The organism is Salinisphaera aquimarina (assembly GCF_042643355.1).
Taxonomy (GTDB): Bacteria; Pseudomonadota; Gammaproteobacteria; order Nevskiales; family Salinisphaeraceae; genus Salinisphaera; species Salinisphaera aquimarina.
Genome location: NZ_JBHRSS010000001.1, coordinates 169,545 through 227,215 on the forward strand (window position 1 = coordinate 169,545; position 57,671 = coordinate 227,215).

Sequence of the window (57,671 nt, forward strand, 5' to 3'; positions counted from 1 at the left end):
CGAGGCCACCCACCGCGCGGTGGTGGAAATGGGCGCGTCGCACGCCGGCGAGATCGCCATGCTCAGTGAGCTCGCGCGGCCCACCGTGGGCGTGGTCACCAACGCGGGCTGGGCGCATCTGGAAGGCTTCGGCAGCCGCGAAGGCGTGGCCCGTGCCAAGGGCGAACTCTTTGCCGCGCTCGCCGACAGAGGTGTGGCGGTGATCAACGGCGACGACGATTATGCGCCGCTGTGGCGGACCATGGCCGGCAACAGCCGCCGTGTCGTTTTTGCCCGCGAGCAGGGGGCGGACGTCGATGTCTATGCGAGCGACGAACGTCTGGGCGCCGATGCCAGCCGATTTACCCTGCACACGCCCACCGGTTCCGTGGACGTATTACTGCCGCTGGCCGGCGCCCACAACGTCAGCAATGCGCTGGCCGCCGCGGCGGCCGCCAGCGCCATCGATCTCGACGCAGATCTGATCGCCCACGCGCTTGCCGGAATGGTCGCTGTCGGCGGGCGCATGGCGGTGACGGTCGGACGCCACGGCTCGCGCGTGGTCGACGATAGCTACAACGCCAACCCCGGTTCGCTGGCCGCCGCGCTGAACTGGCTCGGCCAACAGCCGGGCCCGCGCTGGGCGGCGCTCGGTGATATGGGTGAACTCGGCGCTTTTGCCGAAGATGCACATCGCGACGCCGGTATCTCCGCGCGCAAGGCCGGTATCGAACGACTCTGGGCCACCGGTCCGATGAGCGAGTTGACCGTGGACGCTTTTGGCGCCGGCGGGCAATGGTTTGCCGATCACGATGCGCTGAATAATGCGCTGCTCGAGGCGCTGCAGGCAGCCGACGAGAGCGTGACGGTGCTGGTCAAGGGCTCGCGCTCGGCGCGCATGGATCGCGTCGCCGATGCCCTGCGTGTCGAGGCGACTGCCCGGGCGGGGGCGTCATGCTGATGTATCTCGCCGAATGGCTGGAACCGCTGCACAGCGGATTCCGGGTCTTCCAGTTCATCACCCTGCGGGCGATTCTGGGCGTGCTCACGGCGATGATCTTCTCGTTCGTGTTCGGCCCGATCATGATCCGCAAGCTGACCTTTCATCAGATCGGCCAGCATGTGCGTGACGACGGCCCGCAGAGCCATCTGGTCAAGGCCGGTACGCCGACCATGGGTGGGGCGCTGATTCTCGCCGCCGTGATCGTGTCGACCCTGCTCTGGGCGGATCTGGCCAATCGCTGGGTCTGGCTGGCGGTGCTGGTGACCGGCGCGTTCGGCACCATCGGTTTCGTCGACGACTACCGCAAGCTCAAGTTCGGCAACAGCAAGGGCCTGTCCGCGAAGGCCAAGTACAGCGCGCAGACGCTCGTCGGCCTGCTCGCCGGGTTGTGGCTCTATGTCGGCGCGCACAGCTCGGCCGAGACCAGCGTGCTCATTCCCATGCTCAAGGATGTCGCCGTGCCGCTGGGGGCCGGCTATATCGTCTGGAGCTACCTGGTGATCGTGGGTACCAGCAACGCGGTGAACCTCACCGACGGGCTGGATGGGCTGGCGATCATGCCCTGCGTGCTGGTGGCCTCGGCGCTGGCGATATTTGCCTATGTGACCGGCAACGTCGAGTTCGCCAAGTATCTCGGGTTCTCCTATATCAAGGGCGTCGGCGAACTGTCGATCTTCTGTACCGCGATCGGCGGGGCGGGGCTGGGCTTCCTCTGGTTCAACGCCTATCCGGCCCAGGTGTTCATGGGCGACGTCGGCGCGCTCGCGCTCGGGGCCGCGCTGGGCGTGGTCGCGGTGGTGGTTCGGCAGGAGCTGATCCTGCTCGTCATGGGCGGTATTTTCGTGGCCGAGACCGTGTCCGTGATCCTGCAGGTGGCCACCTTCAAGATGACCGGCAAGCGCATGTTCCGCATGGCGCCGCTGCATCACCATTTCGAACTCAAGGGCTGGGCCGAGCCCAAGATCATCGTGCGATTCTGGATCGTCACGCTGGTGCTCGTGCTCATTGGCCTGTCCACGTTGAAGATCCGATGAGCCGTTTTCAGGAACAACTCGCCCAGGCCACCGTGCTGGTGATCGGCTGCGGTTTGTCCGGGGTATCCGCGGCGCGCTTCGCCAGCGACTGCGGCGCCCGGGTACGTGTGATCGATACCCGTAGCGAGCCGCCCGGGGCAGAGGCGCTGGCCGCGGCCTGTCCGAGCGCAAGTCTCATCGTCGGCGAATTCCAGCCCGCGGTGCTGGAAGGCATCGACCATGTGGTGGTTTCGCCCGGCGTGGATCTGCGTGAGCCGTTGATTGACCAGGCGCGTGCACGTGGTCTGGAGATCGTTGGCGATATCGAATGGTTTGCGCGCACGGTCAATGCGCCGGTGATCGCAATCACCGGTTCGAACGGCAAATCGACAGTCACCGCATGGATAGGCGAGGTGTTGCAGGCGGCCGGACTCAAGGTCGCGGTTGGCGGCAATTTCGGCACGCCGGCGCTGGATCTGTTGGCCGACGACATCGACTGCTACGTGCTGGAGCTTTCCAGCTTTCAACTGGAGCTCACCGAAACGCTGGCGCCGCGCGCGGCGACGGTGCTCAACGTCAGCCCCGATCATATCGATCGGCACGGCGATATGGATCGCTACAGCGAGCTGAAAGCACGGATATTCCGGTACACGGAAGTCGCCGTGATCAACGACGACGACGCGCGGGTACGCGAGATGGCCACCGGCGCCGCCCGCCGCCTGCGCTTCGGCTACAGTGCCGACGCCGACTACCGGTTGCTGGATGTCGAGGGCGCGCTCGTGCTTGCCCATGACGACATCCCGTGGCTGGCCTGCGACAGGCTGCGTCTGACCGGCCGCCACAATTACACCAACGCGCTCGCGGTCTGGGCGCTTGCCGACGCGCTCGGCATCGACGACGGCCCGATCCGTGCCGGACTGAAATCCTTCGCCGGTCTGCCGCATCGTTGCCAGACGGTCGCTGAAATTAATGGCGTGCGCTGGGTCAACGACTCCAAGGGCACCAACCTGGGCGCGCTCATGGCCTCGCTGGAGGGCATGGATACGCCGGTGCTGCTGCTCGCTGGCGGCCAGGCCAAGGGTGCGGACTTCGCGCCGCTCGCCCCGCTGGCTGCTGCCAGGGCACGCGCGGTGATCGTGTTCGGCCAGGACGCCGAGCGCATCGCTACGGCGGTCGAAGAGCAGGTTTGCGTTTATCGGGTGGCGACACTGCGCGACGCGGTGGCGATGGCGGTTTCGCTCGCGCAGCGCGGCGATACGGTGTTGCTGTCACCGGGCTGCGCCAGTCTCGATCAGTTCGCCAATTATGCCGAGCGCGGCGATGCCTTCGTCGCCGCCGTCCAGGAGTTGGCGGCATGAGCCGGCTTGTCGACGCACTCACCCTGCCGCGCGTACGTCCGGACGTGGCGCTGCTGGCCGCGCTCGTGCTGATCATCAGCATCGGCCTGATCATGGTCGGTTCGGCCTCAGTCGCGGTAGCCGACCGGCTGACCGGCGAGCCGATGTATTTCTTCTACCGGCAGGCGATCTACGCGCTACTGGGGCTGGTGGCCGCGTTCGTGGTGCTGCATATTCCGCTGCGCGCCTGGGAAGCCAATACCTTCACGCTGCTCGGCGGCGGCCTGTTCATGCTGGTGCTGGTACTGGTGCCGGGACTCGGCCATTCGGTCAACGGCGCCCAGCGCTGGATCGATCTCGGCCCGGTGGCGATGCAGGCCTCCGAGCCGGCGCGCCTGTTCCTGATTCTCTATGTGGCCGGCTATGCGGCGCGGCGCCAACTCGAATTGTCGACCTCCTGGGGCGGTCTGTTCCGGCCCATGTTCTTCATGGTCGTGGCCAGCTTTCTGTTGTTGCTGGAGCCGGATTTCGGCGCCGCGGCGATTCTGGTCACCATCGCCGGCATGATCCTGTTCCTGGCCGGCGCGCGCCTGTTCTACCTGCTCGTGGTCGGCGGGGCCGCGGCTGGCGCGGTGGTGTTGCTGGTGCTGTCCTCGCCGTATCGTCTGGCGCGTCTGGTCAGCTTTGCCGATCCCTGGGCGCATCCCTATGCGAGCGGTTTCCAGCTGACCCAGTCGCTGATTGCGATCGGGCGCGGCCAGGTGGCCGGTGTAGGTCTGGGCAACTCGGTACAGAAGCTGCTGTATCTGCCGGAAACCCACACCGATTTCCTGTTCGCGATCTACGCCGAGGAATTCGGCCTGCTGGGCTCGCTGGTCCTGATCACGCTGTTCGGAATGGTGGTCTGGCGTGGTTTCGTGATCGGGCGCCGTGCGATCGATGCCGACCAGTTGTTTGCCGGTTTCGCTGCCTATGGGCTGTCGGCCTGGTTGGCGCTGCAGGCGTTCACCAATATCGCGGTCAACATGGGCATGCTGCCGACCAAGGGGCTGACCCTGCCGCTGATGAGCTACGGCGGCTCCTCGCTGGTGATCATGTGCGTGCTCTGCGCGCTGCTGCTTCGCGTTGATCTGGAAACACGACAGCCGGAACGCAGGAGGCGCACATGAGCCGCGTCGCTGCACAATCCACTGCCGATATGGGCGCGTCGAGCGCGCCGCATGTGCTGATCATGGCCGGCGGCACCGGCGGCCATGTATTTCCCGCGCTCGCGGTCGCCCACGCGCTGATCGAACGTGGCGCACGGGTGTCGTGGCTGGGAACGAAGGCCGGCATCGAGGCGCGGCTGGTGCCGGCCAACGATCTGGCGTTGCATACGATCGACGTGGCCGGCCTGCGCGGCAAGGGCACGTTGTCCTGGCTAATCGCACCGCTGAAGCTGGTGCGGGCCTGTCTGCAGGCGCTCGGCCTGGTGCGCCAGCTGGCGCCGCAGCTGGTGGTCGGCATGGGCGGTTTTGCCGCCGGCCCCGGCGGCCTGGCGGCACGCCTGACCGGCCGGCCGCTGCTCATCCACGAACAGAATGCCTCGGCGGGCCTGACCAACCGGCTGTTGTCGCGTTTGGCCACGACCGTATTGCAGGCGTTTCCGAACACCTTTGCCGCACAACGCGCCGCGAAGACGGTAGGCAATCCGGTACGGCGCGAAATTCTGGAACTCGCGGCCCCGGCGGACCGCTGGCAGACCCGCGAAGGGCGCGTACGCCTGCTGGTGCTCGGCGGCAGCGGCGGGGCGCTGGCGATCAATGAACGCGTGCCGGCCGCGCTGGCCACGCTGGCCGAGGATGAGCGCCCGCAGGTTCGCCATCAGGCCGGCCGTACGCTGCGCGAGGCCACGACGGCCTATGCCAAATATGACGTCAGTGCCGACGTCAGCGAATTCATCGACGATATGGCCGCGGCCTATGCCTGGGCCGATGTGGTCGTGTGCCGCAGCGGCGCGCTGACCGTGGCCGAACTGGCCGCTGCCGGCGTGGGCGCGCTGCTGGTGCCGTACCCGTTCGCGGCCGACGATCATCAGCGCGCCAACGGCGAATACCTGGTCGCCGCCGGCGCCGCGTCGCTGATTAATCAGGACGAACTCACGGTCGAGCGTCTGGCCGCCGAACTGCGCACGCTGTGCGCCGATCGCGCGGCGCTGCTGGGGCGTGCCGAGGCCGCCCGTGCGGTGGCCTGGCCACGCGCGACCGACGATATCGTCGATGCCTGTTTCTCTACGCTGGAGGCCGCATGATGGACCCGCAGTCCAAAGCCTCGGGCCAGAACCGCCATCAGCCGCTTACGCATCGGCCGATGCGCCGCGTGAACACGGTGCACATGGTCGGTATCGGCGGCGTCGGCATGGCCGGTATCGCACGCGTGCTGCTCAACCTGGGCTATGCCGTGACCGGCAGTGATATCAAGGACGGCGTGGCCACGCGCGCGCTGGCGGCGCAGGGCGCCGAGATCTTCGTCGGTCATGCGGCCGGCAACGTCGACAAGGCCGATGTGGTCGTGGTGTCGACTGCCGTGGCCGACGACAATCCGGAGCTGGTGGCAGCCCACGAGCGCCTGGTGCCGGTCGTCCGGCGCGCGGAAATGCTCGCCGAGCTGATGCGTTTTCGCTATGGCATCGCAGTCGCCGGCACCCACGGCAAGACCACGACCACGAGTCTCGTGGCATCGCTGCTGGCCGACGGCGGGCTGGACCCGACCTTCATCGTTGGCGGCAAGGTGCTGGGCGCGGACAGCAATGCACGCCTGGGTGAGGGCCCGTATCTGGTTGCCGAGGCCGACGAATCGGATGCCTCGTTCCTGTTTCTGACCCCGATGATGGCGATCGTCACCAATATCGACGCCGATCATCTGGAAACCTACGGCGGTGAGTTCTCCAAGCTCACCGAGACCTTTGTTGAATTCCTGCATCACCTGCCGTTCTACGGATTGGCGGTGCTGTGCGTCGACGATCCCGTGGTGCGCTCGATCCTGGCCGACGTCGGCCGGCCGATCGTGACCTACGGTATCGATCACGACGCCGATTTCATGGCCGAGAATCTGTCCTTCGACGGCACCGGCACGCGCTTCACCCTGCGCTGCGCCGGCCAGGATGGCTTTGATGTACATCTGAACCTGCCGGGGCGGCACAACGTGCTCAACGCGCTGGCCGCGGCGGCGGTGGCGCACGAACTGGGCGTGGACATGCCGGCGATCGGCAAGGGGCTGTCCCAGTTCGCCGGCATCGGCCGTCGCTGTGAAGTGCACGGCGAAATCCGGCTGGGCGACAAGCAGGTGCTTCTGGTCGACGACTACGGTCATCACCCGCGTGAACTGTCCTGCATCATCAGCGCCGCCCGCGGCGCCTGGCCCGAGCGGCGGTTGGTCGTTGTGTTTCAACCGCACCGGTTCAGCCGGACCCGCGATCTTTTCGACGACTTCTGCCAGGTGCTGGCGGATCTGGATGTGCTCGTGTTGTGTGAAGTCTATGCGGCGGGCGAGACCCCGATCGCCAACGCCGACGGCCGTGCGCTGTCGCGCAGCGTGCGGGCGCGCGGCAAGGTCGACCCGGTATTCGTGGACGATGTCCACAAGCTGGCCGACGTACTGCCCGGCGTGGTGCAGGACGGCGACGTGCTGCTCACCCTGGGTGCCGGCGATATCGGCGGTATCGCGCAACAACTGGCCGCGCTGGGCGTCGTCAAGGCGGGTTCGGCATGAGCCGCCTGCGTATTACCGATCCGGCCCGGTTCGGGCGCGTGGCTGTGCTTATGGGCGGCTGGTCCGCCGAGCGCGCCGTGTCGCTGGATTCCGGCGCCGCCGTGGCCGCGGGACTGGAACGCCGTGGTGTCGACGTCACCGCGATCGATATCGATCGGGAACGGGTGCTCGGATTGGCCGCGGAAGGTTTCGACCGCATCTGGCTGGCGCTGCACGGACCCGGCGGCGAAGACGGTGTGGTGCAGGGTGCGCTGGAACTGCAGGGGCTGCCGTACACCGGCAGCGGCGTGCTCGCGTGTGCCCTGTCCATGGACAAGGTACGGACCAAGGCGATCTGGGCCGCGCAGGGTATTCCCACGCCGGCCCATCGCGTGCTTACCGAGACGACCGATTCGGCGGCCGTGGTCGAAGCGCTGGGCCTGCCGTTGATCGTCAAGCCGGTACATGAAGGCTCGACCATCGGCATCAGCCGGGTTACGCGCGTCGAGGAGCTGGAAGCCGCCCGCGCCGAGGCCGCGCGCTTCGACCGTGACGTGATGGCCGAGCAACTCATCGACGGGCCCGAATACACCGCCGCGATTCTCGGCGATCAGGCGCTGCCGCTGATTCATATCGAGCCGTCCAGTGGTTTCTACGACTACGAGGCGAAGTACGTCGCCAACGACACCCTCTATCACTGTCCCTGCGATCTGCCCGCCGATCAGGAAACCGAACTGCGCCGGCTGGCGCGGCGCGCCTTCGAGATCACCGGCGCGAGCGGCTGGGGCCGGGTCGATCTGATGCTCGACAGTGCCGGTCATCCCTGGTTTCTGGAATTGAACGCCACCCCCGGCATGACCTCGCACTCGCTCGTGCCGATGGCCGCGCGCGCGGCGGGCATGGATTTCGATGAACTGGTCTGGCGGATTCTGGCCGCCACCGTGGCGCATGAGGAGGTTTCGCATGAAACGCGCTGATGCCAAGGGCCTGCGCGACCTGCTGCTCGGTGGCCTGTTGCTGCTGGGCGTTGCCGCCTGCACCTGGCAGGGCATCAAGCCCGACGGCGACAACACGGGCCATCTGTATATCAGCGGCGAGTCCGCGCACGTCAGTGACGCACGTATCGCCAAGGTCGCCGCGCCCTATATGAAGGCTGCGTTTTTCGACGTGGATATCGAAGCGCTCCAGGCCGCGCTCGCGCGTGAGCCCTGGCTGAGCGATGTCGATGTGGCCCGCCATTGGCCGGACGGCATCGCCGTGCACGTGACGGAACACACCCCGGTCGCGCTCTGGGGCAAGCAGGCGGTGCTCGGCGCCAACGGCCGGGTATTCGTGCCCGACGCCGCCAGCCGCCCGCACGATCTCGTCGAACTCGACGGGCCGGCGACCGCCGGTCTGAAGGTCTATGAACAATATCGCCATCTGTCGGAACTGTTGAACGGCCAGGACGTGCATCTCGCGCGGCTGGCGCTGGACGCGCGCGGCTCGTGGACGGCGACCCTGACCGATGGCCTGGAACTGCGCCTGGGTCGTGGAGAACTGGATGAGCGCGTGCAGCGTTTCATCGATTACGCGCTCGGAGACGATCAGGCCCGTACCGCGCTGGCAACGGCCGGCTATGTGGATTTGCGATACAGCGACGGTTTCGCGGTGGGCGGCAGTCGCGCCGCCGACCCCAAGGATCAGGAGAAGGGTAATGAGCAAGCGGCCTGAGAAGAATCTCGTCGTCGGTCTGGACATCGGCACATCGAAGGTTGCGTGCATCGTGGCCGAGGTGAACAACGGTGAGCTCGAGATCATTGGTCTCGGCAGCGCGCCCTCGCGCGGCATGAAGAAGGGCATGGTGGTGAATATCGAATCCACCACCGACTCCATCCGGCGCGCGGTGGAGGAGGCCGAACTGATGGCGGGCTGCCGTATTCAGTCGGTCCACTGCGGTATTTCGGGCGCCCATGTGCGCTCGCTCAACTCGCACGGCATCGTGGCGGTGCGCAACAAGGAAGTCACCGAATCGGATATCGAACGGGTGATCGACGCTGCCTGCGCGGTCGCGATTCCCGCGGATCAGAAGATCCTGCATGTCCTGCCGCAGGAATTCACGGTCGACGACAACGAAGGCATCCAGGAGCCGGTCGGCATGTCCGGTGTGCGCCTGGAAGCCAAGGTGCATATCGTTACCGGCGCGGTCACCTCGGCCCAGAATATCCAGAAATGCGTGGCCCGCTGCGGACTGGAAGTCTCCAAGCTGTCGCTGGAGCAACTGGCTTCCAGCTATGCGGTGCTCACCGACGACGAGAAGGATCTGGGCGTGGCCCTGGTCGATATCGGCGGCGGCACGTCGGATATCGCGGTGTTCATCAACGGCTCGATCCGGCATACGGCGGTGATCCCGATCGCCGGTGACCAGGTCACCAACGACATCGCCGTGGCCCTGCGTACGCCGACCCAGCACGCCGAAGGCATCAAGATCCGCTACGGCTGTGCGCTGCCGGAGCTGATCGAGGACGACGACGCCATCGAAGTGCCGAGCGTGGGCGAACGGCCGCCGCGCCGGCTGTCGCGCTACACCCTGGCCGAGGTCATCAAGCCCCGCTACGAAGAGCTGTTCATGCTCATCCACAAGGAACTGGTCCGATCCGGCTTCGAGGATCTGCTGGCCGGCGGCGTGGTGATCACCGGCGGCTCTTCGAAGATGGAAGGGCTGACCGATCTCGCCGAGGAAGTCTTTCACATGTCCGTGCGGCTGGGCGTGCCCCAGCGTGTGCACGGGCTTTCGGATGTGGTGAAGAACCCGATCCATGCCACCGGCGTGGGCCTGCTCGAGTTCGGCAACCGCGCCCTGCCCAAGCAGGGCATGGATCTGTCCCATAACGACAACAGTTTTGCCCAGGTCTGGGAGCGGATGAAGGCCTGGTTCCAGGGCAATTTCTAGAACAACAAACAATCAGGGGAAGGGCCGGCAACCGCCGGCCAGTGACTCAACACAGTTTTCCGCAAGGAAAAGCACGGCAACCAAGATAGAGGTGCATCATGCCTGAAGTATTCGAATTCGCAGATCAGAAGACCGACAAAGCGGTCATCAAGGTCATCGGCGTCGGCGGTGGCGGCGGCAATACCATCAATCAGATGGTCAATGGCGGCATCCAGGGCGTCGATTTCATTTGTGCCAACACCGACGCGCAGCATCTGGAACGCTGCGACGCCGACGTACTCGTCCAGCTGGGCATGAACGTCACCCGTGGCCTCGGCGCGGGTGCCGATCCGGCCATCGGCCGGCAGGCCGCCGAAGAGGATCGCGATCGGATTCGCGAGTCCATCGAAGGCGCCGACATGCTGTTCATTACCTGCGGCATGGGCGGCGGCACCGGTACTGGTGCGGCACCGGTCGTGGCCGAAATCGCCCGCGAGATGGGTATTCTCACCCTCGCCGTGGTGACCAAGCCGTTCCCGTTCGAGCGCGGCAAGCGCATGGAAATCGCCAAGCAGGGCATCGAGGATCTGGGTCGTTTCGTCGACTCGCTGATCGTGATCCCGAACGAGAAGCTGCTGACCGCCCTCGGCAAGGGCACCACGCTGAAGAACGCCTTCCAGGCCGCCAACAACGTGCTGCACAATGCGGTTCAGGGTATTTCCGACCTGATCACGCGCCCGGGCGTCATCAACGTCGACTTTGCCGACGTGCGTCGGGTGATGTCGGTCCAGGGCATGGCCATGATGGGCCGCGCCACGGCGTCCGGCGACGATCGTGCCCGTGAGGCCGCCGAAGCCGCACTGGCGAGCCCGCTGCTGGACGATCTGAGCCTGCATGGCGCCCAGGGCCTGCTGGTCAACGTCACCGGCGACGAGAATCTGGGTATCAACGAGTTCCAGATCGTCAACGAAGTAATCGCCGACATGGGCGGCGAGCACGCCGAAGTGATCGTCGGCATGGCCGAAGATCCGGAGATGGGCGACGAGATCTGTGTGACCGTGGTCGCAACCGGGCTCGGTCATCAGGCCGAGGAACGCGTCGCCGCGGTGCGTCCGCTCAAGCGCGATGCCGGTGGTCAGATGCGCTACGAGGACCTGGATCGTCCGACCGTCATCCGCAATCGTCCGCAGCAGTCTTCACGCGACAACGCAGCGGTCGATATGGATTACTTCGACGTACCGGCCTTCCTGCGCAATCAGGCCGACTGATTGCAGGTTGGGGGTTGAATGATGCGCTTCGCCTGTCCACGGGGACAGGCGCCGGTCGGCGGCTGCCGTGCGCCGCCGACCGGGTATCGCGTGTTATTCTAGGCGGCTTTTGAGCGGGCAACAGCATTCGCGGCGCTGCAACATTAAGGTAAAGTTAAGGCACCGTAGATAAAGTATCGCCCTATCGTATGACACCGTCGTTACACGGTGTGCGCGGCGTTTAAAAATCGCCACAAGGGATAACAATTCGATGCTCAGACAACGTACTCTAAAGAATCCGATTCGCGCCACGGGCGTGGGGCTGCATACCGGTCAGAAGGTCTATATGACGCTGCGTCCGGCTGCCGCGAATCAGGGTATCGTGTTTCGCCGCACGGATCAGTCGCCGATGGTCGAATTCCGTGGCGATGCATTCAAGGTCGGCGATACGACGCTCGCCACAACGCTGATCAACGAGGACGGCGTACGCGTACAGACCGTCGAGCACCTGCTGTCGGCCATGGCCGGGCTGGGCATCGACAACGCGATCGTGGAACTGTCGTCGGACGAGCTGCCGATCATGGATGGCAGCGCCGGTCCGTTCGTGTTCCTGATCCAGTCGGCCGGCATCCAGGAACTGGATGCGCCGAAGAAATTCATCCGTATCAAGCGCGCGGTGGAAGTCACCGAAGACGACAAATGGGCCCGCTTCGACCCGTTTGACGGTTTCAAGGTCAGCTTCTGCATCGACTTCGATCATCCGGCCTTCGATTCCGACACGCAGTCGGCGACCGTGGACTTCTCCACGACGTCTTTCGTCAAGGAAGTCAGCCGTGCGCGCACCTTTGGTTTCATGCGCGATATCGAATTCCTGCGCTCCAACAATCTGGCCCGCGGCGGCAGCATGGACAACGCGGTCGTGCTCGACGACTACCGTGTGCTCAATGCCGACGGCCTGCGCTACGACAACGAGTTCGTGCGCCACAAGATTCTCGACGCCATCGGCGATCTGTATCTGCTCGGTCATGGCCTGATCGGCAGCTACTCCGGCTACAAGTCCGGCCATGCGCTCAACAACAAGCTGCTGCGCGCACTGCTCGACGACGAAAAAGCCTGGGAGGAAGTCACCTATGAGGATATTTCCGAATCGCCGGTGACCTATATCAACGCCCGGCCGGTGGTCGCGGCCGCCTGAGCCGGACTCGGCCAGGCGATTTGAAAAGCGTCGACCGTTCTCGCGGCCGGCGTTTTTTTATGGTCGCCGTTCGCAGGCCTCAGCGCAGCAGCCGCTGGCGGTAGACACGCCAGAGTGCGACCCAGCCGAACACGAGCGGGTGGCGCCGCAGGCGATCGGTCACCTCGATTGCAACCCCGGTATGGCGTTCGATCTTGAAGGCGGCATAGTCGACCGCGTCGCTGAACGTGAAACAGGCCTTGACGAGCCGCGCGACCGACACCAGCTTGCCGGCGCCGCGCCGTAGCGGCCAACTGATCTTCGCCAGCTGTCGGCGCTGTGCCGAGGGCCGATACCGTACCGCCTGCGGATCGTCGAGATTGACCTCGAACGACAGCAACGGCGCCGCGCACCGCAGCCGGTGGCTGTATTCCGCCGCATCGGCGGCGACCAGCGCAACGCTGCGCCCGGCGCGCTCGACCCGCAGCTCGCTGGCGTAGCTCAGTGTGAGCGCGGCGGCGAAGGTGTCGGCCGCCGAGGCGGGCGGTGCAACGGCGGGCAGGGCCTTTTCCAGCAGGGTGACAACGGCCTCGCCACAGGCGGCGCGTACACGGTCGTGGTCGTGCGCGCTGCGTGCGTTGACAATCGCGACGGGCTGCGCGAACCGCCCCCAGATCGACGACAGGAACGCACGCCTGCCGACGCCGGCCTCCAGTTGCTCGACGCTGAGCACCGCGTATTTGCAGCGCAGTATGCCGTGCCCGGTCGCGCGTTCGGCGTAATACACATTGGGCGGTACGAGCCGGTTGGCGAGGGCGCCGATACGGCTCTGGCCGGGGCGCCCGTAGTCGTCGACCACGACATAGAAATCGATCAGGCCATCGTAGGGATCGCCGCTGCGCAGGCAGGAGCCGTAGTAGATGACGGCGGCGAGGGCGTCGCCGAAGCGCGCACTGATCACGGCCAGCAGCGGTTCGAGCTGCGGCGTTTGTGGCGTGCTGCATGGTCCGGCGATGGTGTGCAGTTGATGCAGCCGGCGGTCGCGCTGTGCGGCTGGCATGTTCAAAGATTCAGGAACGAGGCCTTGCCCGCCGAACTGAGTACGACCGGCCCGTCGGCCACGCGGGCGCTGAAGAATTCGCCGTCGACGATATAACCGCCGTCGAACAGCAGCTCCAGGCGCTGGGTATTGTGGCTGCGATAGCCTTTCTCGGGCGTCATCCAGCGCCGCCGTCGCCCACGGCAGACGGCCGGCATGCGGCGCAGGAATTTCTCCGCCGATTCGGCCACCGTGGTCCAGGCGACCGGACCCGGTTCCTCGCCCCAGAACGGATGCAGCCTGAGCACGAGGGTGTCGAGCGTGCTGGCGAACAGCAGAATGCTGGCTTCGTCGAGATCGTTGCCCAAGTCATCGCGCAGGCGCACCGTCACCGGTGAGAAATAGCGTCGATCGCCGGTCGCAACGGCCTTGACGAAGCGCGTGAATGCCACCCCGGGGCCGACGTCGCCGCGCAGACCGTACTGGTGCAGATTGCGTTGCGTATGTTCGACCGCGTTGTAGATCGCGCCGGCGCCGAAGAACATGCCGCAGAACGCGGGGGCATCGCCGCCGGGGTCTATCTTGAGCACGTCGCGGGCGACCACGCGTTGTTCGATATCGACCGGGTTGTCGGCCCAGGCCCGCAGTTTCTGCCATCCCTCGCGCTTGACCCGCACCGTGCCGACGTCGTTGCCGGTCATGTTGGTGCTGCCGGTGGGCACGAGCGCCAGCAGCGGCGGGCGCTCGAACAGATCGCCGAGCATCACTTGGCTCAGCACCGACTGAACAGTGCCGTCACCGCCCGCGATGGCGAGCAGCTCGACGCCCTCGCGGGCGAGTTCGGTCAGTCCGGCGCGGATTTCTTCGGCGGTCTTGGCACGAATCGCGGGTACGCTGTCGCCGAGGTCGGGCTGGGCCCAGCGTTTGCGATGTCGACCGCTGTGGGCGTTGTAGAGGATGCCCAGCTTGAGCGACCGCTGAGCCACGGCCGCAGGTTGCCGCGCGCCGGTCACGAGCGGCACACGACAGCAGATGCCGTCGGCGGGCGCCGGTCATCGGCGCGGGGAGAGCGGGCGTCGAGCATGGGCCGCAGCTTGCGGGTCGGGGGGTCAAGGCGCCGATGGTAACGCATGTGCCCCGGATGGACCCACGCGCATGCCTCATCCCACGCGTCTGAGCCAGAGCACCGCGACCACGCATAGCAGCAACCCCGGGGTGAGCATGCACAACGGCGCCGACAGCCCCAGCACGAACGCGAGATTGCCGACCGCCTGCATCGATGCATAAGCGAGCAGGCCGATGCCGGCGGCGACCGCGACCCGGAGCCCGAAATTGGCACCGCGGGGATTAGCGAAGACCAGCGGCATGGCCAGCAGCAGCATGGCGATCGCGGTCAGCGGCATGGCGAGCTTTTGCCACAGCGCGACGCGAAAACGCTGAGCGTCCTGATCATGGGTCTGCAGATAGCGGCTGTAGCGATACAGCGACAGCGGCGACAGGCTCTCGGGCGACCGGTCGAGTACCGCCAGCTGGCGCTCGTAGAGGGTGGGCGACCACGCCAGCGTGGCGCGCTGCGCGGTGGTGTCGCCGCGGGGGTTGAAGCTTTTGACCGTCACCTGCTGCAGCCGCCAGGGCCCGGACAAGGGGATATCCGCGCGCGCGGCGTGCAGATAACGGGTCAGGGTCGCGTCCGCGCCGAACTCGAATATCTCGATCTGTACCGGTACCCGCGCATTTTCCAGCGCGCCGATGTGGACGACGCCGTTGCGGGCGCGTAGCCAGAAACTGGCGTCGTCGGCGATGCTGCCGCCGATGATCGCGCTTGCCCGCATCTGTTGCGCTCGCTGCAGCAGCGGCGGCGCCACGAACGATTGCACACACAGCATGATCACGAGCAGTGCCACGCCGGCCTTGAACACGGTGCCGGCGATACGGGCCGGAGACAGCCCGGCGCCGCGCAGGACGACCAGTTCGTGGCGGCTGGCCATCAGTCCCAGGGCAATGACCACGGTGAGCAGGGTCGCGAACGGGGTCAGCTCGACCAGCCGCTGCGGCAGTTGGCGCAGCGTGAAGGCCACGGCGTCGAAAGTGCTGTAGTTGCCCTGGCCGACGTCGTCCAGCTGCACCGACAGATCGAAGAAGCCGAACAACCCGAGCAGCATGAGATTGACCACGACCCAGGCGCGCAGCAGTTCGGCGTGGATATAGCGTTCGTAGAGGCGCATCAGTAGCTCGAGCGCCGACGAAACAGCAGAACGCAGGCAATGGCGCCGACCAGCGCGTCGACCCAGTACACGCCTGGAATGATCGCCACCACACCCTGTTCCACCCAGCTGCGCGCGACGCTTGCCAGCCCGTAGTACAAGGCGAAACTCACCGCGGCGGCGACCATGTTGCCGGCACGCCCCCGGCGCGGCGTCGAACGCGCGAACACGATGCCCAGCAACGCCAGAAAGATCACCGCGACCGGCCGAGAATAACGCCACTGGCGTTCGGCGATATCGTCGCGATCGGTCATCTGAAGCAGCGAAGCGCTGGATGCGGCCTTGCGCTTGTAGCCGACCACGCGGCTGGACGGCGCCAGATGCCACTGCAGCTTGCCGAAGCCGACCACCCGATCGTTCGGGCCCTGCATGTCCAGCTGATAGAGATGACCGTCGCGAAAATCCAGTGTCGGTGCGCCATCGGCGTCAGTGGAGCGGCGCATATGGGCAGCGCGGATGACGACGCGGCGCTCGTCATCGATGAAACGGGCGAATACGTCGTTCAGCTGGTGCCCGTTATCGGACTTGCTGTTGGCGTAGATGGCGGCATCGTCGCTGGTATAGAACCGCCGCGGGGTAATGGCGTTCAGGTCCAGGCGTGCTTCGGCGGCGACTTCCACGGCGTAGAGCTTGCCGTAGGCCCAGGGGCGTCCGTACAGCGACAACGCGGCGACCAGCACGCTCACCACCAGCGCGAACGCCAGCAGTGGCCGGAGCATGCGCGACCGGCCGAGGCCGCCGGCCTGCAATGCAATCATCTCGCTGTCTGCGTAGAGACGGCCGAGACCGATGATGATACCCAGGTACAGACCCAGCGGCAGCAGTACCTCGAGTGCCACGACCACGCGCAAGCCGATCATCTCGGCGACGAAGCGCATCGCCTGCTGGCCCTGGGCGGCTTCGGCCAGGTAGCGCGTCACGCTGTAACTGGCGAAGATCGCGGCCAGCGCCGCGGTCACCGCGAGCCAGGGCCAGAACACCGCGCGCAGGAGATAGCGGTCGGATACGGTCAGCATGTCAGCACCGCCGCGTTGATGGGCCGATACAGCGTGCGTCGACGCCGATCAACGCGGGCGAGACCGTACGGTATCGAAGCATTCGCAGACGGGCGGATCGGTGAGGTTCATCTTGTATTACGTTGTATCGACGGGGCGGTTACCGGCGAACGCGGCCAGACGCGTGGCCAGAATCGACTCGACGAGCCGCAGATCGGCCAGCGAATCGACATCGATCGCGGCCTCCGGCTCGGACAGCAGCACGGCGCTTACGTTCACGCGCCTGCGCCGGGACAGACGGGAGAAGGCGTCGGCCAGCGTCAGCCGATGCAGGGCATAGCGCAGCACGCCCATCCAGCCGAGCATGCCGGCGACCACGCGCGCCGGGTTCTTGCGTTCACGCTCGACGCGGCGCCAGTCCGACACCAGTTGCCGGCCGGCCGCGGTATGAATCGCGAACAGGTTGCAGCTACAGTAGCCATCGCCTCGGCCCAGCCGGATCGCGGTGCGCCGGCTATGCGGGTAGGCGGCGCGCACGGCGGCATATTCGACCATGCCCACCGACAGATCGTTGCCCTCGGCCGCCAGCAGCGGCGCGATCATCGACGGCCTCAGCAGCGCGTGATCGGCGGTGGTGAGCAGCGCCGGCTGGTCGGGTTCGAGCAGCGCCAGCGCCCCTGCCGCGCTCGCGCTCGGTGAATCGGCGGGTGCGACCCACTGCACGCCGGGCATTTGTAGCAGGGTGTCGAGTTGTGCCGCGGCATGGCTGTCATCGGCGAACATCGTGCGCGCGGGGCCGACCACGATGATCGATCCGATCCGGGGCGTGTCGCGCAGCGTCTCCAGCACACGTTCGAGCAGGGCGATGCCGCCCACCGGACTCAGCGATTTGCAGGGCGCGCCGGTCGCCGCGGCAATCGGGTCGTCCGGACCGCGGTCGCCGGCGAGCACGATGGCCGCGTAGGCACGCGTTCTCGTCACAGCGGTTTTTCGTAGATACGGTAGGTCTTGTAGACATCGCCGCCGATGCTTTCGATGATATCGCGCATGCCCTTGTTCGACTCCAGAATCCACGACAGCTCACAACCGCGGGCCCCGCGCGCATAGAGTTCGGTCTGCAGCGCACCGATTACGCAATAGGCCAGGGCCGCGCCCAGCGGGCCGCCCTGATAGCGCTGGCGCACGCCCATGAGCGGTACGCGAGAGGTCTCGGGAAAACGGACCTTGAGCCGCCACAACAGCTTCATCAGCCCGGCCGGGAACAGACGACCGTTGAGATCGCGCGCCGCTTCGTTGAGGTTGGGCAGGCCGACGATGAAGGCCGCCGGCTCGCCGTCGACCTCGGCAATCTGGACCAGTTCGTTGGGCAGCAGCAGCTTGAGCGTCTTGCCCATGTCTCGGAACTCTTCTTCGGTGAGCGGCACGAACCCCCAGTTGTTGGCCCAGGCGTCGTTGAACATGTCGCGGATGATATCCAGCTCCTCGACGAACTTCTTGCCATTGATCGGCCGTACCGTCACACGCTTTGCATAGCGCGCGAGCAGACGCTGCATCACGCGCGGATGCTCGAAATCGAGGTTGATCCAGTACGCGTGCAGATCGATTGCCTTGGCGTAGCCCAGCCGCGTCAGTTGCTGCGCGTAGTAGGGCCGTGCATGCCCCATCATCACCATCGGCGGGGTGTCGAAACCATCGACGAGCAGGCCGCATTCCTCGTTGATGGTCAGATTGAACGGGCCGTGCACCGCGCGCATGCCGCGTTCGCACAGCCAGCTTTCCGCGGTTTCGACCAGGGCGCTGAAAACGGCCGTGTCGTCGGGCGCGTCGAGCATGCCGAAATAACCGACATCGTCACCGTGGATCGGCTTGCGCAGACTATCGATCTGGGCGCTGATGCGGCCGACGCATTCGCCGTCCTGCCATGCCAGCCAGGCCTGGAATTCCAGATGCTCGAACGCCGGATTCTGTTTTGGCGACAGATGCATCTGGCGTTCGATGCGCAGCGGCGCACGCCAGGCGTTATCATCACGAAATATACGCGCGGGCACGTCGATGAACCGCCCACGAGCCTTGCGGCCGTCGACCGCGGTAATGCTGATTTCCCTGTCCGATTTCACGGATATCGCCATGGCCGATTCAACTCATTGTCGTGGGTGCGGGATATTGAGGCAATGTCGCGCGCAGGTTTAAAAAAATCCCGACACGACCGTTATATTTTGTTAACGGAAGTAGGTGGAAAAACCGTTAAACTTACCCTAAAGCAAAGGTTGAAAACGGTATGCGTTTTTCATGATGCACTCAAGCGGCAGGATTCGGCGTGCCGGGGTTTGAAACCCGCGCGATCGTCGCTCATGGCCATCGTGAACGCGTGTTTTTTCAGTCTCTCCGGGCATTGCGGTTATATTGCGTGCCAACTTGCGGTATTCTCGATAAAATATATGTCAGATGCACGGTCATAAAAACGGTTGTCGGCACGCGACCTGCGCCCGCGGGCTGTCCAGGTTCGCGCGCGCCGGATGGTCCGAGCGGGCGAACCTTCTCGACCGGTACCGGTCATTGAACCGGGCGCGCGCCACCTGGTGGACCCGATCCGCGCGCTGTGCGCGATCCCGATCGCCGATCGCGCCCACCGATCCGTGCGAGACAGCTTTTAATCAGGAATCCGGAACATGATGCCAACCCCCACACAGCATCGACTACCGATGCGTCACGGCGATTTTTCCAGGCTCGCGGATGCGCTGGATTACGCAGCCCAAGGGGAGACCGGGTTCAATTTCTATAACGGCCGGGGTGATCTCGTCGCGCCGTTGTCGTATCGGGAACTGCGCACGCGGGCGCTGGCGACCGCGCGCCGGCTGATCGGTCTCGGGCTCGAACCCGGCGATCGCGTCGCGCTGGTTGCGGATACGGTGCCGGGCTTCATGGATTGCTTCTGGGCTTGCCAGTACGTGGGCCTGGTGCCGGTGCCGCTGCCCGTGACCGTGGGCCTGGGCAGTCGCGACGCATATATCCGCCAGTTGAGCGGCCTGCTTGGCGGCTGCGATGCGGCGGCTGCGTTCGCGCCCGAAGATTTCATGGCATTCCTGGAAAAAGCCGCCGAGGGACATCCCCTACGCCATATCGGTAGTTTCGAGACGCTCCAGAACTTGCCCGAGGCCGATACGTTGCCGCCGTTGCCGGAGGTGTCCGCGACCGCGTATCTGCAGTTCACCTCGGGCAGCACCCAGTTTCCGCGCGGCGTGATCATCACCCAGGCGCAGGTCATGCAGAATCTGACCAGCATCCTGCGCCTGGGCGTACAGATGCGTGAGGACGATCGGCTGGTGTCCTGGCTGCCGCTCTACCACGACATGGGCCTGGTCGGCTTCATGCTGGCGGCGCTCACCTCGCAGCGCTCGGTGGACTATCTCGCGACCCGCGATTTCGCCATGCGCCCGCGCCAGTGGCTGAGTCTGATCAGCCGCAACCGCGGCACCATCGCCTTCAGCCCGTCGTTCGGCTACGAGCTGTGCGCGCGCCGTATCCGTCACGGTGCCACCGATTTCGATCTGAGCAGCTGGCGTATCGCCGGCGCCGGGGCCGAGACCATCCGCCCGACGTCGCTCAACCGGTTCGCCGAGACGCTGGCGCCGGCGGGTTTCGATTCGCGCGCGTTCCTGGCCTGTTACGGCATGGCCGAGTGCTCGCTGGCGATCAGCTTCGCGCCGCTCGATACCGGCCTGGAAATCGACACCGTCGACGCCGAGAAGCTCGCCACGCAACAGATTGCCGAGCCGGCCGATGCCCAGCAGGTCGAACGGACCAACACCTTCGTCGATTGCGGCGAGGTGCTGCCGGAATACGACTTCGAGATTCTCGACGGCGAGGGTCACCCGTTGGGCGATCGGCGCGTCGGTGCGATCAAGGTGCGCGGTCCTAGCGTGATGTCGGGCTATTTCGGCAGCCCCGAGCAGACGCGCAAATCGCTTTCCGACGACGGCTGGCTGGACACCGGCGATCTCGGCTATCGGATCGGCCGGCGTATTGTGATCACCGGTCGTGCCAAGGATCTGATCATCGTCAACGGCCGCAATATCTGGCCGCAGGATCTGGAATGGCTGGCCGAGCAGCAACCGGAACTGCGCCCGGGCGATGCACTGGCCTTTGCCGCGCCGTCGGCGGTGGGTTCGGATGCCGCCGTCGTGGTCGTGCAGTGCCGGGCGCGCGAGGCCGAAGCACGCAATGCCTTGATCAAGCGCCTGGAAGGCCTGATTCGGCGTGAATTCGGCGTGGAGTGCCTGGTCGAGGCAGTGGCGCCGCATACGCTGCCGCGGACGTCGTCGGGCAAGCTCTCGCGTGCTGGCGCGCGTCGCGACTATATTGCGCGTCTGCAGGAGCGGGTGCATGAGCGCCGCCGCCCGGCGGATGTGGGCAGCACGGCGGACGCCGATCACGATAGCGATCGCCAGGCAGGCTGACGCTTTGGCGCCCCGCGTCGCGGTCACCGGCGCCTCCGGCTTCATCGGCTCGACCGTCACCCGTGCGCTCGCCGCCGAAGGCTGGCAGGTCAGGGCACTGACGCGTACCGACAGCTGGGCCGGTCGGCTGCGTGATCAGGGGCTCGAGGTGACCGTCGGCTCATTGGCAGAGCCTGCGGCACTCGATGAACTCGTGGCCGGCGTCGATGCGGTCGTGCACTGCGCGGGCGCGGTGCGGGGTTCGTGTTATGCCGACTTCGCCGAGATCAACGTCGCCGGCACCGAGAATCTGATCGCGGCGATGGCGGGTCGCCACCTGCCGCTGGTGGCGCTGTCCTCGCTGGCCGCGCGTGAGCCGCAGTTGTCGGACTACGCGCGCAGCAAGCAGGCCATGGAAGCGCTGCTCGCGGAGACCGATATCCCGCTGGACTGTCTCGTGTTGCGTCCGCCGGCGGTCTACGGCCCCGGCGATACCGAACTCAAGCCGCTGTTCGATGCCTTTGCCCGCGGCCTGGCCCCGTTGCCCGGCGCCCCGGATGCGCGCGTGTCGCTGCTTTATGTGGACGATCTCGCGGCGGCGATTGTCGCCTGGCTGAATGCATCCGAACGTGCCGGTGGGGTGTATGAAATTGGCGACGCGAGCGCACGTGGCTATAGCTGGGACGAGGTGGTGCGGACCGCGGAAACGCTGCTCGAACGTCGTATCCGTAGAATACCGGTGCCCGGCGCGGCGCTCGATGGTGTGGCCTGGGTGAACACGCGCATGTCGCGCTGGCTTGGGTATGCGCCCATGCTGACACCGGGCAAGCTACAGGAACTGCGCCATGCCGACTGGGTCTGCGACAACCGCCCGCTGCAGCAGATGCTCGACTGGGCGCCGCAGGTCGATCTGGCGGCGGGTCTGAAAACGACCTGTGGCTGGGGCCGGGCCGCGTAGAATAGAGCGGCAGGCAAAACGACGAGGCAAGTTCAATGGCGAGTTACGACGATATCTACGGCGAGCTGCGTACGCTGCTCGCGGCGTATGTGCCGGCCGGCAAGACGATCGAGCCGGACAGTCTGCTTGTCGACGATCTGGGGCTGGATTCGATGCAAACCATGGAAATGGTCATGGATATGGAAGATCAGCTGGATATGGCGATTCCGCTGAATCTGCTGCCCGACGTGCAGACCGTGGACGATCTGGTCAAGGCGCTGGCGCAGGTCGCCGCATGAGTATCTTCGACAAGTTCGCGCCCATCGCCGACGTGCGCCGGCGGATCGCCGCCACCGGGGTCGATCCGCTCGGCGTGCCCATCGATCAGATCCTGTCTGCCACCGAAGCCATGGTGCGCGGCAAGCGCACGATCCTGGCCGGTAGCAACAACTATCTGGGCCTGACCTTCGATGCCGCCTGTGTGGACGCCGGGGCCGACGCGGTCCGGCGCGAAGGCACCGGCACGACCGGTTCGCGCATGGCCAACGGCTCCTACGCCGGGCATCTGGCCCTTGAACGTGAACTCGCCGAGTTCTACGGCGTGGGCCAGGCGATCGTGTTCTCGACCGGCTATCAGGCGAATCTGGGCATGCTCTCGGCGCTGGCGGGGCCGCGCGACGTGGTCATGCTCGACGCCGACTGCCATGCCAGCATCTACGACGGCGTCAAGCTCGGCGGCGCCGAAACCCTGCGTTTTCGCCACAACGACGCTGCCGATCTGGACAAGCGCCTGCGGCGTCTGGGCGAACGTGCGACCGATGCACTGGTGGTGGTCGAAGGCATCTACAGCATGCTCGGCGACCGCGCCCCGCTGGCGGCGCTGTGCGAAGTCGCACATCGCCACGGCGCGCTCATCTATGTCGACGAAGCGCACTCGCTGGGCATCTGCGGCGAGACCGGCAGCGGCGTCGCCGAGGCCGACGGAGTGCTCGACCAGGTGGATTTCATCGTCGGCACTTTCAGCAAGAGCCTGGGCGCTGCCGGTGGCTACTGCGTGAGTCGCCACGACGCGCTCGACGTGGTCCGCTATGCCAGCCGGCCGTATATATTCACCGCGTCGCCGGTGCCGTCGGTGATCGCCTCGACGCGTGCCGCGCTCGCGCGTCTGCGCGCCGCGCCGCAACTGCGTGAGCAGCTCTGGCGCAATGCCCACCGGCTGCACGACGCACTCGTGGCCCAGGATTTTCGTCTCGGCGCCGAGCCCGGCCCCGTCGTCGCAGCCATGTTCGATACCCCCGAACAGGCGTTGACCTTCTGGCAGGGACTGCTCGATCACGGTGTGTACGTGAACCTCATGCTGCCGCCGGCGACCCCGAACGGCTGGTGTCTGGTGCGGTGCAGCCTGAGCGCGGCTCACAGCGACGCACAGATCGATCACCTGATCGCGTCGTTCAGCGCGCTCAAGGACGATGCCGGGCAGCGGCCGCCGGTTGAACGATTCCATGCGTAGCGACCATGCTCTGTTGTCCGAACATTCCGCCCGTAGTGGTGTGTTGCCATGGGCGTGACCCTGCTCACCGGCGCCTCGTCCGGCATCGGTCGCAGTCTCGCGCGCCGGCTGGCGGCCGGCGGCGAGGCAATGGCGCTGGTCGCGAGGCGCGACGAGTTGCTGGCCAGTCTGGTGATGGAAATCGAAGCGGCCGGTGGCAAGGCGCTGGCCCTGCCCTGCGACGTCACTGATCGGGTCGCGCTCGCAAACGCCGTGGACATCGCGGAATCCCAGCTGGGACCGGTCACGCGTCTGGTCGCCAACGCGGGCGGTGGCGAGCCCACGGATGCGACGCAATTCGACGCCGGCGTTTTCGAGTCGGTGGTCCGACTCAATCTCGTCGGCGTGGCCAATGCCGTCGCCGCGGTGCTGCCGGGCATGCTTGCCCGCGGCGACGGGCATCTGGTCGCGACCGGTAGCCTCGCGGGCTGTCGCGGCCTGCCGAGTGCCGCGGCCTATTCGGCGGCCAAGGGCGGGCTGGCCAATCTCATGGACAGCTTGCGTATCGATCTGCGTGGGCATGGCATTGCCGTTACCCTGTTGATGCCGGGCTTCGTGCGCCCCAAACCGAAAAAGCCCGGCGGCTCGCGCGGCAAGCCGTTCCGGGTGGATCTCGAGGTGGCGACCGCGCGTATGGAAAACGCGATCCTGGCGCGCCGGCGGCGGCTGATATTTCCCTGGTCGCTGGCGCTCGCGATTGGCCTGACGCGGCTGCTACCATTCGGTATCGACGAGTGGCTGCTGGCCGGGCGCGGCCGCACGGCCGGGACGCGCCGAAACGAACCGCCGGCATGATCCCGATCACTTTTCGAGCATCCCTTTTCCAGAAAGGCAATCCCATGGCGACCCAAGCAGATCAATCCGGCGACAAGCGCCGCAAACTCGTCAAGCGTTTCGGCAAGAAACTCTTTCGCGGCACGCTCCTCGAGTTTCTCTCCAAGCAGTCGAAGATTCCGGACCAGCCGGTGCTCGACAACGCCTTGTTTCCCTGGGCGGAAGAACTGCGGGTGCAGTGGCCCGAGATCCGTGACGAACTCGAGGCCTTGCTCGAACATCGCGCCGCCTTGCCGAGCTTTCAGGAAATCAGCCCGGATCAGGCGCGTATCTCCAGCGATGCGCGCTGGAAGACGTTCATGCTCTACGGCTTTGGCACGCGCATGGATTTCGGCTGCGAGATGTGTCCGAAAACCGCGGCGGCGCTCGAGAAGCTGCCCAATATTTCCAATGCCTTCTTCTCCATTCTCGCACCCGGCAAGCATATTCCGCGTCATCGCGGCGTCACCAAGGGGCTGGTGCGCTGTCATCTCGGCCTGCGCGTACCCAAGGGCCCGGAACGTTGCCTGATCGAAATCGATGATCAGCCGATGCGCTGGGGCGAAGGCGAAATGTTCTTCTTTGACGATACCTATCCGCACGAAGTCTGGAACGAAACCAGCGAAGAGCGGGCGGTGCTGTTGTTCGATATCGAGCGGCCCATGGGGCCCGCCGGGCGCGCGGTTTCGCGTGCAATGATCTCGGTGCTGCGGCGCACGGCCTATTTCAAGGACGCGATGCGCAATCAACGCGCCTGGGAACAGCGCTATCGCGAGACGGTGCTGGCCGGTCAGGGGCACTGACGCCGTGACGATGCATGCCCGCGAGTCCGTCGGTCGTCGCGCGATCGCGTCGGCGTGGCAGCGGTCGGCGCGCAGCTGAGGTCGCGACATGGCTCGGTATTATTTTCTTCCCCAGCGCCTGCAGAAGGCGGTACGGCTGCCCCAGCGACTGGTGTGGTGGGTCGAATACATCGTCATCGGCGGTCTGATCGAGTTGTTCAAGCGCCTGCCGATCCGTTTGTCGATGCGGTTTGCCGCGTTCGTATTCGGCCTTTTCGGTCCCTATACCCCGCGCGCCGACAAGGTCCGGGGCAATCTGACGGTCGCTTTTCCGCAGACGCCGGACACGCGGCTCGAGGAGTTGATGCGCGACTCCTATCGTCATCTGGGCGTGGCGATCGCGGAGCTGGCGTCGCTGAAACAGATCTGGCGCGAGCGCGAACGACGGATCGAATTCACCCTGGAGCCGGGCGCGGTCATGCCCACCCCGGACAAGCGCAGCGTGTTCGTCACCGCGCATCTGGGGGCCTGGCAGCTGACCCCGCTGATCGGCCCGCATTACGGGGTCACGCTTCCGGTGATCTATGCGCCCGAGCAGAATCCGCTGGTCGACCGCAAGCTGGGCGCGATGCGTCGTGCCTTCGGTGGGCCACTGGTGTCGCGTGATGGCGGTATCCGCGTGCTGATGCGGGCGCTCGATCAGGGGCAGTCGATCGGCCTGACCGCCGACACGCGTATGGACGCGGGCGAATCGCTGCCGTTCTTCGACGAGCCGGCGATGACCAATACCGCACCGGCGCGGCTGGCGCTGCGCTATGACTGCGACCTGGTGCCTGTGCTCGCCGAGCGTCTGCCCGGTGCGCGTTATCGGGTCAAACTGTTCGCGCCGATCCGCGCCCGTGCGGATGCCGCCGATCGGCAGGCGCGGGTACAGGACATGACCGGCCAGCTGAATCGCCTGTTCGAGCAATGGATCCGCGATCGTCCGGATCAGTGGCTGTGCCTCAAGCGCCGCTGGCCGAAGGCGGTTTACAAGCGTCTTCAGGCGCGCTGAGCCGCGATGTTGTCGTCGGTTCCAGTTATCTTTTCCATCATCGCGCCCCCACGGGCCGCGATCCCGGGGAGTCGTTAGTCCATGGCCGTTCGATCGCAACGTGTACTGGCCTCGTTTCTGGCCGGCGACGACAATCGTCGTCCAAGCGCGGCACAGGTCGGCACTATCTGCATCACCTTGGCGCCCAAGGCCGGTGTCACGCCCAGCGACAAGCCGCCGGTACGGATATATCTGGGCACGGAATCGGCCCAGTTCCGCGCGGAGCGGGCGTTCGTGTGGTCGATCGAGCGCCTGCGCGATCCGGCGCGTCGCTACGATATCCATCTGATGAAGGACTTCGCGGGTTTCGAGCGCCGCCTGTGGTTGACCGGCTTCACCAACTACCGTTTCGCGATTCCGGAGCTGGCCGGGCGTGACGGTCGGGCGATCTACAACGACGCCGATCAGATCTATCTGAAGGATCCGGCATTGTTGTTCGACACGGCCATGGGTGATCACGGCGTGCTGTCGATCAACGATCGCGATACCTCGGTCATGCTTATCGACTGCGCCCGCATGGCGCCGCTGTGGAACTGGGACAGCGCCAAGGCGACCAAGAACCGCGAACTGGAAGCGCGCATGCGCGCCGTGGACGGCCTGTGGGGCGAGCTCGACGCCGGCTGGAACGCCCGTGACGAGGAGTATGCCCCGGCCACCTCGCATCTGGTTCACTACACCACGATTCATACTCAGCCGTGGCGGCCGACGCCCGGCGACTATGTGTACCGGGCCAATGTCGCCAGCGATCTGTGGCTCAACATCGAAGCGGAGGCGGATGCCGCCGGCTTCCAGCTGTTTCATGCCGAGGACCCGACGCCGCAGTTTGCCGATGCCGCCACGGTCAGCGATGAGCGCCGGCGGCAGTTCACGCCGGATCTCGAGGCGTTTCGAGAGCTTGCCCAGGACGCCGAGGCGCAATCGTTGTACTACTGCGGCTTCGCCTCGGCCGCGACCCTGCGCACGCTGGCCGATCAGAGCGGCTTGAGCGTGGAGCGTATCGACACGGCGACGCCGCTACAGGAAAGCGGTCGCGATCCGAACCGGGACAGCGTGGATGTGGTCGCCGCGGATGGCCTCGAGCAACTGCCCGATCTGGATATTCCCTGGCTGCTGGACCGGCTGTTCGCCCGCGCGACGCGTGCGCTGGTGGTGAGCGTGACGCTGGGCAGTGATCGAACGCGCCTGTGTCCGGCCGACCCGCACTGGTGGTATGCGCAGCTCGCGGCCGCCGGTCAGCGTTTTCCGGACCGCCACTGGCATCTGGTGGTGCATCGCAAGCGCCGCAGGTATGGCGCGCAGGCGGCTCACTGGTCGGGTGGGGCGCTGTTGCGCGTGCCGCCGACGACCTGGGTGCTTCAGCATCACAAGACGGGCCATCGCAGCCAGGCGCTCGGCATCGCCGACGCCCTGGGCTGGGATTACGAAACGCGCGAGATTCCCCACGCGCCGGCGCGTACATTGCTCGCCGCGCTGCGAGCACGCCTGCCGGTGGGCGCGCACGGGCTGTCGGATGCCATCCGCCCGCCGTGGCCGGATCTGATCATCGCCTCGGGCTGGCTGCCGGGCCTGGTGGCCCGCTGGGTGCGGGACCAGAACCAGGGTAATACCCGGGTCATCCTGATGGGGCGCCGCGGCGGGCCGGTCGGCGAGACACAGGATCTGGCGATCGACTGCCCGCACTTCGGTCTGACCCCGCACCCGCAGCACCTGCAAACGGTGCTGCCGCCGAGCAAGGTCGGCGCCGATCGCATGGCCGCGGCGGAAGGGCGCTGGCCGGACGTGTTCGGCAAGGATGCCACCACGCCGCGCGTTGCCTGGCTGGTCGGCGGTACCAGCGCCCAGCATCGCCTGGACGCCGAGCACGCGGCCCGGATGCTCGACGAAGTCCACAGTGCCGCCCGCACAGCAGGCGGCACGCTGGCGGTGCTCACCAGTCGCCGTACCGGCGAAGCGGTCACCCGCGCGCTTGCCCAGCGTGGTGACGAGAGTGTCATTTTCGAGCCCTGGCGGGCGGCGTCCGATGCCGAGAATCCGTTCCTGGGTTATCTGGCCCATGCCGATATTCTGGTCGTGACCGGTGAGAGCGAATCGATGCTTGCCGAAGCCGTGGCCACCGGCAAGCCCGTCTATATCCTGCCGTTGCCCGAACGCGCGCCCTCTGTGCGCCAGCGTATTGCCGACTGGATGCATACCCAGTCGCAGACCGATCGCTACAACGCCCGTGGCTCGCGTCGTCCCCAGCAGGGCCTGCAGTATCTGAGCGCGCGCCTGATCGAGCAGCGGGTGTTCCTGCCGCGGCGGGATATGCCCGCGTTGCACGGCGCGCTCGAGGATCAGGGTCTGGCGCGGGTTTTCGACGGTGTACTGGAGACCTGGCAGCCGCAGCCGTGGAACGAACTCGAACTGCTCGCAGGCGAGATTCGCGCACGGCTGGCCCCCGACGTTCGCCGTGGCTGATATCCGCGCTCACGACGCGTCGGCCCCGCGCGTGTGGGTGCTGCTGGGCGAAGGCGCCGGCGGTAATGCCCAGATGTGCGCGCTGGCCGAGGCACTCGGCTGGCCGTTCGAGACCCTGCAACTGCGCTACAACCGGCTCAACCATGTGCCCAGCGTGCTGCTCGGCCCCAGCGTGCGTACCGTGGATCGGGCCCGCTCCGACCCGCTGACGCCGCCGTGGCCCGACCTGGTCATTGCCGCTTCGCGGCGTTCGGCGCCGGTGGCACGCTGGATCAAGGCCCAGTCCGGTGGACATACGCGCCTGGTTCATCTGTTGCACGCGCAGGCGCCGCTGCATCATTTCGATCTTATCGTGACCCTGCCGCAGTTTCGGCTGCCCGACGCGCCCAACGTGCTGCACAACACGCTGCCGTTGAACGTGCTCGATCAGGCGCGTCTGGAGCGTGCCGCCCAACGCTGGCGCCCGCGTTTTTCGGACTTGCCGCGACCGTGGATCGCAGTACTCGTCGGCGGCGACAGTTCCAGCTATCGTCTCGATCCGGCCACCGCCCGAAAGCTGGCCGAGCAAGCGGTCGCTACCGCCGAGCGCCACGGCGGCAGCCTGCTGGTGACGACCAGCAAACGGACCCGCGCCGATGCCGCCCAGGCGCTGTGGCAGGCGATCCGTGGGCCGTCGTACCGCTATGCATGGCAGGCCGACGACGCCGACAATCCCTATCCGGCTTTTCTCGCGCTCGCCGATCGTTTCATCGTGACCGCCGACAGCGCCTCGCTGCCGGCCGAGGCCTGTGCGACCGGTCGTCCGGTGGAGCTGTTCGACTGGCAGCCGCGTGCGCGGCCGACGGTATGGGCGCGGGGGGCGCAGACGGCACTCGCACAACGCATCGGGCGCGGTTTAATCTACTGGGGTGCGGTCAAGCCGCGGCGCGATTTCGCGGCCTTTCATCGCGGGCTCGTCGAACGCGGCCTGGTCGGCAGCGACAGTCCCCGCGGCCGGGTACCCGACGACATGGGCCGCACCGTGGCTCGGATCCGCGCGTTGATGCACACGGCGGTGTCGCCGTCCGCCGGCGATCGGCGATCGCGCAACGATTCGCCGTGCTCCAATCATTCTTCCTGAAGGACATCGTGTTCGCCATGGAATTTCTCGACTACAAGCGCCTGGAAGCCATCGAAGCGAAACGCTTCCAGCAGACCGATCCCTATCCGTGGATCAATCCGGCCGGCCTGCTGACCGACGCCGGCTATGAGCGTCTGCTCGGGCATATGCCCAGCACCGATCAGATGACGCCGACCTTCGGCATGCAACGCTCGCACGGCCAGAAGGCCCACGATCGCTATGCGCTGGAATACCGCGACGATGTCGATCTGGACCCGGCCTGGCACGAATTCATCGCCGAACTGCGCGGCAAGCGCTACCACGACTTCATCAAGCGCATGTTCGGCCGGGGCCTGTTCAAGCTGAATTTTCACTGGCACTACGCGCCCCGTGGGGCGTCGGTGTCGCCGCACTGCGATGCCCAGCGCAAGCTCGGGTCGCATATCTTCTATTTCAGTTCGCCCGAAAACTGGGATGCGAGTTGGGGCGGGGATACTGTGATCCTCGACGACCACGGCAAGTTCGATCGCAAGTCCGCCCCGGAGTTCGAGGATTTTCCCGACGCCTACCAGGGCGAGAGCATGGGCAACTACAGCCTGCTGTTCCAGCGCCAGGCCAAGTCCTGGCACGGTGTGCGCGAGATCACCTGTCCGGAAGGCATGCACCGCAAGGTCTTCATCGTGGTCATCAACGACCGCGTGCGCGCGGCCGTGCGCCGGATCAAGGGTCGCCTCAAGGGCGAGGAAATTCGTGACGTCTGAGACGGCTGCCCGTACCGACACCGTCGTGGCTCCGCCGGATCCGAATCGCTCCACCGTGATCGCGGTACTCGGCGCGGGCCGCAGCGGTACCAGCGCAATCACGCGCGGGCTGGCCGCGCTCGGCGTGGATCTGGGCGACAAGCTGCGTCGGCCGGGCGGCAAGAACCCGACCGGCTTCTTCGAAGACAACGATGTGCTGGCGATCAGCAAACGCCTCAAGCGGGCGCTGGGCATCCGTGGACACAGCGTACGCCTGCTCGATGACGCCGAATTCGACACGCCGCGCATGAAAGCCATCCAGGCGCGCGCAATCGCCACCCTCGGCGCGCGTTTCGGCGCCACGCCGCTGTGGGGCTACAAGTATTCGCGAACCCTGCGCACGATGCCGTTCTGGGAAGGCATCCACAACGCCCTGGATCTGGACGTGCGCTATGTCATCGCGCTGCGCAATCCCCTGAGCGTGGCTCGCTCGCGCGGCCAGATCAATCCGCAGCGCGGTCGTCAGGTCTGGTCGGATATGGAATGGCTGGTCAACGTGGTGCCGTATTTTCACCGCACCGCGGGCTGTCTCCGTACCGTCGTCGACTTCGACCGGCTGATGGCCGATCCACAGGCGCAGCTCGCCCGGGTGGCGCGCGACCTGGGCCTGCCGATCGGCGCGGCGGAGCAGGCCGGCATCCACGAGTACGCGACCCGGTTCCTGAAGCAAGACAAGCCGCGTACGCGCTTCACCCGCGCTGATCTGCTCACGGATCCCACCGCCAATCGCTGGACCGCCGAGGGCTACAGCCTGCTCGACGAGGTGGCGGCCGATGAACGAACGCTGGATGCCCCGGAGTTCATCGAGCGCTGGGCCGCGGTCGAACAGGCGGTTACCGATCTGGGCCCGTTCCTGGCCGAGTTCGATCATATGCGGGCCGAAAACGTGAAAGCGCGCTGGAACCCGGCCAGTCCGCTCCACGAAGTGCATCAGATCTGGCGGGATCTCAAGGCGAAGTAGGCCTGCTCCGAGTTGCCTGGCAAGCGCAGGCCGCAAACGGATTCGGCCATGCGCTCAGTCCAGTCAAGCGGCGGGCGGCCGCGCTCCGATGAGCAGTTGGGCGTAGCGCGCGGCCGATCGCTCGGCCGAGTAGTCCTCCGCTCGGGCCATCAGTCGGGCGCTGTCCGGAGGCAAGTCCAGCGTGGCCTCGATCGCGCCGGCCATGGCGTCGATGTCGCCGATCGGTACCAGCTGGCCGTAGTCGCCGTTCGCGAGAATTTCCGCGCTGCCGCCGGGGCAATCGGTGGCCACCGGCGGGCAGCCACAGGCGAGCGCCTGGATGAGCACGCCGGGCAGGCCTTCCCACTTCGACGGCAGCACGAACACCCGGGCCGCGGCCATGGCCGAAAACGGGTTGTCGTCCCAGCCGGGCAGAGCGACATCGTCGGCCACCCCGAGCTCTTCGGCCAGCGCTGCCAGCCCCGCGCGCAGCGGGCCTTCGCCGATCAGCATCAGTCGGGCCGGCCGGCGGCGGCGCAGTTGCGCAAAAGCACGTAGCAGCGTCTCCGGATCCTTTTGTTCGAGCAGACGCCCGACCCCGAGAATCACCGGCGGCTCGCCGGCGCGAAACCAGGGATGGTCCGATCGGCTGCCTGCCGCGCGGCGCAGCGCGTCGTCGACCACGGGATTGGGCGCGGTGGTGATGGTCGCGCGCGGCAGGCCGCTGCATTCGGCCAGATCGTCCGCCACTGCTTGGGAGACACCGACAATCGCGTCGGCACGTGGGTAGCTGCGTGCGACCAGCGCCGGCAGATGTCGCCAGCGCGATTTGCCGGCATGACGAGTGACGAAGCTCGACAGCATATTGCGTTCGCTGACCACGACACGGCAGTCGATGCCGGCGCGCGCGCGCGCCCACAGCGCCACCAGATTGCACTGGGTCATGGCCGCCAGCAGCCCGGTCGGCCGCGCCGAGCTCAGATAGTCGCGCAGGGCGGCGATATAGCGCACCTTGGACCAGGTCTTGAGCGGCAGCAGCACGGTCGGTGCCAGAGGTCCGAGGCCTGCCGGGTCGGCGCGCAAGGCCAGTGCACGCCCCACCAGCGGCGCCGACCGCGCCAGCGTGATGACCTGGACGCCGGCGTCGGCAAGTGCCGCGGCCTGCGCGTCGTCGCCGTGACAGACCAGCAGGTCGACCTGGTACCCGGCCTGCGTGAGCGCGACCGCCAGATTGCGCAGCGAACGTTGCACGCCACCGCCGGTCAAGGCCGAGGTGAACAGAGCCAGTCGTACCCGGTCGGTCGAAGGGGGCGGTGGCATCAGGTGCCCAGGCGCAGGCGCGTGCGCGCTTCCTCGCGCAGGCCCGGCCAGATGGTGGCACGCAGCGGCGAGCGGATGAAGCGCACCAGCGCCGCCGGGCCCAGGCGGGGCAGGGCAAACCAGCAGGTCTTACTCCAGAAGGCACCGAGCGCCGCCGAGAACGCCGGCTCCGGATACAGGCCGCGCGCGGCGTTGGCCTCGCGCAGGCGGGTGAACCAGGATTCGGTCCAGTCCAGATAGGCGTGGTCGGGGCGAAAGGCTTCCTTGTGCATCCGGCGCAGCACGTAATGATGCTCCAGGTCCTGATCGTCGAAATCGATGCCGAGTGCGTCGAGCTGGTCGGCGAAAATGGCCAGCCGCCAGCGCTTGTAGTCGGGGTTGCGTTCGTCGCTGGCCTGGCTGTCGTGCTGACGGCGCTCGACCAGCACCTGCGGGAGTGCCGCGAGACGGTAATCGGCGGCGATCCGGGCCCACAGGTCGTAGTCCGAGCCGAGCCGGTAGTCCTCGCGGTGCGGATAGGCCTTGAGAACAGCGGTGCGCGCGGTGGCGGTGGAGTTCTCGAGACAGGAGCGGAACAGGCGTTCGGCGGCGATCTGATCGGGGTCGGCGGCCTTGCGCTTGGTGCGCCCGCGGGTGGCCCCACTGTCGTCGATCCAGCGGATCCAGCTGCCCACCGCGGCGAAATCCGGGTGCGTGTCCAGAAAGGCTACCTGCCGGGCCAGTCGATCGGGCAGGGCGCGGTCGTCGCTGTCCAGAAACGCCAGATACTCGCCGCGCGCGGCCTCGATGCCGCGGTTTCGGGTCGCGGCGATGCCGAGATTGCGGGGGTTTTCGATCAACCGGATCCGCGGGTCGGCGTGGGCGCGAATCGTGTCCTGGCTGCCGTCGGTCGAGCCATCATCGACCAGCAGCAGTTCGAAATCGTCGAACGTCTGCGCGAGTACGCTGTCGATGGCGTCGCCGATGAAGCGAACGCGGTTGTAGACGGGGATCAGGACCGTGACTTTGGGCATGGCATGCACAGACGTCTGGCCAGCGGGACTGGCGCAAAACCGATAGGATAACCGGTCGCGCGACGGGCCGTGCCGCAGCAATGCGGACCATCGCCGGGGCAGGCGAAGCTGTAGAATACACTTTCAACGGGGCGTGAGCGGATAGCGTGCAACTGATCAAAGCCTTTTTCAAGCAGTACCCGACCCAGTGTCTGGTCGTCTGGAGCTGCCTGATCGTCGCCAGTATTGCCGAAGGCCTGAGCCTGTCGACACTGTTGCCCATGCTCTCGATTGCCACCGGCAACCAGAGCGGTATGGTCGACGAGAAGACCTCGGATTTTCTCACCGCGGCCCTGCATGATCTGGCGATCAGCCCGACCATCGGCACGATGGTTCTGATCGTGCTGGTGGGCCTGATCATCAAGGCGCTGCTGACCCTGCTGGCCTATCGCCAGGTGGGTTTCACTGTCGCCGCCATCGCCACCGATGTACGGCTGGCATTCCTGCGGGCGCTGTCGGCGTCGCGCTGGGAGTATTTCCTGCGTCAGCGCACCGGCCGGCTGGCCAATTCGATCTCCACCGAGGCATCGAGCAGCGCCAGCGCTTTTCAGAGTGTGGCAGCGCTGGCCGCGTTGCTGTCGCAGTCGGTGGTGTTCCTTGGTGTGGCCCTGCTGATCAATTGGCGGATCGCGCTGCTGGCGCTGGCGGTGGGCGCGGTGATTTTCGGCCTGCTCAAGGTCATGGTGTCGATCTCGCGCGACGCCGGCGGGCGCCAGAAAGGTCTCTTCCAGCAACTCATGTCGTTGATGACCGATTCGCTGTCGTCGCTCAAGCCGCTCAAGTCCATGGCCCGCGAAGGCGAAATGGACGACCTGCTGGAGCGTCAGACGCGCGAACTCAACGCCACCATGCGCACGCAGGTGCTGGCCAGCGAAGTTCTCAAGGCGATGCAGGAACTGCTGATCGGCCTGGTGCTGGTCGCCGGCGTGGCGGTTTCGCTGCTGATCTGGAAACTGCAGCTGGCCGAGATCATGGTGCTGACCATCGTGCTGGCGCGCATGCTCACGCGTCTGAGCAAGGTGCAGCAGGAATACCAGAAGCTGGCGTCCAAGGAGGCTTTCTACTGGGCCATGACCGAGGCCGTGGACGAGGCGCGGGCTGCGCGCGAGCAGCCGTTTGGCAGTCGCACGCCGACCCTGACGAGCGGAATCCATCTGGCCGCGCTGGATTTCGGATACGGCGACTCGCGCGTGCTCGAACAGTTCGAGCTCGAGATTCCGGCGGGCGAGGTCACCGCGCTCATCGGCCCGTCGGGCGCGGGCAAGACCACGGCGGTGGACCTGATCATCGGCCTGCTGCGCGCCGGCAAGGGCGACGTGCTCGTCGACGGCGTGCCGCTCACCGATATCGATATCCGCAAATGGCGCGGCATGATCGGCTATGTGCCGCAGGACACGGTGTTGCTGCACGACACGATTCTCAACAATGTCCGTATCGGCAACGCCGATATCACCGAAGCGGATGCGCTCTGGGCGCTGGACAAGGCCGGCGCGAGCGGCTTCGTTGCCGAGCTTGAAGAAGGCGCGAACACCGTCGTCGGCGAGCATGGGGCACGCTTTTCCGGCGGCCAGCGGCAACGCATCGTGATCGCGCGCGCGCTGGCGCATCGGCCCAAACTGCTGATTCTCGACGAAGCCACCAGCGCGCTCGATCCGGCCACCGAGCGCGCGGTCAGCCAGACCCTGCGCGGGCTGGGCCGTGACTACACGGTGTTGGCGATCTCGCATCGGCCGACGCTCATGGAACTGGCCGATCATGTGTATCGGATCGAGAACGGCAAGGCCTGGCGCCTGAACCGGGACCAGGCGAGCGCTGAAGCAGGCTGAGCAACGCGCCGCGCTGATCGGCGTCGAAGGGATACTACGTGCTATCCGTCGCGCCGGTCAGCGCCAATCGCTGGAGCGCATCGGCCAGCTGCGGGTCGCTCACGTAGGAGGCGATCTGTCTTATGTGGGTGCGATTGTCGGGGCTGATATAGCGGGGTTTGACCGGTGGCGTCGTGTCGCTGGGCGCAATGCGCACGCGGATCTGTACCGACTCGATATGCAACTTCATGCGCTGGGCCAGCGCCTGGGCGATCGCCGGCTGCATATAGCGCAGCCGGGTAGCCCAGCTGGCATGGCCGACGTGCAGCGTGAGCCGGTACTGATCATAGGCCGCGACCCGCACGAGCGGGCCGGCCGCCGCCGGCAGAATCTCCAGCAACGCGGCCCGGATGCGCTCGAGAAAACGCGCCCGGCCGAGCAGATCGGCGATGTCGGGGGTCGCTGTATGCAGCAAGGACTGGATCGAAAGCGGGGTCGTCCCCATAGTAACGGCCACAGCTATAACAAGGGCACGCGAAAAGCGTATCAGGCGCAGCCGACACGCGTCACTTAAAGGCGTGCCGGGGCTGCGGTATCATGCCCCTTTTGAATTGACCGGGCGCGATCCGTGCGGGCCGATTCGAGCGGGCGAGACGACGAGGGTTCATGAGCAATTTTCTGACCAAACTGATCGGCAGCCGCAACCAGCGGGTCGTCAAGCGCCTGCACCGGATCGTGGGGTCGGTAAACGCGCTGGAGGCCGAGTACGAGGCGCTGACCGACGCGCAGCTCACCGGCAAGACCGACGAACTGCGCGCACGCCTGGAGAAGGGCGCCAGCCTCGACGACATCATGTCCGAGGCCTTCGCTACCGTGCGCGAGGCCGGCAAGCGCGTGCTCGGCATGCGCCATTTCGATGTTCAGCTGGTCGGCGGCATGGTCCTGCATCAGGGCAAGATCGCGGAAATGAAGACCGGTGAGGGCAAGACCCTGGTCGCCACGCTTGCCACCTACCTGAACGCGCTCGAAGGCAAGGGCCTGCACATCGTCACGGTCAACGATTATCTGGCCAGTCGCGACGCCGAGTGGATGGGTCGCTTGTATCGTTTTCTCGGTCTCACCGTCGGCGTGATCTATTCCGGACAGGACCCGCAGGGCAAGCGCGCGGCCTATGCCTGCGACATCACCTACGGGACCAACAACGAGTACGGCTTCGATTATCTGCGCGACAACATGGCGTTCTCGCCGGCCGACCGTGTCCAGCGCCCGCTCAACTACGCGATCATCGATGAGGTCGACTCGATTCTCATTGACGAGGCGCGCACGCCGCTGATCATCTCCGGGCCGACCGACGACGACCCCGAGACCTCGCTGCGTGTGGACAAGCTGGTCAAGCATCTCGAGCGTCAGGAAGAGGAAGAAGGGCCGGGTGACTATTACGCCGAAGAGAAGAACAAACAGGTCTTTCTCACCGAAGACGGTCATCAGAAGGTCGAAGGCCTGATGCGCGAAGCCGGGCTTCTGGACGCCGAGGAATCGCTCTACGACGCCAATAACGTCGTGCTCATGCATCATATGAACGCGGCGCTGCGCGCCCACGTGCTGTATCAGAAGGACATCGAATACATCATCGCGGACGATCAGATCGTGATCGTCGACGAATTCACCGGCCGTACCATGCCCGGCCGGCGCTGGTCCGATGGCCTGCATCAGGCGATCGAAGCCAAGGAAGGCGTGAAGATCCAGAAGGAGAATCAGACCCTGGCGTCGATCACCTTCCAGAACTTCTTCCGCCTCTACGACAAGCTCTCCGGCATGACCGGTACGGCCGATACCGAGGCCTTCGAGTTCCAGTCGATCTACAACCTGGAAGTGGTGGTGATCCCGACCAACCGGCCGCTGCTGCGCAAGGACCTGCCGGATCAGATCTACCTGACCGGCCTGGAGAAATTCCAGGCGATCGCGGACGAAGCCAAGCAGGCCAGCGAAAGAGGCCAGCCGGTACTGATCGGTACTGCGTCGATCGAGGCCTCGGAGTTGTCTTCGCGTCTGCTGCGCGACCTCGGTATCCGCCACGAAGTGCTCAACGCCAAGCAGCACGAGCGCGAGGCCGAGATCATTGCCCAGGCCGGCCGCCCGGGGGCCGTGACCATTGCCACCAACATGGCCGGTCGCGGTACCGATATCGTGCTCGGCGGCAACGTCGAGGAAGCGATCGAAGCGCTGGAGGACGACGACGAGGCCGGCCGTCAGAAGATCCGCGACGACTGGCAGAAGGTTCACGACGCCGTGCTCGAGGCCGGGGGGCTGTACGTGATCGGCTCGGAACGCCACGAATCACGCCGCGTGGACAACCAACTACGCGGGCGCTCCGGTCGCCAGGGCGATCCGGGCGCGAGCCGTTTCTATCTGTCGCTCGAAGACAGCCTGATGCGTATCTTCACCCCGCCCCGGCTGCGCTCGATGCTGCAGAACCTGGGCCTGGAGAAGGGCGAGGCGATCGAACACAAATGGGTCTCGCGCGCGATCGAGAATGCGCAGCGCAAGGTCGAGTCGCACCATTTCGATATCCGCAAGCAGTTGCTCGAATACGACAACGTGGCCAACGACCAGCGCCAGGTGGTCTACGAGCAGCGCAACGAGATCATGGATTCCGAAGACGTCGGCGACGTGGTCCAGAACGTCTGGGATGACGTCGTCAACGATGCCATCAGCGAACACATCCCGCCCCAGAGTCTGGAAGAGCAATGGGACGTCGAAGGCCTGAGCGAGGCCATTCAGCGTGATTTCGGCGAGGAGCTGCCGATTCAGGAATGGCTGGACAACGAGAAGGCTCTGGACGAGGAAGGATTGCGCGATCGCATCAGCGCCGAACTCAAGCAGGCCTACGAGGCCAAGCGGGAGGAGGCCGGTGCCGAGGTGCTGGCCCAGATCGAAAAAGCGGTTCTGTTGCAGGTGCTCGATTCACTCTGGCGCGAGCATCTGGCCTCGATGGATTATCTGCGCAAGGGCATTCACCTGCGCGGCTATGCCCAGAAGGACCCGAAGAACGAGTACAAGCGCGAAGCGTTCAACATGTTCAACGACATGCTGGGACGGCTCAAGCACGAAACGGTGACGGTGCTGGCACGCGGACGCGTGCGCGCCGAGATTACCGAAGAGGCTCGCGAGGCCAGTCGCCGGCAGATGGAGAATCTCGACTTCCAGCACGAGGATGCGGCATCGGCCGCGGACCAGGCCGTGGCCGCCGCGGCGCAGCAGCAGCCCGCGGACGGCGAGCCGATGCCGGCGGAACAGGCCGCCCGGGCCAGCCTGCCGGGATCGGGCCAGGACGGGCCACAGGCCGACCCAGCCGAGCGTCCGGAAACCTTCGTGCGCAACGAGCGCAAGATCGGTCGCAACGAACCCTGTCCCTGTGGGTCGGGCAAGAAATTCAAGCACTGCCATGGCCGTGACTGAATGATCGCGCCCACGTGGCGCGCACAGGATGGCTCGTGAAAAGGAATCTGCAATGGCCGTGAATCTGATAGCCCCGGCGCGCCTTGAAGCCGTGCCCGGCGCGCGCTGGGCGGTGGCCGAGGCCGCGATCAAGAAGCCCGGACGCCCGGACATGGCACTGCTGCTGCTGCCGGAGACGGCGACGCTTGCCGGTGTGTTCACACGCAATGCGTTCGCTGCTGCCCCGGTGCGTGTCGCCCAGCAGCACATGGCCACCGGCCGCGCTCGCGCGTTGCTCGTCAACAGTGGCAACGCCAACGCCGGCACGGGCCGGGGCGGGTTGGCCGATGCGCAGGCCTGCTGCGCACGCGCCGCTGAGCTGCTGGGCCTCGACGCCGAGCAGGTGCTGCCGTTTTCCACCGGGGTGATCGGGCAAGCGTTGCCGCTGGATCGTATGCAGGGTGCAATCGATACGTTGGCCAGCGGTCTCGATGAAGACGGCTGGCTCGCCGCCGCCGATGCCATCAGAACCACCGATACCGTCGCCAAGGGCGCCTCGCGCGCCGTCGATATCGGCAGCGGGCAGCGTATCGTGCTGACCGGTATTGCCAAGGGTTCGGGCATGATCCGCCCGGATATGGCGACCATGCTCGCGTTCATCGCCACCGATGCCGCGATCGACAGCGACGATCTTGACGCTGCCCTGCGCGCGGCGATGGCGGATTCATTCAATGCCATTTCGGTCGATGGGGATACCTCGACCAACGATGCCTGCATGCTCTGCGCGACCGGCGCCGGGCCCGGGTTGTCCGCCAGCGACAGTGGCTGGCCGCTGTTCGTGAGCGCGCTCACAGATCTGGCCCGCGAGCTGGCGCAGGCGATCGTGCGCGACGGCGAAGGCGCGACGCGTTTCATCACCCTGGCGGTGACTGGGGCACGCGATCCGGAAGAGGCGCGCGAGGTGGGCTTCACCGTCGCGCATTCGCCGCTGGTCAAGACCGCCTGTTTCGCCGGCGACCCCAACTGGGGGCGTATCCTCGCCGCGGTGGGTCGTGCGCGGGTCGCCGATTTCAGCATCGATCGCGTGGCGATTGCGCTGGATGATGTCGCCCTGGTGGCCGACGGCGAGCCCTGCGCCGACTACGCCGAAGCCGATGGCGCGGCGGTGATGGCGCGATCCGAATACACCATTGCCATCGATCTGGGCCGGGGCTCGGGCGAGGCCACGATCTGGACATCGGATCTGTCCTACGAGTACGTGCGCATCAACGCCGAATACCGCAGTTGATGGATAGCGCGGCCCACACCCAGGCCGAGCCCCACGCCCAGGCGCTCGAGATCGCCGTGGGTGTGCTCGTCGACCGCCAGGGACGTCTGCTGATCGCCCAGCGACGGGCGGGCACCCCCGGTGCCGGCCGCTGGGAATTTCCCGGCGGCAAGCAGGAGCCGGGCGAGTCGATGTTCGATTGTCTGGCTCGCGAGCTCGACGAGGAGATCGGTGTGCGTGGTCTTCGGGCAGAGCCGGTGATCCGGTTTTCTCACGCCCACGGCGATCGTCCGGTGCGGCTGCATGTCTGGCGTATCGATGAGTGGTCGGGCCAGGCGCAGGGCCGCGAAGGCCAGCGCTTGGAATGGGTCGAGCGCGAGGCGCTGGCCGATTACCAGTTGTTGCCGGCGACCGGAGCCATCCTGCATGCGCTCTTTCTGCCCGATCGCTATGTGATCACCCCGTCCATGGCCGCCGCCGGCGAGCAGGCCTGGTGGCCGGCGCTGGAGGCCACGCTGGCCGACGGCGCGCCGTTGCTGCGTCTGCGTGACCATGCATTGGACGACGCCGCCTACCAGGCGCTCGCCGCGCGGGTTCTGGCGTGCGCGCATGCCCATGGCGCGCGGCTGCTCATCGATCGCGACAGCGACATGTGCGAAGCCCTGGGCGCGGACGGCGTGCATTGGCCCGTGGCCCGGCTGTTGGCCAAGGGCAAGCGCCCACTTGCGGCGCATCGGCTACTCGCGGTGTCGGCGCATTCATACAGCGATCTGAAGGCTGCGACGCGCCTGGGCGCCGACTTCGCCGTGCTGTCGCCGGTCGCACCGACACCCACGCATCCCGGCGCGTCGCCGTTGGGGTGGGACGGCTGGAACGAGGCGCGCGCCGAGCATGCCCTGCCGGTCTACGCGCTGGGTGGGCTCGGCGGCGAGGACATCGCCACCGCCCGGGCGCACAACGCCCAGGGCGTGGCCGCGATCCGGGCCTTCTGGCGCGGCTGATGCGCCGCGCCATATAAAAAGCCTCTAGTGCGGCAGACCCTGGTCGTCACCGCCGCCATTGTCCCAGTTGCCCTGCGGCGCGGAGCCGCTGGGGTCGGGAATACGGTTGCTTTCATCGAGCCAGTCGCCCAGATCGATCAGCTTGCAGCGCCGTGAGCAGAACGGACGATAGTCGTTGCTGCTGTCCACGCGTGCAGGTTCGCCGCAGTGCGGGCAGCTTATGGTCTTTGGATTACTCATGCTAGAAACGGCAGCAGGCCATGCGAAAGTGAACGGGTGATTGGGTCTGGCGCACATGCAGCTGGCTGTCGTCATACTGCATGAAGCGAATCGTGGCGCGGTGGCGGCCGGCGCTGATCTCGGGATAGACGCTGGCATCGGTGAGCAACACGCGCACCATCTGCGTGTTGGCCTCGGTATTGTGGACCAGCACCCCGGCATCGGCGGTCACGGAGGCCGGTGTGGTGCTGGCGCGCAGCAGTCGCAGTACGGTGGCGATCGCCTTTTCGAAGGGCGCGATGCGTCGACACCAGTCCTCGAAATCCTGCTCGATACGGCGATTGCCCTGCGACAGCCAATGCTGGTAGGCAGGTAGGTCGAAGCTGCAACTGCCCCCGGGAATCGACATCCGGTTGTTGAGACTGTTGAGCAGTTCATTGTCGCGGATCTGGTAGGACGCGAACTGCGGCGGCATGCGCTGCATGTCTCGACCCAGATCATCGAGTTCGGTAAGCACCCGCGTCAATGCGGTGCTGTCGATATCATCGCGATCGGCGAGCCGTTCCAGATTTCCGTAGCGCAGGCCGAGTTCCTTGCTGACCTCACCGCGGGTGTCGTAACGCGACATCACGTTGAGAACATCGAGCAGTGCGTCCATCGCCGCGCGCCGACCCCACACGCTGTCGTCCGCCTCGTGATAACGCAGGCGACCAATCAGGTGTTCAAGGCGCAAAAACGTCCGTATCCGTTCATTGAGCGGTTGCTCAAAGCAGAACACACCATCGTCTGTCACGTAACAGACTCTCTTTAAGCAAATCAGGGGCCTAGTCTATGCCGCATGCACGGGCGGGCAAAATACCGTTGTGCGTGATCGGGGCCGGGCGGTCGCCTATCCGGGCAAGTGCAGCGGTGGCAAATCGGCGAGTTCGCCCTGAGCCAGGCGCAGATAGCCTGCGTGCAGCGCGGCGGCGAGGTCGGCGATATCCTTGCGCGGGCCCGTGTTCACGAGTACGTCATCGGACATGGCCAGGCGCTCCGCGCGCGAATCCTGTGCCGCGATCATGCGCCGGGCCAGCGATTCGTCGATATCATCGCGCGAGATCAGGCGTTCGAGCTGAACCGACTCGGGCGCGTCGACGACCAGCACGCGATCGACCAGATCGAGCATGCTCGATTTCACCAGCAGCGGAACCACCAGCAGACAGTAGTCGGACTGTGCCGCATCGCGCTGACGGGCCAACTCTTCGCGAATGCGCGGATGGGTGATCGCTTCCAGATCGGCACGCGCGTTGTCGTCGGAAAACACGATCTCGCGCAGCGCGCGGCGCTTGAGCCGGCCCTCTGCGTCGAGGATGTCGGCACCGAAACGTTCGGCGATCTCGTCGAGCGCCGGTTGTCCGGGTTCGACGACTTCGCGCGCGACCAGATCCGCATCGATGATGGTCACGCCCAGGCGCTGGAACGCGCTCGCGACCGCGGATTTGCCACTGGCGATTCCGCCGGTCAGGCCGACGGCGAGGGTGCTCGACATATCTCTAGTGTCCTGTGACGGGAATTCGGAAGGCTCAAGTTCGCGTGATCTGTTGTGTCAGGCAAGGCGCGGTAGCGAACCACGGTCTCGAAAAAACGCCGACATGGGTAAATGCTAAAGGGTACAGCGGCACCGATATTCTAGGGCAGATCAGGCCAGCCCGGTCGCGCAAGCAGGGCTAGCGCAATCCGGAGACCGTTAGATAACCGTCCATTATTGTATCGCCTGCGATGAGTGTCAGCCAGCCGGCGATTGCCAGCCAAGGGCCAAACGGCATGGGTTTTCCGCGCGCGAGTTGCCCGCTGGCCATGAGCGCGCCGCCCACGACCGCACCCGCAAGTGATGCCATGAGCAGCACCATCGGCAGGGTCTGCCAGCCAAGCCAGGCGCCGATCACGGCGAGCAGCTTGAAGTCGCCATAGCCCATGCCTTCCTTGCCGGTGACCAGTAGAAAAACCTGAAAGACCAGCCACAGCACGAGATAGCCCGCCGCGGCGCCGATGATTGCGGTAGCCGGGTCTACGAGCGCGAAGCCGGCGTTGTGGCCGAGACTGATCAGCAGGCCCAGCCACAACAGGGGCAGACTGAGCGCATCGGGCAGGAGTTGGGTGTGCCAGTCGATCATGGCGAGCGCGAGCAGGCACCAGGAAAACAGCAGCGCCATGACCATGAAAGGGGTCGGCCCGAAATGCAGCGCGACCAGCAGCGCCATGGCCGCGCTGGCGATCTCGATCGCCGGGTACTGCCAAGAAATCGCTGTGCCGCAGGCGGCGCAGCGCCCTCTCAGAAAGACGAAGCTGAGCACCGGAATATTGTGAATAGCCCGTATCGGCGTGCCGCAATTCCCGCAGCATGATCGTGGCCGGGACAGGTTCACCCTTACGGTGTCGTCGGCGGTGGCCGGCTGACCGAGGATCTCGGCTGCGCTGGCGCGCCATTCGGCTTCCATCATGCGCGGCAGGCGCAGGATGACGACGTTGACAAAACTGCCCACGATCAGCCCGAACAGCGTGATCGCGGCGTAGCAGAACAGCGGCTGTAGTGCGAACAGTTCGACCATCTAGTGCTCTGTCACGTCGGTTCGTGAAATAAAGTTCGCGTGATTTTGTGTGTCAGGCAAGGCGCGGCAACGAGTCATGGCTGGTGCCATGGCGAGGCGGTGCAACGCCGCATGGCGCACAAAAGCGCCGAAATCGTAAAGCGTATCGGCGTCACAGGGCACTAGACGACCGAACCGAGCTTGAAGATCGGCAGGTACATGGCGATAACCAGGCCGCCGACCAGTACGCCGATGATGGCCATGATCATCGGTTCGAGCAGGCTCGAGAGCGAATCGACCTGATTGTCGACCTCGGCTTCATAGAAATCCGCAACGCGCGAGCACATCGCATCCAGGGATCCGGATTCCTCGCCAATCGCCACCATCTGCAGTGCCATGCTTGGAAACAGGCCGGTATTGTTCATGGCCAGTTGCAGTTGCACGCCCGATGACACCTGATCACGCATCTGCAGGATGGCCTCCTCGAAGACGATATTGCCGGCCGCGCGCGCGACCGAGTCCATGGCCTCGACCAGCGGCACACCGGCCGCGAACATGGTCGCCAATGTGCGCGCGAAACGCGCCACCGCGGCCTTGTAGAGGATATCGCCGATCACCGGCAGCTTGAGCGCGATCCGGTCGTTGGAGCGTCGAAAGGCACGGGATCGCAGTCGCGCCTGAAAGAACCCGTAGAAGGCGAGCCCGATCGCGGCCATGATCGCCCACCACCAGCGCTGCACGAATTCGGACAGGCTGATCACCAGCAGCGTGAATGCCGGCAGGTCGGCGCCGAAGCCCTGGAACAGGGACTGGAACTGCGGGACCACGAAATACAGCAGGATGCCCATCACGATGATGGCCACGACAATGACCGCGCTCGGGTAGAACAGCGCCTTCTTGACCTTCGCCTTGATCTGCTCGGTCTTTTCCTTGTATGTGGCGATCTTGTCGAGCAGCGATTCGAGCGCGCCCGATTTTTCGCCGGCGTCGACCAGATTCACGAACAGATCATCGAAATGCTTGGGGTGCCGGGACAGGGCATTGGCGAGGGTAATGCCGTCCTCGATATCGTCGCGGATTGCACTGACAAGCTCGGCCAGCGACGGGTTGTCGGCACCCTTGGAGATGATATCCAGCGATTGCACCAGCGGCACCCCCGCCTGCAGCATCGTTGCCAGCTGGCGCGCGAAGATGGCGATATCGCCGGCCTTGATCTTCTTCTTGCGCTTGCCGCCGAGGCCGAACAGCGTGGTCTGCTTGCGCACACGCTGCGGGTTGATGCCCTGCTTGCGCAATGCGACCTTGACCATGGCCTCGTTGGGGCCGTCGGTCTGGCCCTTGACGCGCGCACCGCTGCGGTCGGTGCCGGTCCAGAAAAACGTCTGTTGCTCGGTTGCTGCTTTCGCCACTTACGCCATCCCCTGTCTGTTCGTGTGCCGGCTCATGTATCGGCCGTTGTCGACATGATCTGGACTCTTTGCGTCGCATCCCGACTCGGGACGGGGCCGGCAGCGACGCGGTAGCGGTGGTTGCGGGGCGATGTATCGATCAATTCATGCCCAGCTTGGCCAGCCGGTAGCGCAGGGCACGAAACGTGATGCCCAGATGCTTGGCGGCCTTGGTCTTGTTGTAGTGGCATACCTCGAGTGCGGCGCGGATACGTTCGCGTTCGAGCGCCTCCAGCTGACTTTCCAGATCCGCGCTGGTATCCATGGCGTGCCCCTGGGCGAACCCCGGCCCGTCGGCCACAGCCTGCTGAACGGCCGCGGGCGCGTCGATGGCGTTTTCGCGGGTGACCGACTCGCTCAGCGGCGAGTTGAGCCGCAGATACTTGAGATCGATGATCGCATCTTCACTGAGTGTGACCGCCCGTTCGAGTATGTTTTCCAGCTCACGGATATTGCCGGGAAACGCGTATTCCTCGAGTGCATCGAGGGCGCTGCGTGACAACTGCGGAGAATGCCGCAGGCGCATCTTGCGTGCCAGAGCCTCGAGGATACGGCCGGCCAGCGCAGCGATATCCGCGCGTCGTTCGCGCAGCGGTGCGACATGCACCTCAATGACGTTCAGGCGATAATAGAGGTCTTCGCGAAAACGCCCGCGTGCGACTTCGGTGGCCAGGTCACGATGGGTGGCGCAGATCACGCGCACATCGACGGCGGTTTCCGCGTTCGCGCCGACCGGCCGGATCGCGCGCTCCTGGATCGCGCGCAGCAGTTTGACCTGCATCGTCAATGGCAGATCGGCTACTTCATCGAGAAACAGGGTGCCGCCATCGGCGCGCGCGAACAGACCCGGCGTATCCCGCATGGCCCCGGTGAAGGCGCCCCGCAGATAGCCGAAGAACTCCGATTCCATCAGCTCCGAGGGTATGGCGCCGCAGTTGACCGGCACGAACGCGCTGCCCATGCGCGGGCCTTCCGCATGAATCATGCGCGCCACCAGTTCCTTGCCGGTGCCCGACTCGCCGGTGATATACACCGGAGCCTGGCTGCGCGACAGCTTGGCGATGGTCTCGCGCAGACGATGCATGACCGGGGTGTCGCCGATCAGGCGCGGGGAGGCATCCAGCGAGGGATGGGGCGGCGCGTCGTGATCGAGTCCGGCCAGCTTGAGGGCCTGGCCCACCAGCGATCGCAGGCCGGCCACATCGATCGGCTTGGTGACGAAATCGAAAGCGCCCGCCTTGAGACTGGCCACCGCGCTCTGTGCGCTGCCGTAGGCGGTGATGACCGCGACCGGACAGTGCGGATAGCGCTCGCTGATATGTGCGACCAGGTCCAGGCCTTCACCGTCGGGCAGTCGCATGTCGGTGAGACACAGGTCGAAGGATTGTCCGGCCAGGGCCGCACGGGCCTCGGCGAGGGTCGCCACCGCAAAGGTACGGATCGACATTCGGGAGAGCGTGATTTCCACGAGCTCTCGGATGTCGGCCTCGTCATCGACGATAAGGGCATGTGCCGTGCTGTCAGTAACGCTCATTGAACCTGCTTTATTCGGGGTGACGCAGCGACCGGCATGTCGCCTGACCACACGTGAGCAAAAACGATACGAAAGCAGGCGCCGGCGGATTGTGCAACCGGCAGCAGACGCGCGCCGTTGGCCTCGCACAGTTCGCTGGCGATATGCAGGCCCAGGCCCGTGCCCTCGCGTGCCGTGGTGAAAAAGGGTTCCATGATCTCGTCGGCGATCGCGACGTCGATGCCGGGGCCGTTGTCGCGCACGTCGAGACAGAATTGACCGGTACGGTTGTGTCCGCCCGACAGCTCGATCGCCAGTTCGGCGTCCTCACGGCGTGCATAACGCTGCGCGTTGTCCCAGAGGTTGAACAGTACCTGGCGCAGGTGATCGGGATCGAACTCGACCTGCAGATCGTCGGCAATCGCCTTGATGGAGAAATCCGGCACGTCCTCTCCGGTCTCTCGATAATCCTCGACCGTGTCGGCCAGCCATTGCGCAATGGGCAGGGGACGCCGTGCCAGTCGCGAACGACGCGACAGCCCCAGCACGTTGTTGACGATGCCATCGATACGGCGGGTATGGCGATGGATGATATCGAGCAGCCGAATCTCGTCGTCGCTCATGGCGTGCGATTCGGCCAGCAACTGACCGGCGTGACTGATCGCGCCCAGCGGATTGCGGATCTCGTGTGCAATGTTGGAAGTCAGACGGCCGATGGAGACGAGCTTGAGCTGCTGCGCCTGCTCGCGCTGGCGCACGGCGTCTTCGAGAAAGATAAGTACCGGGGCTCCGGCGTCGTTGCCCAGGCGCGAGAACAGCGGCAGCAGGGACTGCTGCCCGGAGCTAACGGGGGCGATAGCGGCGTGGGGATGCGCGCGCCATTGATCCAGGGCGTCGTCAAGCGCGGGCGCAAGCAGGGCCAATGGTTCGCCGGCCACCGGCATCTGCTCGAGATCCAGCAGGGCGACGGCGGCGTCGTTGATCAACTCGATGCGGTGCTCGGCATCGATGACCACCGCGCCAATATTCATCTGCTGGATGATGCGCCGATTGAGGGTGGCCAGATCGCGTACTTCGGTTGCGCGTTCAGCGGCCAGCGCTTCGCTGACGCGCGCCCGGCGTGCCAACCAGTGCGACAGGCCGACAGTGACGAAAAACAGGGTGCCGAGAATACCTGCCTGTACGAAATCCTCGGTTGCGTCGTCGAATCGCAGGCCACGCCATGCTTCCTGACCGATGATGCCGATGGCGGCACAGGCGGCCAGCAACGAGGCGATGCGCCCTGGCAGCAGCATGCCGGCGGCCGCCATGGGCGCCAGCAGCAACATGCCGAGGCCGCCTGCCACGCCCATGCTGGTCAGCGCGAGACAGGTGAAAAAACCCACGTCCACCGAGCAGGCCACGAGGATCTGAAACCGCAGGGCAGGCCAGCGCAGCAATGCCGCCACCATGGCCAGCGCGGATTGGGCAAGATAGATGAGTGATGCCAGGCGGAACAGGTCCGGCATGGTCACGTCGAACAGCGTGGTGGTGGCGCCGAACAGCAGCAGTGCCACCAGCCCGAAGGCGATCAGACAGCGATAGGCGTTGAGCGTGACAATGGCACGCCAGTCTTCAACGTGACGGATCAGCGGCGTGGTGGCCGGCGTGTTCATCGGCGGTGATCGGGCTCGGTATCGTGACCGCGGCGGCCGCTGCAATCGGGGTCGGCGCAGACATGTCCCTGATGGTCGGGGCGCGCCAGCGACATGGGCAGATGGACACCACAGCGCGCACAGCGGACTGTTTTCTCGAATCGCGGCTGGGGTTTGTCCCGTGCCACGGGCTCGGGACCCAGCAGGCGTTTGACCACGAGCCAGCCGAGGCCAAGCAGAAACAACAGTCCGAGCAGTCGCGCCATGGGTGAGAATGGTTGGTGACGAAAATTGTCAGTCCTGATCATACGTCAGCTGACACCCCGGAATGAAACCGTTCGCTCAAACGATGGCAGGTGAAGCAAGTTGTCGTTGTGCGCTTCAGGCGCCACAATGCGCAGCATTAACAAGTTTGGTTCCCAATAAGGCAGCGTCATGAACGTTCACGAATATCAGGCCAAGGAAATCTTTGCGCGCTTCGGCGTGCCCGCAGGCGAGGGCAAGGTGGCCCGGTCCGCGGATGAGGCGGTCGAGGTCGCCCAGTCGCTCGGCGGTGAAAAATGGGTGGTCAAGGCCCAGGTCCACGCGGGCGGTCGCGGCAAGGCCGGCGGCGTGAAAATCTGCGACAGCGTGGACGAGGTGAAAAAGGTCGCCGGCGAGATGATCGGCGCCACCCTCAAGACCAAGCAGACCGGCGACACCGCGCTGCCGATCAATTCGGTCTATGTGGAAAAGCCGGCCGATATCGTCTCGGAGCTGTATCTGTCGGTGCTGGTCGACCGCGCCACGCGTCGCGTGACCTTCATCGCTTCGCCGGAAGGCGGCATGGACATCGAGGAAGTGGCCGAAAAGACGCCGGAACGCATCATGCAGATGGCGATTCATCCGGCGGCCGGTTTTCAGGCCTATCAGGGCCGCGAGGTTGGTTTCTTCCTGGGTCTGGACAAGAAGCAGGTCGGCGAATTCGTCAAGGTCATGAAGAGCCTGTACGAGATGTTCGTCGCCACCGACGCGGCGCTGGTCGAGATCAACCCGCTGGTGACCACCAAGCAGGGTGGTCTGGTCGCGCTCGACGGCAAGCTGGACTTCGACGACAACGCGCTGTTTCGGCATAAAGAATTTGCCGACATGCGCGATCCCACCCAGGAAGACGAGCGCGAGGCCGAGGCCGCCAAGCACGATCTCAACTATATCCAGCTGGACGGCAACATCGGCTGCATGGTCAACGGCGCGGGCCTGGCCATGGGCACCATGGATCTGGTCAAGCTGCACGGCGGCGAGCCGGCCAACTTCCTGGACGTGGGCGGCGGCGCCACCACCGAGCGCGTCACCGAAGCGTTCAAGCTGATTACATCCGGCGCCAGCGTGAAGGCCATCCTGGTCAATATCTTTGGCGGCATCGTGCGCTGTGACCTGATTGCCGAAGGCATCATCACCGCGGCCAAGGATGTCGGCATCAAGGTGCCGGTGGTCGTGCGCCTGGAAGGCACCAACGCCGAGGCAGGCCGCAAGCTGCTGGACGAGTGCGATTTCGATCTCATCGCCGCCCAGGATCTGACCGACGCGGCCAAGAAGGTCGTGGCCGAGGCCAAGGGTTAATCCCGGCTTTTCGATCCCCACAGCTTCCACCGAACACGATTCAGACCAGGATTAATCCATGAGCATTCTTGTCAATAACGACACCAAACTCATCGTGCAGGGCTTCACCGGCTCGCAGGGCACCTTCCATTCCGAGCAGTGCATCGCCTACGGCACCAACATCGTCGGCGGCGTGACCCCGGGCCGCGGCGGCGAAACCCATCTCGATCTGCCGGTGTTCAACACCTGCGCGGACGCGGTCGCCAAGACCGGCGCCAACGCCACCATGATCTATGTGCCGGCGCCGTTCGCCGCCGACGCGATCCTGGAGGCCGCAGCTGCCGGCATCAAGGTGATCATCTGCATCACCGAGCACATCCCGGTGCTCGACATGCTGCGCGTGCGCGCCGCACTCGACGATTCCGACTCCGTGCTGATCGGCCCCAACTGCCCCGGCGTGATCACCCCGGGTGAGTGCAAGATCGGCATCATGCCCGCGCATATTCACCAGAAAGGGCGTATCGGCATCGTCTCGCGCTCCGGCACCCTGACCTACGAGGCGGTCTACCAGACCACCCAGAACGGGCTCGGCCAGAGCACATGCGTGGGCATCGGTGGCGATCCGATTCACGGGCTGGACTTCATCGACGTGCTCGAGATGTTCGAGAACGACGGCCAGACCGACGGCATTGTCATGGTCGGCGAGATCGGCGGTACCGCCGAGGAAGAGGCGGCCGAATACATCCAGGCCAACATCTCCAAGCCGGTGGTCGCCTATATCGCGGGCGTGACCGCGCCGGCCGGCAAGCGCATGGGTCATGCCGGTGCGATCATTTCCGGTGGCAAGGGCACGGCCGACGACAAGTTCGCCGCGCTCGAGAAGGCCGGCGTCGCCACCGTGCGCTCCACCGCCGAGATCGGCAGCAAGATGCTGGAAATTCTCGGCTGAGCGAGTGCATGAGCACTATTATCAAGCCGGATTCGCCCTGCGTGAATCCGGCTTTTTTCTGCTCACAAGCTTGGGTTGGCACCGCTTTGCGTGCTTGAATACCCGCACGTTTGGCGAAGGGTAATCAAAATGACCGACAACACTTACGATCTGAGCTGCGACTGCGGCCACGTCACCATGAGGGCCCACGGCGCGCCGGAGCTATCGCTGTATTGTCATTGCGGCAGCTGTCGCGACATGTACAGCGTGGATATGCTCTCAGCCACCGGCTGGGCGGATGACAACGTCGAATTGCCGGAGGAATCGGCGATGTTCACCTATGCCGTGCCGGGCAAGCAGATGAAGCGTTTCGGCTGCCCGAAATGCGGCATGATCATGTACGGCCGTCACAAGCCGGGCATCCCGGTAATCCCGCATGGCGTGTTCCGAAAAGCCAACGGCGGCCGACTGCCGGCGGAGCTGGCGCCCACACTGCACCTGTTCTATCGAGAGCGTGTGCTGGACGTACAGGACGACCTACCCAAATCAGAAGGCGGTGAAGCCATTGGACTGGACGGTTGAACACGTGGCCGCGGAGACTTCGTTGCAGATGACAATCGGCGCGTCGGCGCCGACAGCGTCATGAGCGACAGATCACTACGTATTGCGCTGGCCCAGCTCAACGTCTGGGTGGGCGATATCGAAGGCAACGCGCGTCAGATGATCGAGGCGGCGAACATCGCCCGTGATCGGGACGGCGCCGATCTGGTCGCCTTTCCCGAAATGGCGCTGCTCGGCTATCCGCCGGACGATCTGTTGCTGCGGCGCGGTCTGCCGAAAGCGATCACCGCGGCACTGGCGCGTCTCGGCCGGGAAATCCGCGGCATCACCGCCATCATCGGTTATCCCGAATACCAGGGCGATACCATCTACAACGCCGCGCTCGTGCTGCGCGACGGTGAACGCATTGCCCACTATCGCAAGCAGTGCCTGCCCAACTACGGCGTGTTCGACGAGCGTCGCCACTACAAGGCGGGCGACGCGCCGTGCGTGTTCGAACTGCAGGGGCGCCAGGTCGGCATTACCATTTGCGAAGATATCTGGGAGAAGGGTCCGGCGGCGCAGGCCCGAGCCGCCGGCGCCGAGCTGCTGGTCAATCTCAATGCATCGCCGTTTCATGCCGAAAAGCAGGCCGAACGCGAGGGCCTGCTAGCCGAGCGTGCCAGGGCCAATTCGTTTGCGATCTGCTACGTCAATTGTGTCGGCGGACAGGATGAACTGGTCTTCGACGGTCGTTCCTGCGCCGTCGACGCCACCGGCGCCATCACCCTGCGTGCGCCGGCGTTCGAGGGCGGCGTCTATTGTCTCGACTGGCCCAGCGGTGAGTCGAGCGCCATTGCTGAACTGTCCTCCCCGGAAGCACTGGTCTACGACGCGCTGGTGCGTGCAACCCGCGATTATGTCGATCGCAACGGCTTCCCCGGCGCACTGATCGGCGCCTCCGGCGGTATCGATTCGGCATTGGTCATGGCGATTGCCGCGGACGCGCTCGGTGGGGATCGCGTGTGGGCGGTGTCCATGCCGTCGCGCTACACCGCCGAAATCAGCAACGCCGATGCCGCCGAGCAGGCCGAGCGCATGGGCGTCCGCTACGACGACCTGCCGATCGAAGACGGTTTTTCCGCGTTGCTGGGTACGCTCGCGCCGCTGTTCGGTGACCGCCCGGCCGATACCGCGGAGGAGAATCTGCAATCCCGCATCCGCGGGGCGTTGCTGATGTCGTTGTCCAACAAGTTCGGCCATGTCGTGCTCGCCACCGGCAACAAGAGCGAGATGGCGGTTGGCTATGCCACGCTCTATGGCGATATGTGTGGCGGTTTCGCGCCGCTCAAGGATGTCTACAAGACCTGGGTCTATCGGCTGGCGAAATTCCGGAACACGCGTAGCGAAGTCATTCCCGAGCGGGTGATCACGCGGCCGCCGTCGGCAGAGCTGCGCGACGACCAGGCCGATACCGACACGTTGCCCGAATACGACGTGCTGGATCCGATCATCGAAGCTTATGTCGAGGACGGCGAGTCCATCGAGGGTATCTGTGCGCTGGGTTACGCGGAGGACGATGTTCGTCAGACCGCGGGCCTGATCCGCCGCAACGAATACAAGCGCCGCCAGGCCGCGCCCGGGCCCAAGGTCACCCATCGCGCGTTCGGGCGCGACCGCCGCTATCCGATCACGGCGGTCTACGGCGACCTCTAGGGCGCGTTGCCATTTGGCCCGACGCCGCGCCAGCGGCCATTTTTTTGCGAGACAAGGCGCAGTGCGCGTCGCGTAGCCGAGCTACATGAGCGTGCTGCAACGCCGTATTGCAGGAAAATGGACGCTGTCCCGAAGGGTTGCGGCCCGAAATCGGACCATACGGCGTTGCGCGGTTTGACCCTAGAATGACTAGGGTCGGCACCCCGCGCCTTGTCTGGACCGATTTCGGGGTGCAACGCGGGGTCGCGCCAAACGGCAACACACCCTAGGGCGCGTTGCCCGTATTTGATATGGGCGTCGCTGCTGTGCGTCGTCCGTACCAGAGCGTGGTGCCAACGACGATGACGAGCAGTGCGAGCGTGACCGCCGATGCCTGGCCGGTACCGAAATTCAATCCGCCCTTGGCCAGTGGCTTGGTCAGGAAGTCGCCGAACGTGGCGCCAAATGGGCGGGTGAACACGAACGCGACCCAGAACAGCAGAACATGATTGAGGCGGGTCGCATAGTGCAGAAGCAGTACCAGCGCGATCACGCCGGCCGTCACGAGGGCGCCGGTCACGTAACCCAGGCCGGCGCTGTCGCTCAGGAAATCGCCGAATGCGGTGCCCAGACTGTTGGAGAACAGGATCGCGGTCCAGTAGAACAGCTCTTCACCCCGACCGGTTATCGGATGGATTCGTATCCGGCCCTGGTGCCACCGCCATAGCGCGAGTGTCGCCAACAGACCGCTGATGAGCAGGGCAGAGCCGCCGGTATAGCCCAGATGTAGCGTGCGATCCATCAGATCGGAGATTTCGGTGCCGACGGTGGTGGTGCCCACGATCGCGGCCCAGAACAGGAACGCGTGAAAACGCGAGGCGGACAGCTGCGCACAGAGCACGGCGATCAGAAATACCATCGTGATCGCCAGCCCCGCGACATAGCCCAGATTCAGGGTGATGGCCAGCAGATCACCGGATGTCTCGCCGAGGGTGGTCGCCAGTATCTTGAGTACCCAGAACGACAGCGTTACGGCGGCTACCTTGTTCCACCGGCCCGCGTTGCGGTACTTGACGTCGTTATTACTCATATCGCTATGCTCTCGAAGGATTTTACGTGGCGCACGATGTGCTGGAGATCGCGAAATCGTGTGACCGACCGCGAGCAGGGGCGCATGCCGCGGGCAGCGATCATCCGAAGTGCAGGAATAGTTGAGTTGCCGTGAGCGCGGCGAGATACAACGAAATGATCAGCGATCTGAATGGCCTGCAATGCTCAAGCAGATCGGTTGCTGAAGACGTCGTGTTCGTTCGCAATCGAACGTACGCGCCGAGCGCGCAGATGAGCAGGTAATACAGCACCAGACCGTAGATAGCGAATCCCAGCGCGTGCCCTGTCGCGGTCATGCCGACGCCCTAGACGGTTGCTTCGTTACTCATGAGGCGAAGTGTCGCGGCCACGGCGTTTGAGGACCGTAACAGCGTATCGATCCCGGTTCGTGGTCACGGGTGGCGCGCGGTTTCGGTGTCTAGCGCGTTCGCGATCAGCGCGGATCGCACAGGGGCGATCACGCTGGGCATCGTGAACTGCCGGCAAACGGAGATCGCCGACCGAACAAATAGAACCGGTCGCGAAAAATCGGGCGTACACGGATAGGGCGGGTCATCGTGCCGCTCGCAGGCGGTCGGTCCGCTTGGCCATTCCCGAAGCCGGTCGGCCGCATGCCGGACGAAGCAACCTGTCGGTCGTCGTTTTCCGGGTCTACTTTGAGTTCCGGGCGACCTGCATCGGCTGTATGCCAGGTTATGACGACGGCATGCGGCATGCCGTCGTCAGTATGTCCGTGACGTTTTGCGTCGGCGTGCTCCGGATAAAGGACCCAGCGCCATATCGTCTTCAGCCGGCGTTGCTGCCCTCGGCCGAATCCGGGTCGAGCGGTTTGCCGCCCGCCGGTGCGCCACCGACGTCGGGCAGGTCATAACGCGGCTTGTCGCCCGCCCGCTGACGATAGAACTCTTCGCGGTGAAGAATGTAGTTGGGGTAGGAGGCCTGCAGGATGGCACGCGTGTCTTCCGCGAGATCCGGCAGGCTCAGCTTGGCGTAGCTCTCTTCCATGATCTCGAGCGCGCGTGGCACCGAATCCGAACCCTGATAGCGCGACACCACGGTTTCCGCACGGCGACTGGCGGCCACGTAGGCATGGCGGCGCAGGTAATACTCGGCGACATTGACGTCGAACGTCGCCAGCCGGTTGCGGATATCGATCATGTGCAGTTGCGCGTCCTTGCGGTAGACGCTCTGAGGATAGTTCTGCACCAGCAGGCTGAAGTCGGTGAACGATTGTCGCAGGTAGCTGGTGTCGCGCTTGTCCGGGTCGCCGCCGAGAATGCCGGTCTCGTTGCGGTTGTAGTTGGACAGGGCGCGCAGGTAGTAGATGTAGTCGATATGCGGGTTGCGCGGGCGCTGCTTGATGAAGCGGTCGGCGCCGGAAACCGCGGCGTCGAACTCTTCGGCCTTGTAGTGGGCCGTGACCGATTCCATCTCCGATTGCGCCGCATAGGGCGAAAACGGGAATCGTGCCTGAACTTCCGCGTATAATCGGAGCGCTTTCTCGGGTTGCTCGTCGACCATGAATTCGCGCGCCGATTTGTACATGCGTTCGGCGTCGGCCGAATCCAGGTCATTGCCCTGACGGTCCTTGAGCGGCTCGTCGCTGTAGCCGGTTTCGTTGATGCCCTTGTCGCCACCGCAACCGGCGACGCCGAGCAGCATGAATACCAAGAGCGCGAGAACGATTTTCCGCATGCCAGCCCCGAGCGCGTGCTTGCGCGCATCATTTGAAGTAACAGAATCAGACGCGGAGTATACCCAATGGCGGCGAGCCGCAGCGAACCCGATTTCGACGCGCCGATTCCGATCGAATATGTCGGCCAACGCCTGGATCGCGCGCTGGCCGCGCTTCTGCCCGACTACTCGCGTTCGCGCCTGCAGCGCTGGCTGGCGGACGGCAATCTGACCGTCGACGGCGAGACGCCACCGGCCAAGACACCGGTCGTCGGTGGAGAGCAGGTGCGCCTGATCCTGCCGAGCGAGCCCGATCGGGCCGATGTGCAGCCGGAGCGGATCGCACTGAACATCATCTATGAAGACGATGCGATCATCGTGCTCGACAAGCCTGCCGGGCTGGTGATGCATCCCGGTGCCGGCAATCCCGACGGCACCCTGCAGAACGCCCTCGTGGCACACGATGAATCGATGGCCGCACTGCCGCGCGCCGGTATCGTGCATCGCCTGGACAAGGACACGTCCGGCATTCTGGTCGTGGCCCGAACGTTTGCGGCGCACAAGAAGCTGGTCGACGATCTCGCCGCGCGCACGGTCAAGCGCGAGTACGAAGCGGTGGCGATCGGGGTGATGACCGCCGGCGGCCATGTCGATGCCAATATCGATCGCCACCCGGTCGACCGCAAACGCATGGCGGTACGCGAGTTCGGGCGCGAGGCCATTACCCACTACCGGGTGATCAAGCGCTATCGCGCCCATACCCATGTGCGCTGTTCGCTGGAAACCGGGCGTACCCACCAGATCCGCGTGCACCTGTCGCATATCCGTTATCCGCTGCTGGGCGATGCCACCTACGGCCGCCGCTTGTCCCTGCCGCGCGATTCCAGCGATGACTTCACGGATGCCCTGCGCGGCTTCAAGCGACAGGCGCTGCACGCCCGAACCCTGGGCTTGACGCATCCGGTCACCGGCGAGCAGATGAGCTGGCAGGCGCCGCGTCCGGCGGATTTCAAGGCGCTGCTGGCGGCTCTGGCGGCCGACGCGAAACTTCACGACATCACGTGAGTGCATCCATCGGTTTTCTGGAAGCCGACTGGCCGGCGCCGCCCGGCATTCGGGCGGGTACAACGCTGCGCCGCGGCGGCGTGAGTCGACCGCCGTTCGACAGTCTGAATCTCGGCGCGCATACGACGGATGACTCCGACCGGGTCGAGACCAACCGGCGGCGAGTATGCGATGCGCTCGAACTGCCCGCTGACCCGGCGTGGTTGACACAAGTGCA

52 protein-coding genes (2 of these 52 cut by a window edge) are annotated in these 57,671 nt (G+C 65.3%); 32 read left to right on the plus strand and 20 right to left on the minus strand.

Features of this window, described 5'->3' with window-relative positions:
• The 11 genes from ACFOSU_RS00795 to lpxC form a co-directional block, all read left to right on the plus strand.
• Positions 1–940, plus strand: the 3' portion of a protein-coding gene (locus ACFOSU_RS00795; protein ID WP_380685468.1) for a UDP-N-acetylmuramoyl-tripeptide--D-alanyl-D-alanine ligase. 443 nt of this gene lie to the left of the window's left edge; 940 of the gene's 1,383 nt are visible here — the last part of the coding sequence; its start codon lies off the left edge, out of view; its stop codon occupies positions 938–940.
• Entirely contained in the window at positions 934–2,016 is a 1,083-nt protein-coding gene (gene mraY, locus ACFOSU_RS00800; RefSeq protein ID WP_380685470.1) for a phospho-N-acetylmuramoyl-pentapeptide-transferase, read from the plus strand. Before ACFOSU_RS00795 ends, mraY begins: the two co-directional genes overlap by 7 nt.
• Positions 2,013–3,353 carry a UDP-N-acetylmuramoyl-L-alanine--D-glutamate ligase gene (gene murD, locus ACFOSU_RS00805; protein ID WP_380685473.1) on the plus strand — a complete coding sequence of 447 codons (1,341 nt, stop codon included), beginning with the start codon at positions 2,013–2,015 and terminating at the stop codon, positions 3,351–3,353. The genes mraY and murD overlap by 4 nt, the downstream gene beginning before the upstream one ends.
• The gene (gene ftsW, locus ACFOSU_RS00810) at positions 3,350–4,501 is read left to right on the plus strand and encodes a putative lipid II flippase FtsW (protein WP_380685476.1); all 1,152 of its coding nucleotides are present in this window, start codon (positions 3,350–3,352) and stop codon (positions 4,499–4,501) included. Before murD ends, ftsW begins: the two co-directional genes overlap by 4 nt.
• The gene (gene murG, locus ACFOSU_RS00815) at positions 4,498–5,622 is read left to right on the plus strand and encodes an undecaprenyldiphospho-muramoylpentapeptide beta-N-acetylglucosaminyltransferase (RefSeq protein ID WP_380685478.1); all 1,125 of its coding nucleotides are present in this window, start codon (positions 4,498–4,500) and stop codon (positions 5,620–5,622) included. Before ftsW ends, murG begins: the two co-directional genes overlap by 4 nt.
• A complete protein-coding gene (gene murC / locus ACFOSU_RS00820; RefSeq protein ID WP_380686428.1) occupies positions 5,622–7,082 on the plus strand; it encodes a UDP-N-acetylmuramate--L-alanine ligase in 1,461 nt (486 codons plus the stop codon). The genes murG and murC overlap by 1 nt, the downstream gene beginning before the upstream one ends.
• Positions 7,079–8,038 carry a D-alanine--D-alanine ligase gene (locus tag ACFOSU_RS00825; protein ID WP_380685480.1) on the plus strand — a complete coding sequence of 320 codons (960 nt, stop codon included), beginning with the start codon at positions 7,079–7,081 and terminating at the stop codon, positions 8,036–8,038. Before murC ends, ACFOSU_RS00825 begins: the two co-directional genes overlap by 4 nt.
• The gene (locus tag ACFOSU_RS00830) at positions 8,025–8,774 is read left to right on the plus strand and encodes a cell division protein FtsQ/DivIB (RefSeq protein ID WP_380685482.1); all 750 of its coding nucleotides are present in this window, start codon (positions 8,025–8,027) and stop codon (positions 8,772–8,774) included. Before ACFOSU_RS00825 ends, ACFOSU_RS00830 begins: the two co-directional genes overlap by 14 nt.
• A complete protein-coding gene (gene ftsA / locus ACFOSU_RS00835) occupies positions 8,758–9,993 on the plus strand; it encodes a cell division protein FtsA (protein ID WP_380685484.1) in 1,236 nt (411 codons plus the stop codon). The genes ACFOSU_RS00830 and ftsA overlap by 17 nt, the downstream gene beginning before the upstream one ends.
• A gap of 98 nt (positions 9,994–10,091) precedes the next feature.
• Positions 10,092–11,240, plus strand: coding sequence for a cell division protein FtsZ (gene ftsZ, locus ACFOSU_RS00840; RefSeq protein WP_380685486.1), 1,149 nt, complete (start codon positions 10,092–10,094; stop codon positions 11,238–11,240).
• A gap of 250 nt (positions 11,241–11,490) precedes the next feature.
• On the plus strand, positions 11,491–12,414 hold the full coding sequence (lpxC, locus tag ACFOSU_RS00845; protein ID WP_380685488.1) for a UDP-3-O-acyl-N-acetylglucosamine deacetylase: 924 nt from the start codon (positions 11,491–11,493) through the stop codon (positions 12,412–12,414).
• A 79-nt stretch (positions 12,415–12,493) separates the two neighbouring features.
• Here the strand turns inward: lpxC and ACFOSU_RS00850 are convergent, their stop codons facing one another.
• From ACFOSU_RS00850 to ACFOSU_RS00875, 6 genes are all read right to left on the minus strand, one after another.
• On the minus strand, positions 12,494–13,453 hold the full coding sequence (locus ACFOSU_RS00850) for a hypothetical protein (protein WP_380685490.1): 960 nt from the start codon (positions 13,451–13,453) through the stop codon (positions 12,494–12,496).
• Between the two features lie 2 nt (positions 13,454–13,455).
• Positions 13,456–14,418, minus strand: coding sequence for a diacylglycerol kinase family protein (locus ACFOSU_RS00855; protein ID WP_380685492.1), 963 nt, complete (start codon positions 14,416–14,418; stop codon positions 13,456–13,458).
• 174 nt (positions 14,419–14,592) lie between these two features.
• On the minus strand, positions 14,593–15,657 hold the full coding sequence (lptG, locus tag ACFOSU_RS00860) for an LPS export ABC transporter permease LptG (protein WP_380685494.1): 1,065 nt from the start codon (positions 15,655–15,657) through the stop codon (positions 14,593–14,595).
• Positions 15,657–16,712, minus strand: a complete 1,056-nt coding sequence (gene lptF, locus ACFOSU_RS00865) for an LPS export ABC transporter permease LptF (protein ID WP_380685497.1) — start codon at positions 16,710–16,712, stop codon at positions 15,657–15,659. Before lptF ends, lptG begins: the two co-directional genes overlap by 1 nt.
• Before the next feature lie 117 nt (positions 16,713–16,829).
• Positions 16,830–17,672 carry an NTP transferase domain-containing protein gene (locus tag ACFOSU_RS00870; protein ID WP_380685502.1) on the minus strand — a complete coding sequence of 281 codons (843 nt, stop codon included), beginning with the start codon at positions 17,670–17,672 and terminating at the stop codon, positions 16,830–16,832.
• Entirely contained in the window at positions 17,669–18,820 is a 1,152-nt protein-coding gene (locus tag ACFOSU_RS00875) for an N-acetyltransferase (RefSeq protein ID WP_380685504.1), read from the minus strand. The genes ACFOSU_RS00870 and ACFOSU_RS00875 overlap by 4 nt, the downstream gene beginning before the upstream one ends.
• A 540-nt stretch (positions 18,821–19,360) precedes the next feature.
• Here ACFOSU_RS00875 and ACFOSU_RS00880 point away from each other — a divergent pair.
• The 11 genes from ACFOSU_RS00880 to ACFOSU_RS00930 all read left to right on the plus strand — a co-directional run bounded on the left by ACFOSU_RS00880 (position 19,361) and on the right by ACFOSU_RS00930 (position 31,618).
• Positions 19,361–21,148 carry a fatty acyl-AMP ligase gene (locus ACFOSU_RS00880; protein ID WP_380685506.1) on the plus strand — a complete coding sequence of 596 codons (1,788 nt, stop codon included), beginning with the start codon at positions 19,361–19,363 and terminating at the stop codon, positions 21,146–21,148.
• Positions 21,149–21,152: 4 nt separating this feature from the next.
• Positions 21,153–22,085, plus strand: a complete 933-nt coding sequence (locus ACFOSU_RS00885) for an NAD-dependent epimerase/dehydratase family protein (RefSeq protein WP_380685509.1) — start codon at positions 21,153–21,155, stop codon at positions 22,083–22,085.
• A 35-nt stretch (positions 22,086–22,120) separates the two neighbouring features.
• Positions 22,121–22,363, plus strand: coding sequence for an acyl carrier protein (locus tag ACFOSU_RS00890; protein ID WP_006913137.1), 243 nt, complete (start codon positions 22,121–22,123; stop codon positions 22,361–22,363).
• Positions 22,360–23,574, plus strand: coding sequence for a serine palmitoyltransferase (spt, locus tag ACFOSU_RS00895; protein WP_380685512.1), 1,215 nt, complete (start codon positions 22,360–22,362; stop codon positions 23,572–23,574). The genes ACFOSU_RS00890 and spt overlap by 4 nt, the downstream gene beginning before the upstream one ends.
• A gap of 48 nt (positions 23,575–23,622) precedes the next feature.
• The gene (locus ACFOSU_RS00900) at positions 23,623–24,408 is read left to right on the plus strand and encodes an SDR family NAD(P)-dependent oxidoreductase (protein ID WP_380685514.1); all 786 of its coding nucleotides are present in this window, start codon (positions 23,623–23,625) and stop codon (positions 24,406–24,408) included.
• A 44-nt stretch (positions 24,409–24,452) separates the two neighbouring features.
• Positions 24,453–25,229 carry an aspartyl/asparaginyl beta-hydroxylase domain-containing protein gene (locus ACFOSU_RS00905; RefSeq protein WP_021031276.1) on the plus strand — a complete coding sequence of 259 codons (777 nt, stop codon included), beginning with the start codon at positions 24,453–24,455 and terminating at the stop codon, positions 25,227–25,229.
• A gap of 88 nt (positions 25,230–25,317) precedes the next feature.
• Positions 25,318–26,262, plus strand: coding sequence for a lysophospholipid acyltransferase family protein (locus ACFOSU_RS00910; protein WP_380685516.1), 945 nt, complete (start codon positions 25,318–25,320; stop codon positions 26,260–26,262).
• A gap of 81 nt (positions 26,263–26,343) precedes the next feature.
• Complete coding sequence (locus tag ACFOSU_RS00915; protein WP_380685519.1) at positions 26,344–28,758, plus strand: ELM1/GtrOC1 family putative glycosyltransferase; 2,415 nt, start codon at positions 26,344–26,346, stop codon at positions 28,756–28,758.
• Positions 28,751–29,878 (plus strand): mitochondrial fission ELM1 family protein, encoded by a 1,128-nt coding sequence (locus tag ACFOSU_RS00920; RefSeq protein ID WP_380685521.1) that lies wholly within the window; start codon positions 28,751–28,753, stop codon positions 29,876–29,878. Before ACFOSU_RS00915 ends, ACFOSU_RS00920 begins: the two co-directional genes overlap by 8 nt.
• Positions 29,857–30,618, plus strand: a complete 762-nt coding sequence (locus ACFOSU_RS00925) for a hypothetical protein (protein WP_380685524.1) — start codon at positions 29,857–29,859, stop codon at positions 30,616–30,618. The genes ACFOSU_RS00920 and ACFOSU_RS00925 overlap by 22 nt, the downstream gene beginning before the upstream one ends.
• Positions 30,608–31,618 carry a sulfotransferase family protein gene (locus ACFOSU_RS00930; protein ID WP_380685526.1) on the plus strand — a complete coding sequence of 337 codons (1,011 nt, stop codon included), beginning with the start codon at positions 30,608–30,610 and terminating at the stop codon, positions 31,616–31,618. Before ACFOSU_RS00925 ends, ACFOSU_RS00930 begins: the two co-directional genes overlap by 11 nt.
• A 63-nt stretch (positions 31,619–31,681) precedes the next feature.
• Here the strand turns inward: ACFOSU_RS00930 and ACFOSU_RS00935 are convergent, their stop codons facing one another.
• A complete protein-coding gene (locus tag ACFOSU_RS00935) occupies positions 31,682–32,917 on the minus strand; it encodes a glycosyltransferase (protein ID WP_380685528.1) in 1,236 nt (411 codons plus the stop codon).
• Positions 32,917–33,930: a glycosyltransferase family 2 protein gene (locus tag ACFOSU_RS00940; RefSeq protein ID WP_380685530.1), complete on the minus strand. Its 1,014-nt coding sequence runs from the start codon at positions 33,928–33,930 to the stop codon at positions 32,917–32,919. The genes ACFOSU_RS00935 and ACFOSU_RS00940 overlap by 1 nt, the downstream gene beginning before the upstream one ends.
• A gap of 146 nt (positions 33,931–34,076) precedes the next feature.
• On the opposite strand from ACFOSU_RS00940, the gene ACFOSU_RS00945 reads away from it, so the two are divergent.
• On the plus strand, positions 34,077–35,795 hold the full coding sequence (locus ACFOSU_RS00945; protein ID WP_380685532.1) for an ABC transporter ATP-binding protein: 1,719 nt from the start codon (positions 34,077–34,079) through the stop codon (positions 35,793–35,795).
• A gap of 34 nt (positions 35,796–35,829) precedes the next feature.
• Here ACFOSU_RS00945 and ACFOSU_RS00950 read toward each other — a convergent pair whose 3' ends face one another.
• Positions 35,830–36,249: a DUF721 domain-containing protein gene (locus tag ACFOSU_RS00950; protein WP_380685534.1), complete on the minus strand. Its 420-nt coding sequence runs from the start codon at positions 36,247–36,249 to the stop codon at positions 35,830–35,832.
• Between the two features lie 191 nt (positions 36,250–36,440).
• Between ACFOSU_RS00950 and secA the strand changes: the two genes are divergently transcribed.
• Genes secA through ACFOSU_RS00965 form a run of 3 tightly spaced genes read left to right on the plus strand, consistent with a single transcriptional unit; the run spans position 36,441 to position 41,480 of the window.
• A complete protein-coding gene (gene secA, locus ACFOSU_RS00955) occupies positions 36,441–39,233 on the plus strand; it encodes a preprotein translocase subunit SecA (RefSeq protein WP_380685536.1) in 2,793 nt (930 codons plus the stop codon).
• 52 nt (positions 39,234–39,285) lie between these two features.
• Positions 39,286–40,500, plus strand: a complete 1,215-nt coding sequence (gene argJ / locus ACFOSU_RS00960; RefSeq protein WP_380685538.1) for a bifunctional glutamate N-acetyltransferase/amino-acid acetyltransferase ArgJ — start codon at positions 39,286–39,288, stop codon at positions 40,498–40,500.
• On the plus strand, positions 40,500–41,480 hold the full coding sequence (locus ACFOSU_RS00965) for a Nudix family hydrolase (RefSeq protein ID WP_380685540.1): 981 nt from the start codon (positions 40,500–40,502) through the stop codon (positions 41,478–41,480). The genes argJ and ACFOSU_RS00965 overlap by 1 nt, the downstream gene beginning before the upstream one ends.
• Before the next feature lie 24 nt (positions 41,481–41,504).
• Here the strand turns inward: ACFOSU_RS00965 and ACFOSU_RS00970 are convergent, their stop codons facing one another.
• From ACFOSU_RS00970 to ACFOSU_RS01005, 8 genes are all read right to left on the minus strand, one after another.
• On the minus strand, positions 41,505–41,720 hold the full coding sequence (locus tag ACFOSU_RS00970) for a DNA gyrase inhibitor YacG (protein WP_380685542.1): 216 nt from the start codon (positions 41,718–41,720) through the stop codon (positions 41,505–41,507).
• A 1-nt stretch (position 41,721) separates the two neighbouring features.
• Positions 41,722–42,432, minus strand: a complete 711-nt coding sequence (locus ACFOSU_RS00975) for a cell division protein ZapD (RefSeq protein WP_380685544.1) — start codon at positions 42,430–42,432, stop codon at positions 41,722–41,724.
• A gap of 156 nt (positions 42,433–42,588) precedes the next feature.
• On the minus strand, positions 42,589–43,230 hold the full coding sequence (coaE, locus tag ACFOSU_RS00980; RefSeq protein ID WP_380685546.1) for a dephospho-CoA kinase: 642 nt from the start codon (positions 43,228–43,230) through the stop codon (positions 42,589–42,591).
• Positions 43,231–43,408: 178 nt separating this feature from the next.
• Positions 43,409–44,290: a prepilin peptidase gene (locus tag ACFOSU_RS00985; protein WP_380685548.1), complete on the minus strand. Its 882-nt coding sequence runs from the start codon at positions 44,288–44,290 to the stop codon at positions 43,409–43,411.
• 161 nt (positions 44,291–44,451) lie between these two features.
• Positions 44,452–45,678, minus strand: coding sequence for a type II secretion system F family protein (locus tag ACFOSU_RS00990; RefSeq protein WP_380685550.1), 1,227 nt, complete (start codon positions 45,676–45,678; stop codon positions 44,452–44,454).
• Between the two features lie 139 nt (positions 45,679–45,817).
• Positions 45,818–47,251 carry a sigma-54-dependent transcriptional regulator gene (locus ACFOSU_RS00995; RefSeq protein ID WP_380685552.1) on the minus strand — a complete coding sequence of 478 codons (1,434 nt, stop codon included), beginning with the start codon at positions 47,249–47,251 and terminating at the stop codon, positions 45,818–45,820.
• Entirely contained in the window at positions 47,248–48,885 is a 1,638-nt protein-coding gene (locus ACFOSU_RS01000) for a sensor histidine kinase (protein WP_380685554.1), read from the minus strand. Before ACFOSU_RS01000 ends, ACFOSU_RS00995 begins: the two co-directional genes overlap by 4 nt.
• Entirely contained in the window at positions 48,882–49,130 is a 249-nt protein-coding gene (locus ACFOSU_RS01005) for a hypothetical protein (RefSeq protein WP_380685556.1), read from the minus strand. Before ACFOSU_RS01005 ends, ACFOSU_RS01000 begins: the two co-directional genes overlap by 4 nt.
• Before the next feature lie 169 nt (positions 49,131–49,299).
• On the opposite strand from ACFOSU_RS01005, the gene sucC reads away from it, so the two are divergent.
• From sucC to ACFOSU_RS01025, 4 genes are all read left to right on the plus strand, one after another.
• Complete coding sequence (gene sucC, locus ACFOSU_RS01010; protein WP_380685558.1) at positions 49,300–50,463, plus strand: ADP-forming succinate--CoA ligase subunit beta; 1,164 nt, start codon at positions 49,300–49,302, stop codon at positions 50,461–50,463.
• 58 nt (positions 50,464–50,521) lie between these two features.
• Positions 50,522–51,391, plus strand: a complete 870-nt coding sequence (sucD, locus tag ACFOSU_RS01015) for a succinate--CoA ligase subunit alpha (protein ID WP_380685560.1) — start codon at positions 50,522–50,524, stop codon at positions 51,389–51,391.
• A gap of 129 nt (positions 51,392–51,520) precedes the next feature.
• Entirely contained in the window at positions 51,521–51,952 is a 432-nt protein-coding gene (locus ACFOSU_RS01020; protein ID WP_380685562.1) for a GFA family protein, read from the plus strand.
• A 60-nt stretch (positions 51,953–52,012) separates the two neighbouring features.
• Positions 52,013–53,626, plus strand: coding sequence for an NAD+ synthase (locus tag ACFOSU_RS01025; protein WP_380685564.1), 1,614 nt, complete (start codon positions 52,013–52,015; stop codon positions 53,624–53,626).
• Positions 53,627–53,891: 265 nt separating this feature from the next.
• Here ACFOSU_RS01025 and ACFOSU_RS01030 read toward each other — a convergent pair whose 3' ends face one another.
• The 3 genes from ACFOSU_RS01030 to ACFOSU_RS01040 all read right to left on the minus strand — a co-directional run bounded on the left by ACFOSU_RS01030 (position 53,892) and on the right by ACFOSU_RS01040 (position 56,410).
• Positions 53,892–54,695 (minus strand): COG4705 family protein, encoded by an 804-nt coding sequence (locus ACFOSU_RS01030; protein WP_380685566.1) that lies wholly within the window; start codon positions 54,693–54,695, stop codon positions 53,892–53,894.
• Positions 54,696–54,795: 100 nt separating this feature from the next.
• Positions 54,796–55,011 carry a hypothetical protein gene (locus tag ACFOSU_RS01035; protein ID WP_380685568.1) on the minus strand — a complete coding sequence of 72 codons (216 nt, stop codon included), beginning with the start codon at positions 55,009–55,011 and terminating at the stop codon, positions 54,796–54,798.
• 490 nt (positions 55,012–55,501) lie between these two features.
• A complete protein-coding gene (locus ACFOSU_RS01040) occupies positions 55,502–56,410 on the minus strand; it encodes an outer membrane protein assembly factor BamD (protein ID WP_380685570.1) in 909 nt (302 codons plus the stop codon).
• A gap of 66 nt (positions 56,411–56,476) precedes the next feature.
• On the opposite strand from ACFOSU_RS01040, the gene rluD reads away from it, so the two are divergent.
• Positions 56,477–57,454, plus strand: coding sequence for a 23S rRNA pseudouridine(1911/1915/1917) synthase RluD (gene rluD / locus ACFOSU_RS01045; protein WP_380685572.1), 978 nt, complete (start codon positions 56,477–56,479; stop codon positions 57,452–57,454).
• A protein-coding gene (gene pgeF, locus ACFOSU_RS01050) for a peptidoglycan editing factor PgeF (protein ID WP_380685575.1) crosses the window boundary here: on the plus strand, positions 57,451–57,671 show its 5' portion. The gene runs 523 nt beyond the window's last position; 221 of the gene's 744 nt are visible here — the first part of the coding sequence; the start codon lies at positions 57,451–57,453; its stop codon lies beyond the right edge, outside the window. Before rluD ends, pgeF begins: the two co-directional genes overlap by 4 nt.

Coding starts and splice junctions, on each gene's coding strand:
- mraY (WP_380685470.1), top strand. CDS start 934: ATGCTGATGTATCTCGCCGAATGGCTGGAACCGCTGCACAGCGGATTC.
- murD (WP_380685473.1), top strand. CDS start 2,013: ATGAGCCGTTTTCAGGAACAACTCGCCCAGGCCACCGTGCTGGTGATC.
- ftsW (WP_380685476.1), top strand. CDS start 3,350: ATGAGCCGGCTTGTCGACGCACTCACCCTGCCGCGCGTACGTCCGGAC.
- murG (WP_380685478.1), top strand. CDS start 4,498: ATGAGCCGCGTCGCTGCACAATCCACTGCCGATATGGGCGCGTCGAGC.
- murC (WP_380686428.1), top strand. CDS start 5,622: ATGGACCCGCAGTCCAAAGCCTCGGGCCAGAACCGCCATCAGCCGCTT.
- ACFOSU_RS00825 (WP_380685480.1), top strand. CDS start 7,079: ATGAGCCGCCTGCGTATTACCGATCCGGCCCGGTTCGGGCGCGTGGCT.
- ACFOSU_RS00830 (WP_380685482.1), top strand. CDS start 8,025: ATGAAACGCGCTGATGCCAAGGGCCTGCGCGACCTGCTGCTCGGTGGC.
- ftsA (WP_380685484.1), top strand. CDS start 8,758: ATGAGCAAGCGGCCTGAGAAGAATCTCGTCGTCGGTCTGGACATCGGC.
- ftsZ (WP_380685486.1), top strand. CDS start 10,092: ATGCCTGAAGTATTCGAATTCGCAGATCAGAAGACCGACAAAGCGGTC.
- lpxC (WP_380685488.1), top strand. CDS start 11,491: ATGCTCAGACAACGTACTCTAAAGAATCCGATTCGCGCCACGGGCGTG.
- ACFOSU_RS00850 (WP_380685490.1), bottom strand. CDS start 13,453: ATGCCAGCCGCACAGCGCGACCGCCGGCTGCATCAACTGCACACCATC.
- lptG (WP_380685494.1), bottom strand. CDS start 15,657: ATGCGCCTCTACGAACGCTATATCCACGCCGAACTGCTGCGCGCCTGG.
- lptF (WP_380685497.1), bottom strand. CDS start 16,712: ATGCTGACCGTATCCGACCGCTATCTCCTGCGCGCGGTGTTCTGGCCC.
- ACFOSU_RS00875 (WP_380685504.1), bottom strand. CDS start 18,820: ATGGCGATATCCGTGAAATCGGACAGGGAAATCAGCATTACCGCGGTC.
- ACFOSU_RS00880 (WP_380685506.1), top strand. CDS start 19,361: ATGATGCCAACCCCCACACAGCATCGACTACCGATGCGTCACGGCGAT.
- ACFOSU_RS00890 (WP_006913137.1), top strand. CDS start 22,121: ATGGCGAGTTACGACGATATCTACGGCGAGCTGCGTACGCTGCTCGCG.
- spt (WP_380685512.1), top strand. CDS start 22,360: ATGAGTATCTTCGACAAGTTCGCGCCCATCGCCGACGTGCGCCGGCGG.
- ACFOSU_RS00900 (WP_380685514.1), top strand. CDS start 23,623: ATGGGCGTGACCCTGCTCACCGGCGCCTCGTCCGGCATCGGTCGCAGT.
- ACFOSU_RS00905 (WP_021031276.1), top strand. CDS start 24,453: ATGGCGACCCAAGCAGATCAATCCGGCGACAAGCGCCGCAAACTCGTC.
- ACFOSU_RS00910 (WP_380685516.1), top strand. CDS start 25,318: ATGGCTCGGTATTATTTTCTTCCCCAGCGCCTGCAGAAGGCGGTACGG.
- ACFOSU_RS00915 (WP_380685519.1), top strand. CDS start 26,344: ATGGCCGTTCGATCGCAACGTGTACTGGCCTCGTTTCTGGCCGGCGAC.
- ACFOSU_RS00935 (WP_380685528.1), bottom strand. CDS start 32,917: ATGCCACCGCCCCCTTCGACCGACCGGGTACGACTGGCTCTGTTCACC.
- ACFOSU_RS00940 (WP_380685530.1), bottom strand. CDS start 33,930: ATGCCCAAAGTCACGGTCCTGATCCCCGTCTACAACCGCGTTCGCTTC.
- secA (WP_380685536.1), top strand. CDS start 36,441: ATGAGCAATTTTCTGACCAAACTGATCGGCAGCCGCAACCAGCGGGTC.
- argJ (WP_380685538.1), top strand. CDS start 39,286: ATGGCCGTGAATCTGATAGCCCCGGCGCGCCTTGAAGCCGTGCCCGGC.
- ACFOSU_RS00965 (WP_380685540.1), top strand. CDS start 40,500: ATGGATAGCGCGGCCCACACCCAGGCCGAGCCCCACGCCCAGGCGCTC.
- ACFOSU_RS00970 (WP_380685542.1), bottom strand. CDS start 41,720: ATGAGTAATCCAAAGACCATAAGCTGCCCGCACTGCGGCGAACCTGCA.
- coaE (WP_380685546.1), bottom strand. CDS start 43,230: ATGTCGAGCACCCTCGCCGTCGGCCTGACCGGCGGAATCGCCAGTGGC.
- ACFOSU_RS00985 (WP_380685548.1), bottom strand. CDS start 44,290: ATGGTCGAACTGTTCGCACTACAGCCGCTGTTCTGCTACGCCGCGATC.
- ACFOSU_RS00995 (WP_380685552.1), bottom strand. CDS start 47,251: ATGAGCGTTACTGACAGCACGGCACATGCCCTTATCGTCGATGACGAG.
- ACFOSU_RS01000 (WP_380685554.1), bottom strand. CDS start 48,885: ATGAACACGCCGGCCACCACGCCGCTGATCCGTCACGTTGAAGACTGG.
- ACFOSU_RS01005 (WP_380685556.1), bottom strand. CDS start 49,130: ATGGCGCGACTGCTCGGACTGTTGTTTCTGCTTGGCCTCGGCTGGCTC.
- sucC (WP_380685558.1), top strand. CDS start 49,300: ATGAACGTTCACGAATATCAGGCCAAGGAAATCTTTGCGCGCTTCGGC.
- sucD (WP_380685560.1), top strand. CDS start 50,522: ATGAGCATTCTTGTCAATAACGACACCAAACTCATCGTGCAGGGCTTC.
- ACFOSU_RS01020 (WP_380685562.1), top strand. CDS start 51,521: ATGACCGACAACACTTACGATCTGAGCTGCGACTGCGGCCACGTCACC.
- ACFOSU_RS01025 (WP_380685564.1), top strand. CDS start 52,013: ATGAGCGACAGATCACTACGTATTGCGCTGGCCCAGCTCAACGTCTGG.
- ACFOSU_RS01030 (WP_380685566.1), bottom strand. CDS start 54,695: ATGAGTAATAACGACGTCAAGTACCGCAACGCGGGCCGGTGGAACAAG.
- ACFOSU_RS01035 (WP_380685568.1), bottom strand. CDS start 55,011: ATGACCGCGACAGGGCACGCGCTGGGATTCGCTATCTACGGTCTGGTG.
- ACFOSU_RS01040 (WP_380685570.1), bottom strand. CDS start 56,410: ATGCGGAAAATCGTTCTCGCGCTCTTGGTATTCATGCTGCTCGGCGTC.
- rluD (WP_380685572.1), top strand. CDS start 56,477: ATGGCGGCGAGCCGCAGCGAACCCGATTTCGACGCGCCGATTCCGATC.